Origin of the sequence: Lysobacter sp. Root916, from assembly GCF_001429785.1 — a bacterium.
GTDB lineage: Bacteria > Pseudomonadota > Gammaproteobacteria > Xanthomonadales > Xanthomonadaceae > Lysobacter.
In genome coordinates this window covers 218583-274615 of record NZ_LMJF01000014.1, presented here as the reverse complement: position 1 = coordinate 274615, position 56033 = coordinate 218583, and the positions used below count along the sequence as shown (strand labels likewise).

General features: G+C 68.9%; 53 protein-coding genes (1 of these 53 only partly in view). 28 read left to right on the top strand and 25 right to left on the bottom strand.

Features of this window, described 5'->3' with window-relative positions:
- The 4 genes from ASE35_RS16040 to ASE35_RS16025 all read left to right on the top strand — a co-directional run.
- Positions 1–322: the 3' portion of a hypothetical protein gene (locus ASE35_RS16040; RefSeq protein ID WP_057164475.1), read on the top strand. The gene continues 176 nt to the left of window position 1, outside the view; only the last 322 of its 498 coding nucleotides appear in the window; the start codon falls outside the window, past its left edge; its stop codon occupies positions 320–322.
- A 101-nt stretch (positions 323–423) separates the two neighbouring features.
- The gene (locus tag ASE35_RS16035; protein ID WP_057164474.1) at positions 424–861 is read left to right on the top strand and encodes a carboxymuconolactone decarboxylase family protein; all 438 of its coding nucleotides are present in this window, start codon (positions 424–426) and stop codon (positions 859–861) included.
- Positions 861–1766 carry an RNA polymerase sigma factor SigJ gene (sigJ, locus tag ASE35_RS16030; protein ID WP_057164473.1) on the top strand — a complete coding sequence of 302 codons (906 nt, stop codon included), beginning with the start codon at positions 861–863 and terminating at the stop codon, positions 1764–1766. The genes ASE35_RS16035 and sigJ overlap by 1 nt, the downstream gene beginning before the upstream one ends.
- A gap of 96 nt (positions 1767–1862) precedes the next feature.
- Positions 1863–2303: a hypothetical protein gene (locus ASE35_RS16025; protein WP_057161799.1), complete on the top strand. Its 441-nt coding sequence runs from the start codon at positions 1863–1865 to the stop codon at positions 2301–2303.
- A 256-nt stretch (positions 2304–2559) separates the two neighbouring features.
- On the opposite strand, the gene ASE35_RS16015 is transcribed toward ASE35_RS16025, so the two are convergent.
- Positions 2560–3354 (bottom strand): TatD family hydrolase, encoded by a 795-nt coding sequence (locus tag ASE35_RS16015; protein ID WP_056177479.1) that lies wholly within the window; start codon positions 3352–3354, stop codon positions 2560–2562.
- A gap of 264 nt (positions 3355–3618) precedes the next feature.
- Between ASE35_RS16015 and hrpB the strand changes: the two genes are divergently transcribed.
- Positions 3619–6132: an ATP-dependent helicase HrpB gene (gene hrpB / locus ASE35_RS16010; protein ID WP_057164471.1), complete on the top strand. Its 2514-nt coding sequence runs from the start codon at positions 3619–3621 to the stop codon at positions 6130–6132.
- A gap of 94 nt (positions 6133–6226) precedes the next feature.
- Positions 6227–7246 carry a hypothetical protein gene (locus tag ASE35_RS16005; RefSeq protein WP_057164470.1) on the top strand — a complete coding sequence of 340 codons (1020 nt, stop codon included), beginning with the start codon at positions 6227–6229 and terminating at the stop codon, positions 7244–7246.
- Between the two features lie 139 nt (positions 7247–7385).
- On the opposite strand, the gene ASE35_RS16000 is transcribed toward ASE35_RS16005, so the two are convergent.
- Together ASE35_RS16000 and ASE35_RS15995 are read right to left on the bottom strand one after the other, a co-directional pair.
- On the bottom strand, positions 7386–7682 hold the full coding sequence (locus tag ASE35_RS16000; protein ID WP_157499141.1) for a hypothetical protein: 297 nt from the start codon (positions 7680–7682) through the stop codon (positions 7386–7388).
- 68 nt (positions 7683–7750) lie between these two features.
- A complete protein-coding gene (locus ASE35_RS15995) occupies positions 7751–8422 on the bottom strand; it encodes a Fe2+-dependent dioxygenase (protein WP_056177488.1) in 672 nt (223 codons plus the stop codon).
- Between the two features lie 154 nt (positions 8423–8576).
- Here ASE35_RS15995 and ASE35_RS15990 point away from each other — a divergent pair, with 154 nt between their 5' ends.
- Positions 8577–8933 carry a hypothetical protein gene (locus ASE35_RS15990; protein WP_056177490.1) on the top strand — a complete coding sequence of 119 codons (357 nt, stop codon included), beginning with the start codon at positions 8577–8579 and terminating at the stop codon, positions 8931–8933.
- A 29-nt stretch (positions 8934–8962) separates the two neighbouring features.
- Here ASE35_RS15990 and ASE35_RS15985 read toward each other — a convergent pair whose 3' ends face one another.
- Positions 8963–10054 (bottom strand): hybrid sensor histidine kinase/response regulator, encoded by a 1092-nt coding sequence (locus tag ASE35_RS15985; protein ID WP_057161794.1) that lies wholly within the window; start codon positions 10052–10054, stop codon positions 8963–8965.
- Positions 10055–10423: 369 nt separating this feature from the next.
- Between ASE35_RS15985 and ASE35_RS15980 the strand changes: the two genes are divergently transcribed.
- On the top strand, positions 10424–11377 hold the full coding sequence (locus tag ASE35_RS15980; protein WP_057164469.1) for a DMT family transporter: 954 nt from the start codon (positions 10424–10426) through the stop codon (positions 11375–11377).
- A 283-nt stretch (positions 11378–11660) separates the two neighbouring features.
- On the opposite strand, the gene ASE35_RS15975 is transcribed toward ASE35_RS15980, so the two are convergent.
- The 4 genes from ASE35_RS15975 to ASE35_RS15960 form a co-directional block, all read right to left on the bottom strand.
- Positions 11661–12194: a pseudouridine synthase gene (locus tag ASE35_RS15975; RefSeq protein ID WP_057164468.1), complete on the bottom strand. Its 534-nt coding sequence runs from the start codon at positions 12192–12194 to the stop codon at positions 11661–11663.
- A 119-nt stretch (positions 12195–12313) separates the two neighbouring features.
- A complete protein-coding gene (locus ASE35_RS15970; protein WP_157489514.1) occupies positions 12314–13624 on the bottom strand; it encodes a hypothetical protein in 1311 nt (436 codons plus the stop codon).
- Positions 13625–13793: 169 nt separating this feature from the next.
- Positions 13794–14657 carry a class I SAM-dependent methyltransferase gene (locus tag ASE35_RS15965; RefSeq protein ID WP_057164466.1) on the bottom strand — a complete coding sequence of 288 codons (864 nt, stop codon included), beginning with the start codon at positions 14655–14657 and terminating at the stop codon, positions 13794–13796.
- Positions 14658–14736: 79 nt separating this feature from the next.
- Positions 14737–15684 (bottom strand): LysR substrate-binding domain-containing protein, encoded by a 948-nt coding sequence (locus ASE35_RS15960; RefSeq protein WP_057164465.1) that lies wholly within the window; start codon positions 15682–15684, stop codon positions 14737–14739.
- Between the two features lie 127 nt (positions 15685–15811).
- On the opposite strand from ASE35_RS15960, the gene ASE35_RS15955 reads away from it, so the two are divergent.
- From ASE35_RS15955 to ASE35_RS15945, 3 genes are all read left to right on the top strand, one after another.
- Positions 15812–16003, top strand: coding sequence for a hypothetical protein (locus tag ASE35_RS15955; RefSeq protein WP_056177501.1), 192 nt, complete (start codon positions 15812–15814; stop codon positions 16001–16003).
- A 133-nt stretch (positions 16004–16136) separates the two neighbouring features.
- On the top strand, positions 16137–16508 hold the full coding sequence (locus ASE35_RS15950) for a DUF2384 domain-containing protein (RefSeq protein ID WP_091637461.1): 372 nt from the start codon (positions 16137–16139) through the stop codon (positions 16506–16508).
- A gap of 38 nt (positions 16509–16546) precedes the next feature.
- The gene (locus ASE35_RS15945) at positions 16547–17029 is read left to right on the top strand and encodes an RES family NAD+ phosphorylase (RefSeq protein ID WP_200943978.1); all 483 of its coding nucleotides are present in this window, start codon (positions 16547–16549) and stop codon (positions 17027–17029) included.
- Positions 17030–17032: 3 nt separating this feature from the next.
- Here the strand turns inward: ASE35_RS15945 and aceK are convergent, their stop codons facing one another.
- Complete coding sequence (aceK, locus tag ASE35_RS15940) at positions 17033–18763, bottom strand: bifunctional isocitrate dehydrogenase kinase/phosphatase (protein ID WP_057164464.1); 1731 nt, start codon at positions 18761–18763, stop codon at positions 17033–17035.
- Positions 18764–18864: 101 nt separating this feature from the next.
- A complete protein-coding gene (locus tag ASE35_RS15935) occupies positions 18865–20088 on the bottom strand; it encodes an FAD-binding oxidoreductase (RefSeq protein WP_200957047.1) in 1224 nt (407 codons plus the stop codon).
- Between the two features lie 186 nt (positions 20089–20274).
- Between ASE35_RS15935 and ASE35_RS15930 the strand changes: the two genes are divergently transcribed.
- Positions 20275–21162: a sulfite exporter TauE/SafE family protein gene (locus ASE35_RS15930; RefSeq protein ID WP_082611318.1), complete on the top strand. Its 888-nt coding sequence runs from the start codon at positions 20275–20277 to the stop codon at positions 21160–21162.
- Here ASE35_RS15930 and ASE35_RS15925 read toward each other — a convergent pair.
- Complete coding sequence (locus tag ASE35_RS15925; RefSeq protein ID WP_056177510.1) at positions 21131–21865, bottom strand: AraC family transcriptional regulator; 735 nt, start codon at positions 21863–21865, stop codon at positions 21131–21133. The two genes, ASE35_RS15930 and ASE35_RS15925, sit on opposite strands and share 32 nt — an antisense overlap.
- A 103-nt stretch (positions 21866–21968) precedes the next feature.
- On the opposite strand from ASE35_RS15925, the gene ASE35_RS15920 reads away from it, so the two are divergent.
- From ASE35_RS15920 to ASE35_RS15885, 8 genes are all read left to right on the top strand, one after another.
- Positions 21969–22913 (top strand): proline racemase family protein, encoded by a 945-nt coding sequence (locus ASE35_RS15920; RefSeq protein WP_057164548.1) that lies wholly within the window; start codon positions 21969–21971, stop codon positions 22911–22913.
- 50 nt (positions 22914–22963) lie between these two features.
- Positions 22964–23869 (top strand): dihydrodipicolinate synthase family protein, encoded by a 906-nt coding sequence (locus tag ASE35_RS15915; RefSeq protein WP_057164461.1) that lies wholly within the window; start codon positions 22964–22966, stop codon positions 23867–23869.
- Positions 23870–23897: 28 nt separating this feature from the next.
- Entirely contained in the window at positions 23898–25484 is a 1587-nt protein-coding gene (locus ASE35_RS15910; protein ID WP_057164460.1) for an aldehyde dehydrogenase family protein, read from the top strand.
- A gap of 70 nt (positions 25485–25554) precedes the next feature.
- On the top strand, positions 25555–26472 hold the full coding sequence (locus tag ASE35_RS21790; RefSeq protein ID WP_200957046.1) for a DUF6708 domain-containing protein: 918 nt from the start codon (positions 25555–25557) through the stop codon (positions 26470–26472).
- Between the two features lie 274 nt (positions 26473–26746).
- Positions 26747–28543, top strand: coding sequence for a DUF885 family protein (locus ASE35_RS15900; protein WP_057164459.1), 1797 nt, complete (start codon positions 26747–26749; stop codon positions 28541–28543).
- Positions 28544–29440: 897 nt separating this feature from the next.
- Positions 29441–30877, top strand: coding sequence for a sialate O-acetylesterase (locus ASE35_RS15895; RefSeq protein ID WP_057164458.1), 1437 nt, complete (start codon positions 29441–29443; stop codon positions 30875–30877).
- 368 nt (positions 30878–31245) lie between these two features.
- Entirely contained in the window at positions 31246–32631 is a 1386-nt protein-coding gene (locus tag ASE35_RS15890) for an alpha/beta hydrolase (RefSeq protein ID WP_162259065.1), read from the top strand.
- Positions 32632–32814: 183 nt separating this feature from the next.
- Positions 32815–33348: a hypothetical protein gene (locus ASE35_RS15885; protein WP_056177522.1), complete on the top strand. Its 534-nt coding sequence runs from the start codon at positions 32815–32817 to the stop codon at positions 33346–33348.
- Positions 33349–33532: 184 nt separating this feature from the next.
- On the opposite strand, the gene ASE35_RS15880 is transcribed toward ASE35_RS15885, so the two are convergent.
- The 4 genes from ASE35_RS15880 to icd all read right to left on the bottom strand — a co-directional run bounded on the left by ASE35_RS15880 (position 33533) and on the right by icd (position 36688).
- Positions 33533–33763 (bottom strand): hypothetical protein, encoded by a 231-nt coding sequence (locus ASE35_RS15880; protein WP_057164456.1) that lies wholly within the window; start codon positions 33761–33763, stop codon positions 33533–33535.
- A 77-nt stretch (positions 33764–33840) separates the two neighbouring features.
- On the bottom strand, positions 33841–34152 hold the full coding sequence (locus ASE35_RS15875) for a hypothetical protein (protein ID WP_057164455.1): 312 nt from the start codon (positions 34150–34152) through the stop codon (positions 33841–33843).
- A gap of 46 nt (positions 34153–34198) precedes the next feature.
- Complete coding sequence (locus tag ASE35_RS15870) at positions 34199–35164, bottom strand: peptidoglycan recognition family protein (RefSeq protein WP_057164454.1); 966 nt, start codon at positions 35162–35164, stop codon at positions 34199–34201.
- Positions 35165–35359: 195 nt separating this feature from the next.
- Positions 35360–36688: an NADP-dependent isocitrate dehydrogenase gene (gene icd, locus ASE35_RS15865; RefSeq protein WP_056177530.1), complete on the bottom strand. Its 1329-nt coding sequence runs from the start codon at positions 36686–36688 to the stop codon at positions 35360–35362.
- Positions 36689–36916: 228 nt separating this feature from the next.
- Between icd and ASE35_RS15860 the strand changes: the two genes are divergently transcribed.
- On the top strand, positions 36917–37321 hold the full coding sequence (locus ASE35_RS15860) for a DUF4288 domain-containing protein (RefSeq protein WP_082611315.1): 405 nt from the start codon (positions 36917–36919) through the stop codon (positions 37319–37321).
- A 34-nt stretch (positions 37322–37355) separates the two neighbouring features.
- Positions 37356–37844 (top strand): hypothetical protein, encoded by a 489-nt coding sequence (locus tag ASE35_RS21785; RefSeq protein WP_200957045.1) that lies wholly within the window; start codon positions 37356–37358, stop codon positions 37842–37844.
- Positions 37845–37886: 42 nt separating this feature from the next.
- On the opposite strand, the gene ASE35_RS15850 is transcribed toward ASE35_RS21785, so the two are convergent.
- Positions 37887–38258: a YkgJ family cysteine cluster protein gene (locus tag ASE35_RS15850; protein WP_057164452.1), complete on the bottom strand. Its 372-nt coding sequence runs from the start codon at positions 38256–38258 to the stop codon at positions 37887–37889.
- Positions 38259–38406: 148 nt separating this feature from the next.
- Positions 38407–39114, bottom strand: coding sequence for a UPF0149 family protein (locus ASE35_RS15845; RefSeq protein ID WP_057164451.1), 708 nt, complete (start codon positions 39112–39114; stop codon positions 38407–38409).
- A gap of 113 nt (positions 39115–39227) precedes the next feature.
- Here ASE35_RS15845 and ASE35_RS15840 point away from each other — a divergent pair, with 113 nt between their 5' ends.
- Complete coding sequence (locus ASE35_RS15840) at positions 39228–39605, top strand: YchJ family metal-binding protein (RefSeq protein WP_057164450.1); 378 nt, start codon at positions 39228–39230, stop codon at positions 39603–39605.
- Between the two features lie 89 nt (positions 39606–39694).
- Here the strand turns inward: ASE35_RS15840 and ASE35_RS15835 are convergent, their stop codons facing one another.
- The 3 genes from ASE35_RS15835 to queF all read right to left on the bottom strand — a co-directional run bounded on the left by ASE35_RS15835 (position 39695) and on the right by queF (position 41489).
- The gene (locus ASE35_RS15835; RefSeq protein ID WP_056177540.1) at positions 39695–40192 is read right to left on the bottom strand and encodes a hypothetical protein; all 498 of its coding nucleotides are present in this window, start codon (positions 40190–40192) and stop codon (positions 39695–39697) included.
- Between the two features lie 80 nt (positions 40193–40272).
- Positions 40273–40590 carry a LysM peptidoglycan-binding domain-containing protein gene (locus tag ASE35_RS15830; protein WP_056177542.1) on the bottom strand — a complete coding sequence of 106 codons (318 nt, stop codon included), beginning with the start codon at positions 40588–40590 and terminating at the stop codon, positions 40273–40275.
- Positions 40591–40682: 92 nt separating this feature from the next.
- On the bottom strand, positions 40683–41489 hold the full coding sequence (queF, locus tag ASE35_RS15825; protein ID WP_056177544.1) for an NADPH-dependent 7-cyano-7-deazaguanine reductase QueF: 807 nt from the start codon (positions 41487–41489) through the stop codon (positions 40683–40685).
- A 111-nt stretch (positions 41490–41600) separates the two neighbouring features.
- On the opposite strand from queF, the gene ASE35_RS15820 reads away from it, so the two are divergent.
- Positions 41601–42239: a glutathione S-transferase family protein gene (locus ASE35_RS15820; protein WP_057164449.1), complete on the top strand. Its 639-nt coding sequence runs from the start codon at positions 41601–41603 to the stop codon at positions 42237–42239.
- Positions 42240–42614: 375 nt separating this feature from the next.
- Here the strand turns inward: ASE35_RS15820 and ASE35_RS15815 are convergent, their stop codons facing one another.
- The 5 genes from ASE35_RS15815 to ASE35_RS15795 all read right to left on the bottom strand — a co-directional run bounded on the left by ASE35_RS15815 (position 42615) and on the right by ASE35_RS15795 (position 48222).
- Positions 42615–43931, bottom strand: a complete 1317-nt coding sequence (locus ASE35_RS15815) for a M20 family metallopeptidase (protein ID WP_056177548.1) — start codon at positions 43929–43931, stop codon at positions 42615–42617.
- Between the two features lie 279 nt (positions 43932–44210).
- Positions 44211–45518, bottom strand: a complete 1308-nt coding sequence (locus ASE35_RS15810; protein WP_057164448.1) for an amidohydrolase — start codon at positions 45516–45518, stop codon at positions 44211–44213.
- A 559-nt stretch (positions 45519–46077) separates the two neighbouring features.
- Positions 46078–47070, bottom strand: coding sequence for an aldo/keto reductase (locus tag ASE35_RS15805; protein ID WP_057164447.1), 993 nt, complete (start codon positions 47068–47070; stop codon positions 46078–46080).
- Between the two features lie 28 nt (positions 47071–47098).
- Positions 47099–47413 carry a putative quinol monooxygenase gene (locus ASE35_RS15800; RefSeq protein WP_057164546.1) on the bottom strand — a complete coding sequence of 105 codons (315 nt, stop codon included), beginning with the start codon at positions 47411–47413 and terminating at the stop codon, positions 47099–47101.
- 35 nt (positions 47414–47448) lie between these two features.
- On the bottom strand, positions 47449–48222 hold the full coding sequence (locus tag ASE35_RS15795) for a glucose 1-dehydrogenase (RefSeq protein WP_057161772.1): 774 nt from the start codon (positions 48220–48222) through the stop codon (positions 47449–47451).
- Positions 48223–48326: 104 nt separating this feature from the next.
- Between ASE35_RS15795 and ASE35_RS15790 the strand changes: the two genes are divergently transcribed.
- From ASE35_RS15790 to ASE35_RS20820, 4 genes are all read left to right on the top strand, one after another.
- On the top strand, positions 48327–49220 hold the full coding sequence (locus ASE35_RS15790) for a LysR family transcriptional regulator (RefSeq protein WP_082611314.1): 894 nt from the start codon (positions 48327–48329) through the stop codon (positions 49218–49220).
- Between the two features lie 254 nt (positions 49221–49474).
- Positions 49475–50821, top strand: a complete 1347-nt coding sequence (locus ASE35_RS15785; protein ID WP_057164446.1) for an APC family permease — start codon at positions 49475–49477, stop codon at positions 50819–50821.
- Between the two features lie 2239 nt (positions 50822–53060).
- Complete coding sequence (locus tag ASE35_RS22100) at positions 53061–55484, top strand: RHS repeat-associated core domain-containing protein (RefSeq protein WP_235570096.1); 2424 nt, start codon at positions 53061–53063, stop codon at positions 55482–55484.
- A gap of 18 nt (positions 55485–55502) precedes the next feature.
- The gene (locus ASE35_RS20820; RefSeq protein WP_082611312.1) at positions 55503–55880 is read left to right on the top strand and encodes an SEL1-like repeat protein; all 378 of its coding nucleotides are present in this window, start codon (positions 55503–55505) and stop codon (positions 55878–55880) included.
- The last annotated feature ends 153 nt before the right edge of the window (positions 55881–56033 follow it).

The following is a 56033-nucleotide window of genomic DNA, read 5'->3' as shown; positions in this document are numbered from 1 at the left end:
CAAGGGCTTCGGCGAGCACTGGTCGGTCGACATCCAGGCCAGCGGCGACATGGACCACCGCGTGGCCCTGACCTGGGGCTCGGGCAGCTACAGCGCAAAGGGCCATGCGCGCTACCAGGGCCAGCCCGCGGACGCGCCGAGTTCGCTGATCGTGCTCAACGGCGCGCTGGACACGGCGCAGGGCCCCAAGCCGATGATCATCGAGATCTCGCGCAAGGACTGCACCGACGATGGCGACGGCGCGCACCAGCACAGCGTGAGCGTGCGCGTGGAAGGCATGGACCCGCCGCTGCAGGGCTGCGGCGACCTCGCGGTGTACTGAGCGCGGCCTAGCCGACGGGTTCGCGGCCGCATGTCACAGCGGCGCGGACTGGATCGTCGTTCCAGTAAGACGGAATGGTCCGTCGCCCCTGGAGCGAAGCTATGAACGACACCGCCGCATGCGCGATCAACTACCAGCGCGAAATCCCCGATGTGCTGCAGGCCCTGGGCAGCGTGCACCGGGCCATGGACAGTCACGGCCTGGAGCGCGGCTTGCATCATCTGGTGCAGCTGCGCGCGTCGCAGATCAACCGCTGCGACTACTGCATCAAGCTGCACACGCGCGAGGCGATCGCCGACGGCGAAACCGAAGAGCGCCTGCAGGCCTTGGCGGACTGGGCCGAACGCGCAGACTTCAGCGCGCGCGAAGCCGCCGCGCTGGCCTGGACCGAGGCCCTGACCCGGCTGCAGCCCGACACCGAGCTGGGCCCGTTGCGCGCGCGCCTGCGCCAGCACTTCAGCGACAATGAGATCGGCGTGCTGACTTCGACCGTGGCGATGATCAATCTGTGGAACCGCATCCAGGTGTCGAGGCACTGATGGCGCAGGCCTCGCACCCGCAGGCCGCCGCGCTCGCGGCGACCTTCGAACGCCAGCGCGGTCTGCTGATCGGCCTGGCCTACCGCATCCTCGGCTCGCGCGCCGACGCCGAGGACGCGGTCCAGGACACCTATCTGAAATGGCAGGACGCCGATCACGCCGCGATCGACAACCCGGCCGCGTGGCTGACCACGATCTGCACCCGGCGCAGCATCGACCTGCTGCGCTCGGCGCACCGCAGCCGCGTCGACTACGTCGGCTCCTGGCTGCCCGAGCCCATCCACAGCGCCAGCGAGGATCATCCCGAGGCCGCGCTGTCGCTCGCCTCATCGTTGAGCACCGCCTTCCTGCTGCTGCTGGAACGGCTGACGCCGAAGGAGCGCGCGGCCTATCTGCTGTACGAGATCTTCGATATGCCCTATCCGCAGATCGCGCGCACCCTGGAGCTGCAGGAACCGGCCTGCCGCAAGCTGGTCTCGCGCGCCAAGGCGCACGTGGAGCAAGGCGGGGTGCGCCACGTCACCCCGCAGCAGCGCCAGGACCAGTTGCTGGCCGCGTTCGAGGGCGCGATCGCCAGCGGCCGCACCGACGACTTCGCGGCCCTGCTGGCCGACGACATCGAGCTGCGCGCCGACAGCGGCGGCAAGGTGCCCACGCGCCTGGACGTGCTGCACGGCCGCGAGCAGGTGCTGGACTTCGTGCTGGGGTCCCTGCGCCAGTACTGGGGCGAGTACCGCTGGATCGTGTCCGACCTCAACGGCGCGCGCGGCGTGATCCTGGAGCACGATGGCCACGTCGCCGCCTCGCTGTCGTTCGCCTACGACCAGGACGGCCGCGCCACCCGCATCTACATCATGCGCAATCCGGACAAGCTGGCCGCGCTGGACGCCCCCGCGATCGGCTGAGCGCGCGTGGCCGGCGCCGACGCATTCACGTAGTCCGCGCCCGCGCGTTCTAAGGGGAGACGGCAAGCTCGCCGTCGCCGTCCGCAGGAGCGCTCCATGCGTGTACTCGTCGTCGCGATCGCCGGCCTGGGTCTGGCCAGCGTGCTCGCGTCCTGGCCGGCGCCGGTGCGTTCGGCCGATCCGGTCGCCGCCTCGTATCCCGCGGCGGTGTTCCGCGGCGGCAATCAGGGCTGGGGCCTGATCGTCGACACCGGCGCCAAGGCCGTGCGCTACGACCTGGTGGTGCCGCAACTGGCCGGCGTGGCCTACGGCGGCCTGATCCCCGATCCGAAGATCAAACCGCAGCCCGACCGCTACGCCCTGATCGGGCGCATCAACGTCAACGGCCAGTTGCGCGAACTGGTGGTGCGCATCAACAAGGTCGCCAGCGGCAAGACCTGCCTGGACAGCGCCGGCAAGAAGCACGCCTATGCGGTGATCGCCGGCGCGGCGCAAACCGCCAACTGGTACGGCTGCGGTGATTTCGCCGCGCAATGAGCGCGATGACGGGCGCCGCATTCCCTGGCTGGGACTGTTGGCGTTCGTGCTCGCCGGCCTGGGCCTGCCGCCGGCACCCGCGACGGGCTTGGCGGACGCGCGCCCGGGCGCTTGCGACGCAGCCGTGGACTGCGCCGCGGCGGGACCGCCGATGGCGGCCCAGGCCGGATCGAGCGTGGATGGCGAGGCGGCGCGGCTCGCGCGTGCAGCGGCCGAGCCCTGCGATCGCGCGCGCTAGCTCCCGTCGGCGCGCGGCTTACGGCGCCGGCAGTCGGAAAAACGCGCGCGCGGTCGCGGTGCTGTTGGCGGCGGTCAGGGCCACGTCCTCGCCGCGATCGCGCGCGAGTTCCTCGACGATGTGGGCCAGGTACATCGGCTCGTTGCGGCGGTGCGAGGGCGCCGGCTTGACCGTGCGCGGCAGCAGATAGGGCGCGTCGGTCTCGATCATCAGGCGGTCGGCGGGAATGTTCTTGACCAGTTCGCGCAGGTGCTGGCCGCGGCGTTCGTCGCAAAGCCAGCCGGTGATGCCGATGTGCCAGTCCTGATCGAGGTAGTCGAACAGTTCCTCGCGGGTGCCGGTGAAGCAGTGCACCACCGCCGGGCCGAGCCGGCCGTCGAAGTTGCGCAGGGTCGCCATGAAGTCGGCATGCGCGTCGCGCTGGTGCAGGAACAAGGGCTTGCGCGTGTCGACCGCGATCTGCAGCTGCTGCTCGAACGCGCGTCGCTGGGCCGGGCGCGGCGAGAAATCGCGGAAGTAGTCCAGCCCGCATTCGCCCACCGCCACCACCTCGGCATGCGAGAGCAGAGCACGCATCTCGGCGTCGCATTCGGCGGTGTACTCGCTGGCGTGGTGCGGGTGCACGCCGGCGGTGGCGTACAGCTCGCCCGGGTGCTTGCGCGCCAGCGCCAGGGCCTTGGGCGAATGCTCGCGGCTGGCGCCGGTCACCACCATTTGCGCCACGCCGGCTGCGCGCGCGCGCTGCAGCACCGCGTCGCGGTCGGGATCGAAGCTGTCGTGGGTGAGGTTGGCGCCGATGTCGAGCAGTTGCATGAGGGTGCGTTCGATAGCGAGGCGCGCAGTTTAGCAATGCCGGCCACGCGGCTCTCTAGGCGTCCTGTCTGTACTTTCTGTCTGTTTGTGCCTTCTGTGGGAGCGGCGTAAGCCGCGATGAGCGCCGGCCACGACGCAATCGGCGATCCCGGCGTACTGGAGCCATCGCGGCTTACGCCGCTCCCACAGGAAGCGGAAAGCGGGGCGCGTCGTGGCGCGGGCGCCGCGATGGCAAGCGCGCCGCCCCCGCGTATCCTTGCGCGCGTGACCGCGCCCGTCTTCCCCATCGATTCCCTGCTGCCGCAGATACGCGACAGTCTGGCCGCGCATCCGCGCCTGGTGCTGGAGGCGCCACCGGGCGCCGGCAAGACCACCCAGGTGCCGCCGGCGTTGCTGGACGCGCCCTGGCTGCAGGGCCGCAAGATCGTGATGCTGGAACCGCGCCGGGTCGCGGCGCGCGCGGCCGCGCAGTTCATGGCGCGCCAGCGCGGCGAGGCCGCCGGCGAGACCGTGGGCTACCGCATCCGCTTCGAGAACCAGATTTCCGCGCGCACCCGCATCGAGGTCGTCACCGAGGGCATCCTCACCCGCATGATCCAGGACGATCCGACCCTGGACGGCGTGGGCGCGCTGCTGTTCGACGAATTCCACGAACGTCATCTGGCCGCCGACCTCGGCCTGGCCCTGGCCCTGGACGTGCAGGCCGCGCTGCGCGAGGACCTGCGCATCGTGGTGATGTCGGCGACCCTGGACGGCGAACGCCTGGCCCAGTTCCTGGACGCGCCGCGCCTGAGCAGCGCCGGCCGCAGCTATCCGGTGAACATCGCCCACCATCCCGCGCGCCGCGACGAGAAACTCGAACACCAGACCCGGCGCGCGGTCGAGCAGGCCCTGGGCCAGCACCCCGGCGACGTGCTGGTGTTCCTGCCCGGCCAGCGCGAGATCGCGCGCGTCGACGCCGCGCTGCAGACCAGCGAGACGCTGCGCGGCGTCGATGTGCTGGCCCTGCACGGCGAACTGCCGGTCGAACAACAGTCGCGCGTGTTGCAGCCCGATCCCGACGGCCGCCGCCGGGTGGTGCTGGCCACCAACGTCGCCGAATCCAGCGTGACCCTGCCCGGCGTGCGCGTGGTGATCGATGCCGGCCTGGCGCGCGAGCCGCGCTACGACCCCAACAGCGGTTTCGCGCGCCTGGACGTGGTCGCGATCGCGCAGGCCTCGGCCGACCAGCGCGCCGGTCGCGCCGGCCGCGTCGCCGAAGGCTGGGCCTATCGTCTGTGGCCGGAATCGCAGCGCCTGGAACCGCAGCGCCGGCCCGAGATCGCCCAGGTCGAACTGGCCGGACTGGCCTTGGAGCTGGCTGCGTGGGGCGATGCCTCGTTGCGTTTCCTCGACGCGCCGCCGGGCGGCGCCCTGGCCGCCGCGCGCGAACTGCTGCAGCGCCTGGGCGCGCTCGACGGCGGCGCGATCACCGCGTTCGGACGGCGTGTGCTGGCGCTGGGCACGCATCCGCGTCTGGCCGCGATGTTGCTGGCGCCCAGCGATGCGAACGAACGCGCCCTGGCTTGCGATCTGGCCGCGCTGATCGAAGCGCGCGATCCGCTGCGCAGCGGCGGCGATGCGCTGGCCGCGCGCTGGCAGGCGCTGGCCGCGTTCCGCGCCGGGCGCGCGCCGGCCGAGGCCTCGCGTTCGGCGCTGGCCGCGCTGGATCAGGCCAGCAAGCAATGGCGCCGGCGCCTGCGTCTGGACCGCGCGCCGCCGTCGCAGGTGCCGTCGCACGCGCTCGGCGACCTGCTGCTGCACGCCTTCCCCGACCGCATCGCGCGTCAACACCCCAGCGATCCCTACCGCTATCAGCTCGCCAACGGCCGCAGCGCGCGCTTGTTCGACGACAGCGCGGTGTACGGCGAACGTTGGCTGGTGATCAGCGAACTGCGCGACGACGCGCGCGACGCGCGCGTGCTGCGCGCCGCGCCGCTGGACGAGTCACGTCTGGAACGCGAATTCCCGCAGCGCTTCGTCAGCGAGGACCGGGTGGTCTGGGACGCCAACGCGCGCGCGATCGCGGCGGTGCGCGAGCGCCGCTACGACCGCATCGTGATCGACAGCCGCCCGCTCGCGCGGCCGGATCCGTCGCGCTACGCCGATGCGTTGGTCGATGCGGTGCGTCAGCTCGGCCTGGACGCCTTGCCCTGGACCGAATCGCTCAGCCAATGGCGCGCGCGCGTGCGCAGCTTGCGCGCCTGGCTGCCGGAACTGGCCGGCGAGCAGGGCCTGCCGGACCTGTCCGACGCCGCGCTCATGGCCGATCTGGACGACTGGCTGAAGCCGGCCCTGTCCGGCAAGACCCGCCTGGACGCGCTCAGCGAAAGCGAACTCGGCGACGCCCTGCGCTCGCGCCTGGACTGGTCGTTGCGCCAGCGCATCGACGCGCTCGCGCCGACCCGCATCGTCGTGCCCTCGGGCATGGAGCGCCGCATCGACTATGCCTACGAAGAGGAAGGCGGCGCCGCCGCGCCGGTGCTGGCGGTCAAGCTGCAGGAGCTGTTCGGCCTGGCCGACACGCCGCGCGTCGCCGACGGTCGGGTGCCGCTGACGCTGCATCTGCTGTCGCCCGCGGGCCGGCCTTTGCAGGTCACTCAGGACTTGAAGGGCTTCTGGGAGCGCACCTATCCGGAAGTGAAGAAGGAAATGAAGGGCCGCTATCCCAAGCACCCCTGGCCCGACGATCCCTGGACCGCGACGGCGACCCATCGCGCCAAGCCGCGCGGGACCTAGGGCGGTACGCGCACGCCGCCGCGCCGCGGCGGCTGCTAGGGCTCGGACGCATCGCCTACACTGCTCTGGTTCCCGCTACCGTCCTTCGCCGCGCATGAGCGCCAGCCCCGCCGACCTCCCCGAGTTCCTGCCGTTCAAGCTCGACCTGGTCGGTCGTCGCGTGCTGTGGCTGCGCTTGAACGCGCAACAACGCGCGCAGGCCGCCTTCCTCGACGATCGCGCCTTGCCGGCGAATGCCGAGGGCGGTTGGATGCCGCTGGACTCGTTGCCGCCCGCGCTCGCGCAGGGCGGTCCCCAGGCCGATGCGATCTTCCACATCGGCCATTGCGGCTCGACCCTGCTCAGTCGCGTACTCAGCGCCTGGCCGCAGGTGCAGGGCCTGCGCGAACCGCTGCCGTTGCGCACGCTGGCCGAAGCCTGGCCGCAACTCGGCCGGCCCGATTCGCGCCTGTCCGACACTGAAGCGCCGCAGTTGCTGCGCGCGCTGTGGGGCAACTGGAGCCGCGCGCTGCCGCCGCAGACACGCAGCGTGATCAAGGCCACCAGCGGCTGCAACGGCCTGATCGCGCCGCTGTTGAACGCTTGCGGCGACGCGCGCGCGGTGCTGCTGGACATGCCCTTGCGTCCGTACCTGGCGACCTTGCTGAAATCGCCGGCCTCGGTGCTCGACGCCGCCAGCGCCGCCGGCGAACGCCTGCGCGATCTGCAGGCGCGCGGGCACGCCGCCGATGCGGCGCTGCACGCCTTGTCGTTGCCGCAGCAATGCGCGATGGGCTGGCTGGCCGAGCGCGTGCGCTTCGCCGCGCATGCGGGCGGCGAACACGCCGCGCGCGTGCTGCGCCTGGATTTCGAAACCTTGCTCACCCAGCCCGAAGCCAGCTTGCAGCGTCTGGCGACGCATCTGAGTCTGGACCCGCAGGGCGTGGCGCAAGCGCTGGCCTCACCGGCCTGGGGCCGTTACTCCAAAGCGCAGACCCACGATTACAGCGCGGACGACCGCGCCCACGACCTGGCGTTGGCGATGCAACGCCACGCCGACGAAATCGCCGAAGGCGTGGCCTGGGTCGACACGCTCGTGCGCCGCGAACCGGCATTGGCGGCCGTCGTCGACTGATTCGCCGCGACGGCATCGTCGCGAGCAAAGCAAATCCCCCTCAATCCCCCTTTTCCAAAGGGGGAGGAAAAGCACGGGAGGGGCGGGAAGAGCACGGGTCGTAGGATGCGGTGAGCCTTAGGCGAACCGCATCGTCGCGCTACTTTCGGTCTGCGTCGGCGTCCGCCTTGTCGCGCTTGGCGAGGACCACCACCAAGCATGCGGTCGCCGCGGCGAACAAGCCGTAGAAGAGCACGCCCAGGTCGGTATAGCGCGGGAATAGCGTGAGCGAATCGCGCAGCAGGATCAGGGCGACGATCGCCGCGAGCGCGAACACCACCGCGGCCACGCCGCGCCCGGCGCGTCCCAGCGGCCGCCACAAGGCCATGACGCCCAGCACCAGCAGCGCCGCCGCCATCACCGGCAGGCCGATCATGATCGTCATCAGACCCGACATGTCCGACGCGCAGGCGCTGGTAGGCGACAGCGCGCATGCCGTCGCCCAGGCCGCGCGCCGCCGCGCGCTCACGTATCGGCCCACATCCGGAACAGATTGGTGCGCAGCGATTCCAGCAGCACTTGCAGACGCGGGTCCGGTCCGCCGGGGAGGGCGGCGGCGATCGCGCGCGCTTCGTCCAGTTGCACCAGCAACTCGCGCTTGGACACGTCGGCGACCCAGCTCTGCAGCCAGGTGATCGCGGCCAGGCGCACGCCGCGCGTGACCGGGGTGACGCGGTGGATGGTGGTGGACGGGTAGAGGATGGCGCTGCCGGCGTCGAGCTTGTAGGTCAGGTGCTGGGCGCCGAGTTCGATCATGAGCTCGCCGCCGTCGTACTCGCCCGGCGGGTTGAGAAAGATGGTGCACGACAGGTCGCTGCGCAGCGGCGGCGTGGACGGGAACAAGGCCTCGTCCACGTGCCAGCCGTAGTTCATGCCCGGCTCGTAGCGCACCACCGTGGTCCGCGCCATTTGCTTGGGGTGGGCGTAGGTGCGCACATCGGGGTGGCGCATGAAGGCGTCGCGCGCGATCTGGGCGATGCGCGCGTTGGCCGGGTCCTCCTGCGGCGCCTGCAGGTTCTGCTTAACCGTGGAGTCGGGATTGGTGACGCGGCCGTCGCCGAAGCGCACCTGCGGCAGCAGCTCGCGCACCGCCTGCAGTTCGGCGGCGTTGAGCACGTTGGGCAGCACTCGGATCATGGCGGCTCGCGTCGGGTCGGTCCCGGATCGGGCGATCGGGTGCGGCCATGATCGGCATTCAGCCCCGAGCGGGCAATACGCGACCCCGATCACGCGATTTCAACGATCCGCGATGGAGACTGGCGCTCGCATTCCAGCCCCAGGATCGGATCCGATGAGCAAGCTCAATACGCTGCCCGAACGCGCCATGGAACTCGTCGCCACGGTCGGCGAGAGTCTCAAACAGGTCCCCGGCAGTGCCGGCAAGCTGCTCGAAGCGGGCGTCGTGCTGGGCGCGGTCAAGACCGGCGCGCGCGTGGCCGGCGGTTTCGTGCGCCGCAACCCGGCGATCGCGGTGGCCGCGGTGGCCGGCGCCGGCCTGCTGTGGCTGGCCGCCCGCCATCGCGCCAAGCAGAACCGCGCCGACGCGCCGATCGAAGGCAGCGCCAAGCGCATCGACGCGCGCCGCGCCGACGGCAGCACCCGCCGCCGCCGCGCTCGGACGACCGACGAAGGCACCGCCAGCGAGTAAGGCCCGGTCCGGATCGCCCGAGGCCGCCGCTACGGCGCCTCGGGCAGCTCCACCACGAAACGCGCGCCGCCCTGGCGGCGGTCCTCGTACCAGAGCTGGCCGCCGAAGTTGGCCACGATCTGGCGCGCCAGCGACAAACCCAGCCCGCTGGACAGGCCGTCGTCGACGCTGTCCTCGTGCAGGCGCACGAACGGCTTGAACAGTTCGCGCTGACGCCCGGGCGCGATGCCGGGGCCGCGGTCGGCCACGATCAACTGCCAGAACCCCGGCGCGCCCGGACGCGCGGCCAGCAGCAACTCGCTGCCGGGCGCGTACTTCATGGCGTTGGTGACCAGGTTTTCGCTGACCTGACGCAGCACGCGCGGGTCGATCGCGACCTCGGCCGTGCCCGGCGGCGGCGCCACCTCGATGCGGATGCCGCGCGCGTCCAACTGCATCTCGTAGCGGTGCACCAGCCATTCCAGGGTCTGGCCCAGGTCGGCGCGCTCGTCGCCGCTGGCCGCGCGCTTGCCGGCGCTGCTGCTTTCCAGGTAGTGACGGATGTAGCCCAGGGCATCGTCCGCGCTCTCGTGGATCATCTGCAGGTAGCGCGGCACGCGCTCGGGCTTGCAGCCGCCGCTGCGCAGCAGGTCGCTGGCGAACAACACGCTGGTGAGCGGATTCTTGAGGTCGTGCGCGACCAGGTTGACCAGCTCCTCGCGCTCGCGCGCGACCCGTTCCAGGCGGTCGCGGGTCAGCTTGAGGCCGACGTGGGCGTTGACCCGCGCCAGCAGTTCCTCGGGCAGGAAGGGCTTGGTGACGTAGTCGACCACGCCGGCGTCGAAGGCGCGCAGCAGCAGGTCGCGGTCGTGGGCCGCGGTCACGAACACCACCGGCACCTTCAACGGCGCCTGCGCACGCAGCGCCTGCATGACCTCGAACCCGTCCATGCCCGGCATCATCACGTCGAGCAGGATCAGATCGGGTTCGGATTCGGCGTAACGCGCGAGCGCTTCGTCGCCGCTGGAGGCCGGAATCACTTCGTAGCCCTGGCGCTGCAGCAGGGTGCCGACCACGCGCAGATTGGCGGCCTGGTCGTCGACCACCAGAATCCGGCCCATGGACGTCGTGGCGATGGTCATACGTCCGGTGTCGCTCCCCAAGGCCTGTGTGGCTGGCGCCAGGTCCGGCAAGAGGTGGGCATCGCGGTCCGGAACCGGCGAGCTTTGCGGCGAGTCCTGCCGCGCCTCTGACACGTCGTCTATGCGCATTTATGGTGGCAACTTAACAGAATATTTCGCGGCGTAGCGGCGCGTTTCCGGGGACAGTCTGAACCATTCACCGGCGTTCGCAACGTCGCCGTGGGGGGCGCTGCGGGCGGGTCCGGCGGGCGCCGTCGGCGCATCGATTTCCAGCCGCCGCCGTCCGGGTTCGCCGGCTCCGCGGCGGCCGCCCCGGCCGGCCCCAGCGCGGCGGCTATCATGGCCGGGCTCCGTCTTCGCGAACCCGCCGTGACCCCCACCCACGACCCCGCCGCGCGGCGCCTCGGCCTGAGCCTGGCCGCGGCCGGCGCGATCCTGTTTTCGGCCAAGGCGATCCTGGCCAAGCTGCAGTACCGCTACGGCATCGACGCCTTGGACGTGATGGCGCTGCGGATGTCGCTGTCGCTGCCCTTGTTCGTCCTGCTGGGCCTGCGCGAGACCCGCCGCGCCCGCACCCGCGGCGACGGCTTGAGCCGACGCGATCTGGGGATGATCGTGGTGCTGGGCGTGCTCGGCTACTACCTGTCCAGCCTGCTCGACTTCTGGGGCCTGGAGTACGTGCCGGTCTCGCTGGAACGCCTGATCCTGTTCCTCAATCCGACCTTCGTGCTGCTGATGGGCGTGTTCGCATTCGGCCGCAAGGTCGCGCGCAAGGAATGGATCGCGATGGCGGTCAGCTATGCCGGCGTGGCCCTGGTGATGGTCGAGAACCTGCGCGTGGAAGGCGATCACGTGCTGCTGGGCAGCGCGCTCGTGCTGATGGCGGCGTTCTGCTACGCGCTGTACCTGGCGATGTCGGGGCAGCTGATCCAGCGTGTGGGCTCGCTGCGCCTGGTCGCCTACGCGATGGTGGTGTCGACCGCGGCCACCCTGATCCACTACCTGATCGCGCGCGATCCCGCGCATCTGCTGCAGCTGCCCTGGCAGGTCTACGGCCTGGCCGCGGCGAACGCGCTGTTTTGCACCTTCCTGCCGGTGACCTTCACCATGGCCGCGGTCGCGCGCCTGGGCGCGGGCACGGCGGCGCAGCTGTCGGTGCTGGGTCCGGTGTCGCTGGTGTTCCTGGGCGGCTGGGTGCTGGGCGAGGCGATCACGCCGGTGCAGATCGTCGGCACCGCGGTGGTCTTGGGCGGGGTGTTGATCCTGACCCGGCCGGGCGCGAACTCGGTGCCGGTGGCGCCGCCGATGGCGGAGCGGGAGTGAGGGGCACGCGGTAGCGACGCGCGCTTCGGTGGCGACATCGCCGCACCGTCAGCGCGAATCGCGGCTTACGCCGCTCCCACAGAAAGCGCGTCGCCGCTTTGGGGTAGGAGCGGCGTAAGCCGCGACCGCGCCACCACAGACATCGCGCAAGCCCCATACCCCCTGTAGGAGCGGCGCAAGCCGCGACCGCGCCACCACAGACACCGCGCAAGCGACACGCTTTCTGTGGGAGCGGCGTAAGCCGCGATCGCGACACCCCGAATGGCGGCGAGCTTCGATCGCGCTAGAGCTCCCGCCACGCCCCCGGCGCCAACCCGTCCAGGCGATGCTCGGCGATCGCCACCCGCACCAAGCGCAAGGTCGGCAGCCCCACCGCCGCGGTCATGCGCCGCACCTGGCGATTGCGGCCTTCGCCGATGGTCAACGCCAGCCACGCATCCGGCACGGTCTTGCGAAAGCGCACCGGCGGATCGCGCGGCCACAGCGTCGGCGTGTCGATGCGTGTCGCTTGAGCGGGGCGGGTGCGGCCGTCGTTGAGGTCCACGCCCTCGCGCAGCGCGCGCAGCTGCGCCTCGGAAGGATCGCCCTCGACCTGCACCCAATAAGTCTTGCTCTGCTTATGACGCGGATCGGTGAGCCGATGCGCGAGGCCGCCGTCGTCGGTGAGCAGCAGCAGGCCTTCGCTGTCGTGATCGAGCCGCCCGGCCGCGTATACCTCCGGCGGCAAACCGAAGCCGGCCAGGGTCGGCCGCGGCGGCTGGCTGCGGTCGGTGAACTGGCAGAGCACCCCGTAAGGCTTGTTGAACGCGATCAGCATGCGCGCATGATCGCCGAGGCCGCGCCTGCCGCCAAACACCGACGGTGCAGGCGGCGGCGTCCGACACTCGGTCCCCGCCTAGCGGCGCGGGATCGGGCCCGAGCTCATCGCAGCCGCGCTCATTGCGTCCATTCGCTCACGCGCACCTGGTAGCCGAAGCTCGCGTGCTCGCGTTCGATATCGCGCGGATCGGTGCCGAGCACGCGCAGGATGTGCGGGCCGTCCAGCGTGGGCTGGTAGACCAGCATCGCGTTGCCGTGCGCGCCGCCGTCGGTGACCTGGCGCGGCGAGGTGTCGCCGACCAGTGGGCCGCGCTGGAACAGCTGCAGCGCCGGATCGACGTCCGGGCTGGCGACCTCGATCAGATAGCGCTTGCCCTTGACCAGCGGCCCGATGCGCATGTCCTGGAACAGCGTCGAGTACAGGGTGGACGGCGAATAAGCGCCTTTGAGCGGCCGCGCGGGACGCAGGCGGCCCTGATAGGTGTCGCCGATCTCGACCAGGGGCAGGCTGCTTGCCGGCACTGCCTGCGTGCGCGTCGTCGCCGGCGTGGCCTCGGCCGCGCTCTGGGTGCGCGCGCCGCGGCGCCGCACTTGCAGCGCGTAGGCAATCGAGCTGGCCGTCGTGCAATCGTCGACCTTGACGATGAGCCGGTAGGCGCCGTCTTTCTCGGCCTTGAACACCAGCGCCAGCTGTTCCTTGTCGTCGGCCTGCGCGCCGCGCTCGTTGTTGAGGCTGGCGCGGAAGTACTCGAAGCTCGGGCCGTGCACCGCCATCGACACCTCCGGCTTGGCCCCCAAGGGCCTGCCGCCGGCGAGTTTCGCGCGCTGGAACGCGTTGCCCGGGAAGTCGCCCTGGATCATCACCAGGTCGCCGCTGCGCACCCACGGCAGCACGAACTCGCGCCGGCGCATCAGCGCGCGCTGTCCGGCCTGCAGGTCCGCGCTGGCGCAGACGTCGGCGCCGGCCTTGCCGCGTTGGCGGATCGCACGCTCCATTTCCACGGCCGCTACGGCCTGGCTTTCCTCGTCCGAGGCCGAGTCCACGCTGTGCTCCAGCGCTTCCTCCACCGAGGACGGCAGCACGTCGGGCGGCAGATCTTGCGTATCGAGACGGCCTTCGTAGCGGACGTCGGGCTGCAGCGCGTACGGCAACGCGGCGGCGGCCAGATTCCGATACGGGCCCGGCAACACGTCCAGCGAACTGGTGTCGGGCTCGGTCGCTGCGACCGCGTTGTTTTCCGCGCCCGGTACCGCTTCGACGGCCGCGACCGCGGCGGTGTCGGTCGCGGGGACTTCGGCGGTGAGCTCCGGCTCGGGCGCCGGAGGCGGTGCCGGCGCGCCCAGGGCCGCGTCGCGCAGCGAGCGCCAGTAGTCGGCGCTGCGCAGGTTGGGCATCAGTATCAGCAAGGCAACGGCGACTGCGAGCATCAATGCGACGCTCAGCCCCGCGAACAGGAGCCGCGTCGTAGTTCGTCCAGCCATCCCACCGTCCCCAACGTCCTTTCGCATGCACTGTACTGGAACGCGATTGCGTTGCGACCTGCGCACGCAGCGCGCGCCCGCGGCTTGGCCGCAAGCGCGCGCTGCGCGGTCGTCCTCAGCCCGGCTTCTTGAAGCGCAGGGTCATGCGGTCGCTTTCGCCGATCGCTTTGTACTTGGCGTCGTCGGCGGCGTCGTGCTGGTTGCTGGGCGGCAGGGTCCACACGCCCTTGGGATGGTCGGCGGTGTCCTTGGGATTGGCGTTGACCTCGCTCTTCTCGTCGAGCACGAAGCCGGCGCCCTGGGCCAGTTCGATCACCAGCGCTTCGGTGAGGTAGCCGGACTTCTTCATCGCTTCCAGATCGGTGCCGGGCTTGGCGCGGTGATCGACCACGCCGAGCACGCCGCCGGGCTTGAGCGCATCGTAGAAGGCCTTGAAGTAGGCCGGCGCGTTGCCGTCGGAGACCCAGTTATGGGCGTTGCGGAAGGTCAGCACCACGTCGGCGCCGCCGGCCGGGCCGAAATTCGGCGCCTTGGGATCGAACACGCGCACGTCGGGCTTGCCGTAGATTGCGGGGCTGTCGGCGAACTTGGCGCGCAGCGCGGTGTTGAGGCTGTAGCGGTACTTGGGCTGGTCCGGAATCGCGTCGTCCCACACCGCGGCCACGTACTGGCCGTCGTCCTTGAGGTAGGGCGCCAGCACTTCGCTGTACCAGCCGCCGCCGGGGGTGATTTCGATGACGGTCTGGCCCGGCTTCACGCCGAAGAAGCTCAGAGTCTGGGCCGGGTGGCGGTAGACGTCGCGGGCGCGGTTCTTTTCGTTGCGCCAGTCGCCGGCGAGCACGCGCTCGAAGCTGGCGGCTTTCGTGGCCGCGGCGGCTTTCGCGGCGGGTGGCTTGGCTTCGACCGACGCGGCGCCCAGGCCGAGCGCGGCGGCGATCACGGCGACCAGCAAGGGACGGTGCAGGGAGAGTGCGGTCATGCGTCGGCCTCGGAGCGGAAAGGGCGATCAGCCTAACCGCTGCCGCGTTAGCGGCCAGTGCCGGTGGTCCCGGACCCGCTCAGGTCTGCGAGTGCTTGCGCACCGGTCGCGTCAGCGCTTCGTCGCTGGGCAGGGTCTCGTGCATGCGCTGCACATAGGCCTGGGCCTGTTCGTGCACCCAGCCGCGGAACGCGAGCAGGCCGGCGTGATCGGCCGAGCGCTGCGGGTAGACCAGGTAATGGGCGTAGTCGGTGCGCAGGCGTTCTGGGCGCAGCGACACCAGCTGGCCGTTCTCGATCAGCAGGCGCGTGCGCGCCATGCGTGCCAGCGCCACGCCCATGCCTTCGACGGCGGCGCGGTGCATGGTCTCGGAATCGTCGAAATGGGCGACGTAGCGGTTGGGTTCGCGGCCGCCGTAGTGCTCGAACCAGTCGCGCCAGTGATCGGCCGGATCGCCCAGCAGCGGCCAGCGCTGCAGATCCTCCAGCGCCGGCAGCCCGCCCATGCGTTCGACCAGCTTGGGGCTGGCCACCGGGGTCAGGGTCTCGTCGAACAGGTGCTCGATCACCACGCCCGGCCAGCCGCCGTAGCCGCCGCGCAGGGCGGCGTCGACATTGGTCTCGCGCTCGAAATCGACCAGGCGCGTGCTGGACTGCAGGTTGAGCTCCAGCTGCGGATGCAGGGCCAGGAAATCGCCCAGCCGCGGCACCAGCCAGGCCGAGGCCATCGAGGCCATCAGGCTCAGGGTGAGCACGTCGTCGCGGCAGGGCGCGTAGGGGCGCAGGGCGTGGTCCAGCGCCTCCAGGTGCGGCGCGATCCGGTTCATCAGGCGCTCGCCGTCGGCGGTCAGCTTGACCCCGCGCGGACCGCGATCGAACAGGCGCCGGCCCAGGCGCTCCTCAAGTGCACGGATCTGGTGGCTCAAGGCACTCACGGTGAGGTGCATCGAGCCCGCGGCGCGGGTCAGGTTGCCGCTGCGGGCGGCCGCGGCGAAGCCCAGCAGGGCGTGCAGAGGAGGGCGGCCCATCTTGAATCCTGCTCAAGGCTGACTTGTAGAATGATCGCTTTTTCAAGGCCTAGCCTAAGCGTAACTTGCACCCTACTCAACTAGCCAGTCCATTCCGGACCGGCGCCCGTCCCGCCAGGAGCACGTCATGAGCGTCTTGAGCATCTACAAGGACCTGCTGTTCATGCAGGGGTACCTGACCGATCACCGCTTCTTCGACCCGCCCGAGGCCGTGCCGGCCGCCGACACCAAGGCGGTGGTTCCCAAGCCGATCCTGGCCGGCGTCCCCCAGGCCGCCGCCAGCTGCGGCGTCCCAGGCGCGATCGGCGCGTGCTGCTGATAGCGACGGGCCGCCTGCGCGCCCTCCCCTAGAAGGCCCGGCCCGTCCGGGCCTTCGCTTTGTGGGAGTCGCGCGGGCCTTGCTTGTGCAATATTTAGGCGTACTATGGGCTCAAACCGAGCAGGAGCCCGCCGTGTCCGCCGCCGCCTTCGACACCTTCCTCGAAACCCTACGCGAGCCCTCGCGCCCGACCCTGTCGCCGGTGCGCATGGCCCAGGCCCTGCACATGGGCGTGAGCGACCTGGCCGGGCTGGCGCGCGTGCACCGCAATACCGTCACCGGCAATCCGGAGTCGGCGCAGCTGCAAGGCGCCTTGCGCGACATCGTCAAAGTGCTGGCCGCGGCCTACCGCGTGAACGACGACCGCGAGCGCACCCTGTTCTGGTTCATCAACCACCCGATCGCCGAGTTCGGTTACCAGACCGCGGCCGATCTGGTGCGCGACGGCAAGTCCGAAGCCGTGATCCGCTACCTGGCGACGCTGGAAGGCGGCGCCACCGGATGATCCTCGCGGGGCTGGGGCCGGAGCTCCCGGCGTATCGCATGCACACCCCGCGCTGGTCGTTCCAGCCGCTCAGCGGCGCCGGCGCGGCCGTGGCCGGCGGCCGCCTCAACCGCCCCGGCATCGACGCGCTGTATCTGGCGCTGGAGCCGGACACCGCGATCGAGGAATTCCGCCAGGACGATCCGCTGGTGCGCCCCGGCACCCTGGTCGCCTACCGCGTCAGCATCGCGCGCGTGGCCGATTTCCGCGCCGGCTACGACCCCGCGCAGTGGGCGCCGCTGTGGCAGGAGCTGTCCTGCAACTGGAAGCGCCTGGCCTTCCTGGACGGGATCGAACCGCCGAGTTGGGTGATCGCCGACGACGTGCGCGCCGCCGGCCTGGCCGCGATCGTGTTCCCGTCCACCCGCCGCATCGGCGGCCTGAACCTGGTGGTGTATCCCGACCTGCTCGGCGCCGACGACCGCCTGCTGGTGCACGACCCGCGCATGGACCTGCCGATCGATCCGTCCAGCTGGCGCTGAGCGCTAGGGCAGGCGCCGGTCCAACGGATACGGCGCCACGTCGGTGTAGCGGCCGGCGACCAGCGCGGCCTGCACCTGTTGCCACCAGGCGACCTGGAAGATCTCGGGGTGCGCGTGCAGCAGCGCGCCCAGCAGGGGCGGCGCCAGGCCGAGGAAGCGCGGGAACTGCTCGGGGAACACGTCGTTGCCGGCCGCGTAGAACCAGGCCCCCGATTCCATCTCGTCTTCGTGATTGCGCGCCTCGGGCACCGCGCGGAAGCGGCAATCGGTGACCAGGCACAGCTCGTCGTAGTCGTAGAACACCGCGCGGCCGTGGCGTGAGACGCCGAAGTTCTTCAGCAGCAAGTCGCCGGGGAAGATGTTAGCCAGGGCCAGGTCCTTGATCGCCTGGCCGTAGTCGATCGCGGCGGCGCGCGCGGCCTCCAGCGGTTGCTCGCGCAGATACAGGTTCAAGGGCCGCAGCCGGCGTTCGACGTAGCACAGGTGCAACACCAGATCATCGCCGTCCTGGGTGATGCTGCCGGCGCAGGTGCTCAGCAGTTCCTCCAGCAGGTCCGGCGCGAAGCGCGCGCGCGGAAAGCGCAGGAAGCGGAACGGCTGCGCATCGACCAGGCGGCCGACGCGGTCGTGGTGGAACACCAGCGCGTACTTGGCCTCGACTTCGGTGCGCGCGATGTCCTTCGGATAGGCGAAGCGGTCGCGGATCAGTTTGAACACCAGCGCATAGCTGGGCAGGGTGAACACCGCCATCACCATGCCGCGCTCGCCGTCGGCGCGCACCAGGCGTTCGCCGGCCTGGGCCGCGAACTGGCGAAAGAAGGTGCGGTAGCGTTCGGTCTTGCCCTGCTTGGCGCGGCCGAGCACGGTGTAAAGCTCGTCGATCGGCTTGCCCGGCAGCAAGGTGCGCAGGAACACCACCGCGTCGCCGACCGTGGTGAGGTCGGCGTGGAAATAGCTGCGCGAGTAGCTGAACAACTGGACCACGTCGGCGCGCAAGGTCAGCACCGCGTCCACGCGCAGGGCGCCGCCATCGTTGACCAGGGCGATCACGCAGGGCGAGAACGCGCGTTCGCCGAACACGCGCCCGATCAGGTAGGCGCGGCGCTCGCGATAGAACACCGCGTCCAGCAGCTCGATCGCGCGCACGGGACTGGGGCCCCAATGGTGCAGATCGTCCTGCAGGCGCACCGCGATCCCGGCCGCGCAGCGTGTGCGGTGCGCGTAGGGCACCGCGAACGGATAGTCGTCCAGCACCCGCATCAGGGTTTCGGTGAGCCGGTCCTCCGACACCGCGTAGCTGTGGCGCGCGACCGGGTGGGTGATGGCGTCGGTGGGCTCGATGTCCAGGGCCACGAACTCGATCGCCGCGTCCACGCCGCGAGTCTTGAAGAAGCGCCGGGTCAGGGTGTTGAAGAAGGTCTTGTAGAGCTCGCGATCCAGCAGCGGCTCGATCTGTTCGGCATAGCGCGCGTGCACCGCCGACCACAGCGCGCGGTCGTGGGCCTGCGCGCCCAGGCGCGCGTCCAGCGCGTCGCTGGCCTCGGCCACGCAGCGGTCGTACAGGGCGATGCGCTCGACCGCGTCGTCGCGCGCGCCGTTCCAGTCGCAGGTTTCGAAACGGCCCTTGGCGCGCCGGGTGATCGCGGCGAAGCGCGCGTGGTAATCGGCGAAGGCCTCGCGGATCTGCGCGGCGACGGCGTCGGCTTCGACCAGGGCGACGGGATCGATGGGCATGCGGCCAGTGTACGGCTCACCCGGGCGGCGGCGCGCGCATCCGCGCGTGCGATTCGGAAATCCTGCGGGCGCAAACCTTACCGTCTTGAATCGCGCCGGCTTCAGCCGCCGAAGCGGGCCAGATCGAAGGCCGCCAGTTCGGGCGGTGCCTCGGCCTCGCTCATCGCCCGGGCTACGAGTTCGCCGCTGATCGCGGCCAGGGTCAGCCCCAGGTGCTGGTGGCCGAAGGCGTAGTGCAGGCGCGGGTGACGCGCGCTGCGCCCCATCGCCGGCAAGTAGTCGGGCAGGGTGGGGCGCGCGCCGAACCATTCGCTGGGCTCGCCGCGTACCGGCAGGCCGAGTTCGGCGACGTGCCGGCGCAGGCGCCGCCACTTGCCAGGGTCGGGCGGCGAGTCCACGCATGCGTATTCGACGAAACCGGCGGCGCGCAGGCCGCCGTCGAAACGGGTCACGATCATCGAGCGGTCCTCGAACACCACCGGCGGCCGATCCGGCCAGTCGTGGTCCGCCCACTGCAGGTGATAGCCGCGCTCGGCCACCAGCGGCGCATCGATGCCGACCGAGGCCATCAGGGCGCGCGAACGCGCGCCGGCGCAGACCAGCACGCGCTCGGCGCGCAGTTCCGCGCCGTCGCCGGTGCGCGCGAGCACGCCGTCGTCGTCGAAGCTCAAGGCCTCGATGCGGTCGTAGCGGCGCTCGCCGCCCATGGCGTGGTAACGGTCGTGCAACGCCGCGGCCAAGCGGCGCGGGTCGGCGATCTGGGCGGTGCCGGAAAACGCGATGCCGGCTTCGATCGGCGCGCGCAGCGACGTACGCAGAGCGTCGAGGTCGCGCGCGATCAAGGCATCGAAACGGGTGTCGCCGATATCGCTGTGCTCCCAGCTCGCGCGGCCCTGCTGCGCGCTGCGTGCGGACTCCCAGCAGACCCAATGCCCGGTTTCGCGCAGCAAGTCCGGCTGCTCCAGGGTCTGCGCGAGTCTTTGCCAGGCCGGCAGCGCTTGCGCGAGCAGGCCGCGCAAGGCCAGCCGGCCGCGTTCGTAGGAGACGGGCGTGCAGGCGCGCAGATAGCGCCAGACCCAGGGCGCGATGCTGAGCGGATCGCGCAGCGCCAGCGGCCCGCCGAAGGCGTACAGCCGCCGCGGCGCCGAGCGCAGGGTCGCGGGCGAGGCCAGCGGCTGCGCCTGTTCGGTGGCGATATGCCCGGCGTTGCCCCAGGACGCGGCCGCGCCCTCGCGATCGGGATCGGTCAGGAGCGTGCGCCAGCCGCGTTGCTGCAGGGCCAATGCGCAGGCATGGCCGATCACGCCGGCGCCGATCACGAGCACGGAAGACGAAGTTCGGCTCAAGCGCGCGGCCCGGGCGGACGAGGAGCCTCGATGCTAGGCGCGGCCGCGGCGGGCGACTACGCAAATATCCGCACGCCGGGCGCGGAAGCCAGACAAGCCGCGCGCGCCGGCGCGCACCGAACATGCCTCGGCACGTGTCCGCGTGCGCTGCGCAGGAGTCGGTCGATGGATCCCATCCGGGACGGCACCATCCTTTTGCTGTCGGCACTGACGCTGCTGGCCCTGGGCTATGTCGGGCGCTGGTGGATGATCGAACGCGCGCGCCGCGTGCCGACGGACGCGCCGCGTCGGCCGGATGCGCGCGATCTGGCGACCGGCTTCGTCGCCAACTTCTTCGACACCCTCGGCATCGGTTCCTTCGCCACCACCACCGCGATCTTCAAACTGCGCGGCCGCGTCGACGACGACCGCATTCCCGGCACCTTGAACGTCGGCAACGCGCTGCCGACCGTGGTCCAGGCGCTGATCTTCATCGCGGTGGTGGAAGTCGACCTGACCACCCTGCTGGGCATGATCGGCGCGGCCGTGGTCGGCGCCTGGCTGGGTGTGCGCGTGGTCGCGCGCCTGCCGCGGCGCGCGATCCAGATCGGCATGGGCGTGGCCCTGCTGATCGCGGCCGGGCTGTTCCTGGCCGCAAACCTGGATTGGCTGCCCGGCGGCGGCGTCGCGCTGGGATTGGAAGGCGGCAAGCTCGTGTTCGCGATCGCGGTGAGCCTGTTGCTGGGCGCGCTGATGATGCTGGGCATCGGCCTGTACGCGCCCTGCCTGATCCTGGTCGCGCTGCTGGGCATGAATCCGATCGCCGCGTTCCCGATCATGATGGGCGCCTGCGCTTTCCTGATGCCGGTCGGCGGCGGCGCCTTCGTGCGCTCGGGCCGCTACGACCTGCGCGCGGCGCTGGGCCTGGCGGTGGGCGGCATTCCGGGCGTGCTGATCGCCGCGTTCGCGGTCAAGTCGCTGCCGCTGGAATGGCTACGCTGGCTGGTGGTGGTGGTGGTGCTGTACGCGGCCGCGCAGATGCTCATGTCCGCGCGCAAGGCGGCGCGGGCTTGAGCCGGCGATAGTCGCGCGGGGTCAGGCCGACGCTGGCCTTGAACTGGCGGCTGAAGGCGCTTTGATCGGTGAAGCCGCACTGGTGGCCGATCGCCGCGATGGTGTCCTCGCCGTGCAGGCGCTGCATCGCCGCTTCGATGCGCAGGCGCGTGAGCCATTGCTGCGGCGCGAGCTGGAACACGCGCCGGAACTGGCGTTCCAGTTGCGACAACGACAGGCCCGCCAATTCCGCCAGGGCCTGCATGCGCACGGGTTCGCCGTAATGCGCTTCCATGTGGTCGAGCACGCGGCGCAGGCGCGCGTAGCCGGGATGACGGCCGTCGGGCTGGGCGAGGTCGCGCGAGATGCCGATCAGGCCCAACACCTGGCCTTCGTGCCATAGCGGCTGCTTGCTGGTCAGGCACCAGCCCGCGGCGCGGTTCTGGAACATGTGCATTTCCAGCTGGTCGTCGATGCGCCCGCCGGCCAGCACGCGCCGGTCCTGCGCGGAGTAGCTGTCGCCCAGGCGCGCCGGAAACAACTCGCTCGCGCCGCGGCCGATCACCGCCTCGCGCCCGCCCAGGCCCAGGCGCTGGACCAGGGTCTGATTGGCGTGGGTGTAGCGGCCCTGGCGGTCCTTGATGAAGAACACCACGTCGGGCAGACGATCGAACAACTCCTGCAGGAGGTCCGGGTCCACCAGCGGCAGCGGCGCGGAAGGCATCGTCCGATTATGCGGCGCGCGCGAAACTTTGTGCCGATTTCCGCATCCGCCGTGGCGCAAGCCCGCTAGACCCGCATGCGCCCTCGGCCGGACCATGGCGATCATGCGCAGCATCGACTACATCGACAGCCACACCGGCGGCGAGCCCACGCGGGTGGTGCTGTCCGGCATGCCCGATCTGGGCACCGGCGATCTGGCCGAGCAGCGCGCGGCCTTCGCCGCCCGCCACGACCGCTGGCGCAGCGCGATCGCCTGCGAGCCGCGCGGCTCCGACGCCATGGTCGGCGCCTTGCTGCTGCCGCCGCAGCACGTGTTCTCGGTGGCCTCGACGATCTTCTTCAACAACGTTGGCACCCTGGGCATGTGCGGCCACGGCACCATCGGCCTGGTGCGCACGCTCGCGCACTTGGGCCGGATCGGCCCGGGTCGGCATGCGATCGACACGCCGGTGGGCACGGTGGTGGCGCAGCTGCACACCGACGGTCTGGTCTCCATCGACAACGTCGAAAGCTATCGCCACGCCCAGGACGTGGTGCTGGACGTGCCCGGCTACGGCCGCGTGCGCGGCGACGTGGCCTGGGGCGGCAACTGGTTCTACATCACCCGCGACGGCACGATCCCACTGGCGGTCGCGCATTGGCGCGCGCTGACCGCCTACACCGAGGCGATCCGGCACGCGCTGGAAGCCGCCGGCGTGCGTGGCGCGGGCGGCGCCGAAATCGACCACATCGAACTCAACGGCGCGGCCACCACGCCCGGCGTGGATGCGCGCAACTTCGTGCTGTGCCCGGGCCTGGCCTACGACCGCTCGCCCTGCGGCACCGGCTTCTCGGCCAAGCTGGCCTGCCTGGCCGCCGACGGCGCGCTCGCGCCCGGTGCGGTCACGCGCATGGAGAGCGTGCTGGGCAGCGTGTTCGAAGGCAGCTACGAACATGCCGCCGATGGCCGCATCCGTCCGCGCATCAGCGGCCGCGCGCATCTGATGGCGCAGGGCCGGCTGCTGGTCGAGGACGACGATCCCTTCGCCTGGGGCGTGCGTCCCGAGTAGACGCCGCGCGCCGCGAACCCTTTCAACACCGTATCGAACAGGATCCCTACATGAGCAACGCAAGCTTCTGGCGCGGCGTCGTGCCCGCCATCACCACGCCGTTCGCCGCCGACGGCTCGGTCGACCATGCTTTCCTCGCCCGCCACGCCAACCAGCTCATCGACGCCGGCTGCACGGGCATCGTGCCGCTGGGTTCGCTGGGCGAGGGCGCGACGCTGTCGTTCGAGGAGAAGCTGGCGATCATCGAAACCCTGGTCGCGGCACTGGGCGATCGCGCGCCGGTGATCCCCGGCATCGCCGCCCTGTCCACCGCCGAGGCCGTGCGCCTGGCCCAGGCCGCCGAGCGTCTGGGCGCGCGCGGCCTGATGGCGCTGCCGCCCTACGTCTATTCCACCGACTGGCGCGAGATGGGCACGCACATGCGCGCCATCCTCGAGGCCACCGACCTGCCGGTGCTGCTGTACAACAACCCGGTCGCCTACAAGACCGACTTCGTGCCCGAGCGCATCGCCGAGCTCGCCGCCGCCTATCCGAACCTGCAAGCGGTCAAGGAATCCTCCTGCGACATCCGCCGCTTCGCCGCGATCAAGGCCCTGCTGGGCGACCGCCTGGAACTCATGGTCGGCATGGACGATGCGATCGTGGAAGGCGTGTCGATGGGCGCGGTGGGCTGGATCGCCGGCGTGGTCAACGCCTTCCCGGCCGAATCGGTGCGCGTGTTCGAACAGGCCCGCGCCGGCGGCGCGCCGGCGGCGATGGCGCTCTACGCCTGGTTGCTGCCGCTGCTGCGCATGGACACCGTGCCCAAGTTCGTGCAGCTGATCAAACTGCAGCAGCAGCGCGTGGGCATGGGCGACGAGCGCGTGCGCGCGCCGCGTATGGTGGTGGAGGGCGCCGAACGCGCCGAGGCGCTGGCGGTGATCGAGCACGCCCTGGCTACGCGCCCCAAGCTTTGATCCAGGCCACCCCGCGAGGAACCAGCGCATGCAACCGATTCTGATCGCAGGCCAATGGCAGCAGAGCCGCGACGACGCCGGCGGCTTTCGCGCGTTGGATCCGGCCAGCGGCGAGCCCATCGGCGAGCTCTTTCCGCGCTCGGGCCCGCGCGATATCGAGGCGGCCGTGGCCGCGGCCAGCGCGGTCGCCGACGAACTGGCGGCGACCGCGCCCGCGCGCATCGCCGATTTTCTCGAACGCTACGCGGCCGGCATCGAGGCGGCCGCGGACGAACTGGTCGCGATCGCGCATGCCGAAACCGCGCTGCCGCTGGCGCCGCGCCTGTCCGCGGTCGAACTGCCGCGCACCACCGGCCAACTGCGCCAGGCCGCGGCGGCGGTGCGCGCCTACGCCTGGACCCATCCGGTCATCGATACCCAGGCCGGCCTGCGCGCGCACTACGCGCCCCTGCACAAGCCGGTGCTGGTGTTCGGCCCCAACAATTTCCCGTTCGCCTTCAACGCGGTGGCCGGCAGCGACTTCGCCTCGGCCATCGCCGCGCGCAATCCGGTGATCGCCAAGGCCCATCCTTCGCATCCGGGCACCAGCCGCGTGCTCGCGCGCATCGCCCATGAGGCCGTGCACGCCAGTGGCCTGCCGGAAGCGACGGTGCAGCTGCTGTACGACCTCGACCCCGAACGCGGCCTGCAGCTGGCCGGCGACCGCCGCCTGGGCGCGATCGGTTTCACCGGCAGTCGCGGCGGCGGTCTGGCGCTGAAGGCCGCGGCGGACCGCGCGGGCATCCCGATCTACGCCGAGATGTCGAGCGTCAACCCGGTGTTCCTGCTGCCCGGCGCGCTGCGCGAACGCGGCGAGACGCTGGCGCAGGAGTTCTACGCCTCCTGCACCCTGGGCAGCGGCCAGTTCTGCACCAACCCCGGCGTGGTGGCGCTGCCGCAGGGCGAGGACGGCGACGCCTTCGTCGCCGCTGCCGCCGCGCGCTTCGCCGCCGCGGCGCCCGCAGTGCTGTTCTCTTCCGGCGTGCAGCGCCAGCTGGAGCTGGCGGTGACGCGGCTGCGCGCGGCCGGCGCGCAGGTGGTGGCCGGCGCGGCGCAGGCGTCGGGTCCCGGCGCGCGTTTTGCGCCGACCCTGCTGAGCGTGGACGGCGCGGACTTCCTAGCCGCCGCCGAAGCCCTGCAGCAGGAAGCCTTCGGACCGGTGTCGCTGCTGCTGCGTTATCGCGACGCCGACCAGGCCGTGGCGATCGCGCGCGCCTTCGACGGCAATCTCACCGGCAGCCTGCACAGCGCCGCCGACGGCAGCGACGAGGAAACGCGCACGCGCATCGCCGCGGCCTTGCGTCCGCGCGTGGGCCGTCTGATCGACGACAAGTGGCCGACCGGCGTGGCCGTGAGTGCGGCCATGCAGCACGGCGGGCCCTATCCCAGCACCAGCCACGCCGGTTTCACCTCGGTCGGCATGCCCGCGTCCATCCATCGCTATGCCGCATTGCACAGCTACGACAACGTGCGCCAGGACCGCCTGCCGCCCGAGCTGCGTGACGTCAACCCCGGCGGCGTGCAACGCTGTATCGACGGAGTCTGGACCACCGCCAACCTCGATTCGGGCGTTTGACGCGACCGGGTCGGATCGATGCGCGTCGGCGTGCTCGGCCCGCATCGAACCACTGGCCGAGTGACAGAACATGAGTCGTGAAAACAATCCGGACTACGATATTCGGCTGCCGCCATGGAATGCGCCCGATCCGCAGTTCGGATTGGCCGGGAAAAATCGCAAGAAGACCCTATTGGCGGGGAAAGCGCCTTGGCGCATCGCCCCGCGCGAAAAGCACGAGCCCGTGCATGGCAAGGCGAGCTCGTGCGATTCCCTGTTGAGCGTTCATCCCAACGCCATCGTGGTCGGCGCGCCGGCGGGCACGACCGAAATCGCATTCATGATGGGCTTGTATACGATACTCATCGGATTCGCCGCCGGCATGTTCGGATGGGGTGCCGTCGAATCCATCATGGATCTGGATCCGAGCAAGTCGGATCATGTCTTGAATGCATCGATTTCCATCGTCTCGACGCTCGCGGCGCTGTTCTTTCTGGTTGCGGCGATCTTTTTCTTCCGGGTTGGATTTCTTACCCCCCGCGATCTGCCGGTCCTGTTCAACCGCCAGACACGAGAGGTTTCATTCTTCGCCGTCATCCCGATGAAGTTCTGGAAATTCTGGCAACGTGCCGGCGTTGGCGAGGTAAAAACCTATCGCTGGGACGATGCCCATGCGCGCAGCTATCGACTCAACGAGATGACGGGCGAAGCGGCGCGCACTACGTATCTGCTGGCGTTGCTGTGGGACGACCCCAAGCAACCCGGGCAATGCCCGCAGATCGCGACCATCGGCTACAAGGGTTGGTGGGAGGATGAGTTGCTGTGGCGCCTGTACGAGCACATTCGACGCTACATGGAAGAGGGCGGCCCGCCGATTCAGCCGGGCGAGAGCCTGCGGCGTTCGGGAACGGGCGCGTTGCCGCAATTCCCAGCGCAGGTCATCGCCGCCGCCGGCGGGCCGGCCTTGAGCGAGGACGCCGTGCATCGGCTGGCGAGCGTTCGCGAATGACGCCCCCTTGTCGTCTACCAGCGCCCACGACGCCGGCCTCGCCGCGGCCGGCATGCCCGCATCCATCCCTCGCCATGCCGCGCCGCGCCGCCGCGACAACGCGCGCCAGGACCGCTTGCCGCCCGCATCGCGTGACCTCGGCTGCGACAGCATGCAAGGCTGTATCGACGCAATCTGGACCACACCCGCTCCGACTCGAGCGCCTGACGCCACCGGGTCGGATCGGTGCGCGTCTCCCGTTTCGCCCGCATCCATCTTCGCCGAGAGTCCGCGCATGATCGTTCGCCTGCTGTGTCCGCCCTTGTTGCTCGCCGTGCTGTCGTTGACGGGCCCGACGCCGGCCAGCGCCGCCGACGCCGGCGCCAGCGCCGCCGCCGCGCCCAACGAGACCACGCGCCAGTTGCGCGAGCTGTACGACGCCGAGTGGCGCTGGCGCCAGCAGGAATTCGTGCGCGTGCGCGAGCCCGACGGCCGCTGGGAAGACGGCGACCGCATGCCCAGCGTCACCCCGCAGGCCTGGCAGCGCCGCGTCGCCTACTGGGAAAAGGCCCTGGCCCAGCTCGACGCGCTGCCGCAGGCGCAGCTGTCGGACGAGGAACGCATCAACGCCGCGGTGTTCCGTACCTCGGTGACGATCGAGCTCAACAACGCGCGCTACCGCACCTATGAGGCGCCGTTCAACAGCGACACCTTCTTCTGGGGTGGGCTCAACCCGCGTCGCCCCTACCAGAAGGCCGAGGAATACCGCCGCCTGCTCGGCCGCCTACACGACCTGCCGCGCTACTTCGACGAGAACATCGCCAACATGCGCGCGGGCCTGGCGCGCGGCTACAGCGTGCCGCGCGTCGCCATCGAAGGCCGCGACCGCACCATCGAGGCCTATGCCAAGGGCGGCGCCGACAATCCGTTCACCGCCACCTTCGCCGCGATTCCCGCGCACCTGGGCGAACAGACGCGGCGCGCCCTGCAGGCCGAGGGCGAGCGCGCGATCCGCGACGAAGTGGCGCCGGCCTACGCCAAGCTGCTGCGCTTCATGCGCGAGGAATACCTGCCGCGCACGCGCACCAGTACCGCCGCGCGCGAGCTGCCCGACGGCGAGGCCTTCTATCGTAGCCAGATCCTCGAATACACCACCACCGACCTGACCCCGGCGCAGATCCACGAGATCGGCAAGCAGGAGGTCGCGCGCATCTCGGCCGAGATGCACGAGGTGATGCGCAAGGCCGGCTTCAAGGGCAGCTTCGCGGAGTTCCTGGCGTTCCTGCGCAGCGATCCGCAGTTCTACGCCAAGACCCCGCGCGAACTGCTGTCGTATTCGGCCTACGTGACCAAGAAGGTCGACGGCCGCCTCGAGGACCTGTTCACTCAGCTGCCGCGCAAGCGCTTCGCGATCCTGCCGGTGCCGGACGACATCGCGCCGATCTACACCTCCGGGCGCGGCGGCCTGGACTCGTGCCTGATGAACACCTACGACCTGCCGTCGCGGCCGCTGTACACCCTGGCCGCGCTGACCCTGCACGAATGCGTACCCGGCCACAGCCATCAGGCGGCGATGGCGCTGGAAGCGCCGGACCGTCCGGACTTCCGCCGCCAGACCTATTTCTCCGGCTACGGCGAAGGCTGGGGCCTGTACACCGAATGGCTGGGCATCGAGCTGGGCGTGTACGAAACGCCGTACGAGGATTTCGGCCGCCTGACCTTCGAAATGTGGCGCGCCGCGCGGCTGGTCATCGACACCGGCCTGCACGAATACGGCTGGAGCCGCCAGCAGGCGATCGACTATCTATCGCAGCACACCGCACTGGCGCCGCACGATATCCGCACCGAGGTCGATCGCTACATCAGCTGGCCCGGCCAGGCGCTGGCCTATTACCTGGGCTATCGCAGCATCCGGCAGCTGCGCAGCGAGGCGGAGACGACGCTGGGCACGCGTTTCAACGAGGCCAAGTTCCACGACACCCTGCTGAACCTGGGTTCGGTGCCGCTGCCGGTGCTGGAACGCGAGATGCGTCGCTTCGTCGCTACGAGCCAAGCCGAGGCGAGCACCGCGCCGGCCGCCGCCGCGCGCTGAGCGAGCGCCTAGGCCGCGCCGTCCCGCGAGCGGGGACGGCGCCTGTGGCAGGTTGCGCGCCATCGCAGCTTACGCCGCTCCCACAGAGAGCGCGAAGCTCGCATCGTCGGTGAAGCGACGCGGTGGCGACTTGCGCCGCTCCTGCATCGAAGAGGCGTGGCTTTCTGTGGGAGCGGCGTAAGCCGCGATCGCACCACCCACATCCGACGCAAGCCCGCCCGCCCCTGTAGGAGCGGCGCAAGCCGCGACCGCGCCACTCGCATGCGACGCCAGCTTCGCGCTCTCTGTGGGAGCGGCGTAAGCCGCGATCGCATCACCCACATCCGACGCAAGCCCGCCCGCCCCTGTAGGAGCGGCGCAAGCCGCGACCGCGTCATCCACTTACGACGTAAGCCTCGCCCCACCAGCACAAGCGGCGCCCCACAGAGACTTTCCTCGGTCATAAGACGCGATCGATCAGCAGCGAACGCACCGCCATTCCCATCCGCCGGAACGACCGCGGCAACAAAACAAACCGCGTCCAACAAACGCGCGTCGAGCACACAACGAATGTGCGCAACTCTGCTCTCAAGGCAGCCTGAAATCGCACGCGACCAAGGTCACATAGACGCGCGCGCGCTCACTCGCCAAGACTGATCGCGCATCCTGCAGCACCTCAAGCCTGGAGCGCCCAGCACCATACCGAACCGTCGCATACGATCCGCGCTCGCAATTCGATCCCATGCGCGGTCGGTCCGACGCCGGGTCCGGCTGCGCGCGTATCCCGCGCATCGGCTGTCCTGGACTGCGATGGTTCGGAGATGTTCCCGAGGTGAGCGCAGTTTGCCCTTGCCGCCGCCGACGTCGATCCGCTATCGACGTCGGCGGAACCGTCGCTTACGACCAGTGAGTCCTGCCATGTCCATCATCGCCCGTTTCCTCGCCATCGCGACGCTGTGCCTATCGTTTGCCGGCGCCGCGAGCGCGCAGACCGCCATCGCGATCAACAATCCCAGCTTCGAGACCGACCCCATCGCGGGCGCACAGGCCCCGGTCTTCCAGATCCGAGTGCCCACAGGCTGGACGGCGGTGGGACCTAGCCAGGGCTCCGGCCTGCTCGCACCCAACGCGACCTCCAACGATACGTTCTACCCCGGCGCCACCTACGGTTTCGACGGAAATCAGATCGCATTCCGCTACCAGGATGGCGGCGCGCTGGAGCAGGTGCTGAGCGAACGTCTGCAGGCGAACACCCGTTACACCCTCAGCGTCGCCAGCGGCACGCGCGCACCCGATGCCCAGGGCAGGGACCTGTTCGCCGGCTACGACATCCGCCTGGAAACCGAGAACGGCCATCTGGTCGGCGCCTGGAGCGGCATCGGCCGCAACCTCGCACCCTCGGCGCAGTTCACCGATACCACGCGCATGTTCGACAGCGGCCCGGCGCCGGCCGGCGTCGGCGAGCGCCTGCGCATCCGCCTGCGTCAGGTCGTGCCCAACTACGGCTACACCGATCTGGACAACGTGCGGTTGAGCAAGACGCCCTTGCCCGCACGCGCAACGCTGCCGATCGACGTGGTCATCGTGGCCGGGCAGTCCAACGCGCACGGCTGGACCGCGCGCTCCGATCAACTCGGCACCGCAAACGCGCCCTATGCCCTTTGGCCGGATTCGCGGGCCTTGCTGGGCTATCACCAGCGTTCGATATCCGACGCCGTCGCCAACATCGGTTCCATGGGGCAGCTCGACACCCAGGGCTCGGGCTTCTCAGGCAACTACGACGGCTTCGGCCCGGAGCTGTCGCTGGGCGGCGATCTGGCCGCGCTGAACAAGGCGCCGATCGCGGTGATCAAGTACGCCGTCGGCGGGGCGGGTCTGTACTACGGCTTCCAGAAGCGCAATCCGGCCGGCTACGAGGCGCTGTATCCGCCGATGATCCAGCACATCCAGACCATGCTCGCCCAGTTGCGCGCGCAAGGCTACACGCCCAGGCTGCGCGCGATGTTCTGGCTGCAGGGCGAGACCGACGCGATCTACGGCGGTGCCGCGCAGTACGAGGCCAACATCAAGCAGTTCATCGCTGACGTGCGCACCGATATCGAGGCGCCTGAGCTGCAGTTCTATCTGACCCAGATCAATCCCTACATGCCCGCCTTCGCGTCCTATCAGGCCACGGTGCATCAGGTGAACATGGGCATGGTCAACGCCGCCGCCGCCGATCCGTCCCGGGTGTTCTTCGTCGCCACCGACGATATCCGCTGCGGCTTCGCACCCGACGGCATCCACTACACCGCCAACCAGACCATCGCCATCGGCCAGCGTTGGGCCAACCTCTACCTGCGCTTCAACCCCTGAGCAACAGCAGTGGCCGGTCCGCGGGGTCGTAGCCTCGGGCCGGCCCTGCACCTTCCGCCGCCGCCGCACCGACGCGGTGCGCCCGCTTGTCCGAACCGGCCAAGCGCATCCGGAACCGGACCGATTTCGCGTTCCCGAGCCGCCATCTCCTCTACCGGCGCCGCTCTGCCGTAGCATGCTCGCCTGCGGCCGAGCATCGGCGCCGCGGCGACGGATCGCCCCGATCCCGATACGCCGCGTGCGGTCTATGATCGTCTTGCGCATGACTTGTGGCTGCGATGCGGAACCATTGCAACGCTAGCCCGGGTTTTTGCATCGATCCTGTGGATACCACCCCGGCGCCGCGCGCCGACCACCGAGACTGCCCCATGCCGTACAGCCGAATTCCGCGCTCCCTGCTGCCGCTGCTGTTGCTGACCAGCCCGGCCGCGTTCGCCTCCAACGCCACCGACACCACCAGCTGCCACGCCGGCGCCTATCGCCTCGACGACGGCAGCATCGTCGACGTCGCCAACGTCGACAAAGGCGCGCTGCGCTGGCGCCTGATCGACGGCCGCACCGGCCGCCTGAGCGAGCGCGACGGCCAGTGGACCAGCACCCTGGGCTGGACCGAGCGCCCCGACAGCGTGCGCGTGAGCTTCGGCGACTGCGGCCAGGGCAAGATCGCCTTCGAGGGCAAGAACGGGCGCAAGCTCAAGTTCGACATCACCGAGACCCGCTTCGAAGGCAACGACGTCAACCTGCGCGGCCGTCTGGTGCTCCCGCCCGGTGCCGGCCCGGTGCCGATCATCGTCACCGTGCACGGCTCGGAGGACTACTCCGGCGTCAACCGCTATCACATGCAGAACCTGTACCCGGCCAACGGCGTGGGCGTGTTCGTCTACGACAAGCGCGGCACCGGCGAATCCGGCGGCAAGTACACCCAGGATTTCTACCTGCTGTCCGACGACGCCAAGGCCGCGCTGCGCGAAGCCAAGCGCCTGGCCGGCAAGCGCGCCGGCCGGATCGGCTTTTCGGGCGGCAGCCAGGCCGGCTGGATCGCACCGCTGGCCGCCAGCAAGACCCCGGAAGCGGCCTTCGTCGCGGTCGGCTACGGCATGGCGATCAGCCCGCTGGGCGAGGACGCCGGCCAGGTCGCGCTGGATCTGCGCAACGCCGGCTACGGCGACGACGTGGTGGCCAAGGCGCGCGAAGTCACCGACGCCACCGGCAAAATCGTCGCCTCGCACGGCAAGGACGGCTGGGACGCGCTGACCGTGGCGCGCAACAAGTACGGCCAGGAAAAGTGGTGGGGCGCGATGAAGGGCGAATACACCGGCCTGGTCGTCTCGCACACCCCGCAGCAGCTCAAGGCGATGGAGCCCGAGCTGGACAAGGGCACCAGCTGGGACTACGACCCGATGCCGGTGCTGCGCGAACTCAAGGTGCCGCAGCTGTGGATGCTGGCCGGCGCCGACCGCGAAGCGCCGCCGGAGGAAACCCGCCAGCGCCTGCAGTCGGTCGCCGCCGAAGGCCGTCCGCTGACCCTGGTGGTGTTCCCCGACACCGACCACGGCATCCTCAAGTTCGAAACCGCCGCCAACGGCGAGCGCACCGAGACCCGCATCGCCGACGGATACTTCCGCATGCAGCTGGACTGGATCAAGACCGGCAAGCTCGGCCGCGGCCCCTACGGCGACGCGCAGGTGCTGACCGGCGCCGCGCCCGCCGCACCGGCGACGCCGGCCGCCGCGCCCAAGGCCGCCAAGCCTTAAGCCGACGCGCATCGCCGGCAGCAACGAAGGGCGCCGCAGGGCGCCCCTCGCTTTTGCGGCCAACCGGTTCGGCGCAGCGGGGCGCAACCGCGTTGACACGATCCGACCGCGTTGCCGACCATGGCGCCCGCGCCAGGGGGCGCGTCGGCGCGTCGCGCCTACCGATACGCGAACAGGGGCTCCATGAAACTGATGCAAGCATTGCGGTGCCTGACGATCCTGGCACTGGTCCTGGTGTTGTCCGCTTGCGCGACCTCGCGCAACCTCACCGACGGCAAGCGCATCGCGCCCGGCCAGGGCGTGCTGGTGTTCAAGGTCGAGAGCAACCTGACCTGGCTGCAATTGCAGTTCAAGAAATTCCGGGCCCAGGAGACCTTTGGTTCGGCCATGGCCGAGGCCTTCATCGGCCCCGACGAGGCCGTGTTCGTGAATCAACCGGAAAAATACTGGGTGATGCCGGTGACCGCGGGCGACTACATGTGGAGCAAGATCGTCGTCACCGGCCGCGAGGCGAGCTTCCACTCCTCGAACAAGTTCACTGTCGAAGCCGGCGCCATCACTTACGCCGGCCATATCCGCATCGACTCGCGCGGCAACATGGCGCGCATCCTGGCCACGGACGAGGAAGCCGACATGCGGGCCTTCCTCGAGCGCGACTATCCGCAGTACATGCGGACGATGGCGTTCAAGAAGCACATCACGGACATGAGTCTGTAAGCGGATCAGCGACCGCGGCGGGCGGCCCGGCGAATCCACCGATCAGGCGGATGCCGTTAGGGTGCGGACCACGCCGCGATCTGGTCGATGCAACGATAGGCTGCGGTGAGAACCGCGCCGACGCGAACACCCGGCGCTTGCGCGACGATGCGGTTCGCCTGCGGCTCACCGCATCCTACGGCTGTTAGGGTGTGGCATGAACGATAGAGTCCTCGACCAACTCCATCTCATCCGAATCCAAGGCCAGATCGTGGCTGTGGATGCGTCCGGGCGAATGCGGGAACTCGGCTTCGATCCAGGCCGCGCCCCATTCGTCGATCTCGCTGATCGGCAGCACCTGGCCGACCAGCGACGACAGGCGCGCGAACTCGTCGGCGGGAATCTGGCGTTCCAGCCAGGCTGAAATCTTCAGCACACGTACGCGCGAGCCGACGTGGACGCGGGGGCCCCGGCAGTCCACGGGCGGCGGCGGGGCCTCGCTCACGCGTTCGCTCAGGGGTTGTTGCCGTCCGGCATCATCAGCACCAGCGGCTCGCAGGCCTTCGCATCGCAGCCCCACTTGCGCACGTTGTCGCCGCGCGTCCAGGTCGCGGTGGCGGCGGCGTTGATCTCGAACTCCCAATCCTGGCCGCCCGCGCGCAGGCTGCCCTTGATCGAGCAGGGCAGCCAGTAATAGGCGTCGTGGGTGCCGTCGGGGTACTCGCGCGCGGCGGCGAAGTAACTCGCCACCTGTTTGTCGCTTAGCGTCCACGCCTCGCAGCGGGGCTTGAGCGTGGAGTCTTTGCTCGAGGCGGCATCGAACATCGCGCGATCGACGCGCGTGACCGTGATCGCGGAGGCGGCGCCGGACTTAGCGGGTGGGCCCGGATGGCTGCACGACGGTAGGAGGGGGAGTGCGATTGCCAGGCACATACAGATCCGCGCCCTCGCCCAGGGTCTTGTACGAGATGGCATCGTGTTTGTAGACGTCTTTGTCATTGAGCCCGTATTCCTTTTGCAGCGTGCCCACCAGCTTGTTGATCGACGCGGTCTGCTCGGGCGTCGGCGCGTCCCAGGTCTTGGTCTTGCTGTTGTAGCTACCGACCACCTCGATGCCGACGCTGTCGGAGTTCATCGGGAAACGGTCCGGATAGGGCTTGGCCTTCTCGTGATCGTGGATCGCCTTCGGGTTCCAGCCGGTCTTGTCGAAGAACGCCTTCTCTTCCTTCGAGCAGTTGCCTTCTTCGACGCAGCGGCCGCGTATCTTGCCCACGTGCTGGGTCTGCTGATTGAGGCTGGCGGTCTGGTAGATCGTGCCGTCCTTGTCGATCAGGAAGTGGGTGCCGGTGCCGGTCTTGAACGAGTTCAACGCGCCTTGCGCGGTCGAGCCCTCGGTGCGGTGCATGACCACCGCGTGGACGTCCTTGAGCGTTCCCTTCTCCAGCGCCGCGATCGGCTGCTTGGTGATGCCCGGATCGGTGAGGTAACCGTCCTTGCCGACCTGCGGCGTGTGCGCGTAGGCGCTCAGGGTCTGGTCGGCGCTGGTCTTGGCCATCGCGGTCGGCACGCTGACCCAAGGCTGCGCGTCGGGCGGCGTGCCGGCGCCCTTCATCGCGAACACCGAGGGCACGGCGGCATCGGGCTTGCCGACCACGATGCGATCGAAGTCGCCCATTTGCGGGTTGCGCTTGAGCTGGTCGTACAGCCCGGCGGCGACGTTGCGGGATTCGGCGTCGTTCCACTGCCCGGTGGCTTTCACGCCGTCGAAGACTTTCTGATAGCGGGCGTGATCGGGGTGGGACGCGTCGTAGGGCAGTACGGGGGTCGGGTCGGCCATCGGAAATCCTTTCCTGTGCGGGCGCGAGGCGGTGCTCGTCGCGAGGAAACTGCCAGCTTTCCGCGGGCCTATCAAGTGAGGGGGCGCCGCGGCGCGCGATTTCACTTGCCTGAACGCGCCAATCCATTCGGGACTCGGCCAAAACAAAGGGCGCCGTAGCGCCCTTTGTCATAAACCGATGCCAGCGTCGCCGCCTCAGAGATGCTTGATGATCTCGTCGGCGAACTCCGAGCACTTCACCTCGGTCGCGCCGTCCATCAGACGGGCGAAATCGTAGGTCACGCGCTTGCTGGCGATGGCCTGGTCCATCGCCGCGATGATCGCGTCGGCGGCTTCGGTCCAACCCAGGTAACGCAGCATCATTTCGCCCGACAGGATCACCGAGCCCGGATTGACCTTGTCCAGATCGGCGTACTTCGGCGCGGTGCCGTGGGTCGCCTCGAACACGGCGTGGCCGGTCACGTAGTTGATGTTGGCGCCCGGCGCGATGCCGATGCCGCCGACCTGCGCGGCGAGCGCGTCGGAGAGGTAGTCGCCGTTGAGGTTCAACGTGGCCGAGACGTCGTACTCCTTCGGACGCAGCAGGATCTGCTGCAGGAAGGCGTCGGCGATCGCGTCCTTGATGACCAGGCCCGCGCCCGGCTTGCCTTCCGGAATCACGTGCCAGGGGCCGCCGTCGAGCTCGACCGCGCCGAAGAAGTCGCGCGCCACCTGGTAGCCCCAATCACGGAAGCCACCTTCGGTGTACTTCATGATGTTGCCCTTGTGGACCAGGGTCACCGACTTGCGCTTGTTCTCGATGGCGTAGGCGATCGCGCTGTGGACCAGGCGCTCGGTGCCCAGGCGGCTGACCGGCTTGATGCCCAGGCCGACTTCGACCGGCAGCTCGCGCGCCGGCGCGCCGATGGCCTCGAGCTCCTTCAGCCAGGCGCCGTTCTTGTCGGCGGTGCCGAAACGGATCTTGTCGAAGGCTTGCGGGAATTCCTTCTGCAGGAAGTCCAGCACCTTCTGCGCGTCGGCGCTGCCGCCGGCCCACTCGATGCCGGCGTAGATGTCCTCGGTGTTCTCGCGGAAGATCACCATGTCGACGTCGCCCGGCTTCTTGACCGGCGAGGGCACGCCCTCGAACCAGCGCACCGGGCGCAGGCAGACGTACAGGTCCAGCATCTGGCGCAGGGCGACGTTGAGCGAGCGGATGCCGCCGCCGACCGGCGTGGTCAGCGGGCCCTTGATGCTCACCAGGTAATCGCGGCAGGCCTGCACGGTGCCGTCGGGCAGCCAGGTGCCGTAGGTGTTGTTGGCTTTCTCGCCGGCATAGACCTCAAGCCACTCGATCTTCTTGGCGCCGCCGTAGGCCTTGGCCACGGCCGCGTCGAGCACGCGCACGGACGCGCGCCAGATGTCCGGGCCGGTGCCGTCGCCTTCGATGAACGGGATGATCGGACGATCCGGCACATTCAGGCCGGTCGGGGTCTTGGTGATCTTGGCGCCGCCTGCGGGCGGCGTCGCTACGAACTCGGTCATTACGATCTCCAGTGGGGCCGTCCCGTGCGCAAGCGCATGGGCGAAGCAGGGTTCTGGCGGGTCGCGATGGCGCTGCGATCCGGCCCGCCATTGTCGCGGTTCGGGCGGGGCGTGGCAAAGGCCGAGGCGGCATCGGGACCGTTCGATGTGGAATGATGCATTCCGTGCCTGGGGGCTGGTTCCCGGGCTCAGGTGTTGACGGCCCGGTGAGCGGCGTCAGGAGGTCCGATGAGCAGCGCGAAAGAGGCAGTCGAATCTGGCACGACCGGGATCGAGGCTGGCGAACGTTTTGCCGCGAAGTTGCTGTTTCAGTTTCGTGTGATGGTCGACGGCGCCCCGGGTGTGATGCGCACCTGCGAAGAGCGGATCATCGTGTTTCGTGCCGCGACCGCGCGTAAGGCGCTGGCGTATGCCAAGCAGCGAGGCCGGTCGGCCAAGCGGCAGTCTCGCAATAGCGACGGAAACCCGATCCATTTCGAGTTCGTGGGCGTGCTCGACCTGATGCATTTGGGCGACGAATGCGATGCCGATGAGGTCTGGTACGACATCACCACGCGCAAGCTTCCCATGGAGCGCGCGGCGGACCTGATTCCGCCGGACCACAAGCTTTCCGCGATCCGCCTTGGAATCTGACATCGACGCGAATGCAAGTCGGAGCCAGCGAAGCATGAGTGTGATTCGGGTAGACAACGCGCGATGGCATGAAACGGTAGCCGCGATTCCTGTCTGCGTTCTGCCCTGGAGGGGGGATGAGTTCGCCGCGAAGTGGCAACTCACGCTGGAGGAATTCGAGGAGCCGGGCCTGGGACGGGTCCGTGGCGCCGTGCTCGCGCTAGGCAATTGCGTTTGTCTTGCGCAGGCCCATCCGCATGGGCCTGACGCCGCGCAGCGGGTCAGTATTTCCGTAGCGGGTACATCGCCCGACACGCGTTTGGACCTGATCGAGATCCTGACGGCGATGGCGCTGTCGGAAGCCGACTTGCCTTGGGTCAGTCCGGTGCTGGGGCTGGCGCGGTGGTTGCTGTACCGTTTGGACGACAACGGAAACGAGTTCCTGATCGAGCGTTATCAACAGCCCGAAGCGGCCGAGAGGATACGCGCGCAGTACGAGGCCAAAGGGCACAAGCAGCTGTACTTCGTTCGGTCGGCTCGCTAGTTGCGATCGGCTCGAGTCGTAGGGTTGGCGCCACTGCAAGCGCTAGCGGGCTTGCTGTTGCGACCATTGTTCCGGCGTCAGAGGAGCCAAGCCATAGGCGATGCGCGCTTTGTCGCATTGCGGGCTAGGTTCGCCGTACTCCCATGCTGCTTGCAGTTCGCGACAGGGCGACGGTCGCTGCGCGTAGACGCCGCAGTGTGCGGACACGCCGATATCGCCTTGCAGCGCGATACAGCGCAGGCTGCGACCGCCGTAGGTGCCGCGCATCGCGACGCGGTGGGCGTCCAGCGTTTCGGTCAACTCGGCCGGTGTGCCCTTGGCATCGAAGGCGTCGGTTTCGCTCCAGTGCAGGGCGACGCGGAAGTGGGCGCAGCAGGCGCCGCAGCTGAGGCAGGGGTGGGAGGGGCTCTGCATGGTGGAAGCGCGGAGAGGGGTTACGAGGAGTGCGGTGGATCAAGCAAGCGACGGAGTCGCTCGCGCGCTTGTTTGGCGCGTCATTCCCGCCTGAGCGGGAACGACGCCCGACGCTTGCCTGCCGCAGCGCGCAAACGGCGCTACCGGCTCAAGCCCCGCAGCACTTCTTGTACTTCTTCCCACTCCCGCAAGAACACGCGTCGTTGCGGTCCGGGGTGTCGGCGCGGCGCAGCGGCTCGCGCGGGGTCAGGGCTTCGATGCGGTGGTGGTGCAGGTCGGCCAGCATGCCGGGCAGGCTGGAGACGATCTCCAGGCGCTCGCGGTAGCTGATCGGCGTGCCCGGCGCTTCCGGGTCCTCGCCCAGCACTTCGCCACTGGCCAGGCGGTCGAACAGGACGAAGATCTCGTCCATCCAGTCGTTCTCGTCCAGCCAGCCTTCCCACGCGGTTTCGCGCAGTTCGACGCCGCGGAAGAAGCCGAAGGCCCAGTCGCGGCCGACGTCGAGGTCGTCGCCCTGGTCGACTTCCACGTCCTCGGGCAGCCACAGCAGCGGCGCCAGGTGGTCGGGCAGGTCGTCGTCGCCGTGGCGCACGCGCGCGGAGGCCATGTTCCAGTGGCCCTGCAACAGCGCCTCGACCTGAGCCGCCTCGGCCTCGTCGCTCCAGCGCGGCGGGTTGCCGCCCCAGACCACGGGCTGCCATTCGGTCGCCGGCACGGCCTCCGGCGCGACCACCAGCGCCGACAGGAAGCCGTCCAGCGCCTCCAGATTGAAGCCCTTGAACGGGACGGCGCGTTGGTCGAGCAGGTCGGCGAGGCGTTCGATCTGGGCGTCGTCGAGGTAGGCGGGCGGTTTCATGGCAGGTCGCGCAGCGGGGTTCGGGACGCGCATGGTAGTCGCAGCGGCGTGCGCTCGCCGAGAATTCGCCTCCCGGCCGCGGTTTTCGCGGCCGACCGACCCGGAAAGCCCGCATGTCCGCCTGCCCCTGCGACCCCGCCCGCCCTTACGCCGCCTGCTGCGGGCCGCTGCACGCGGGCGTTGCGGCCGCCGACGCCCAGGCCCTGATGCGTTCGCGCTACAGCGCCTACGTGCTGGGCCTGCGCGACTACGTCCTGGCGACCTGGCACCCGAGCACGCGCCCGGCCGAACTGGCCTTGGATCCCGCCGCCACGCGCTGGCTGGGGCTGACGGTGAAGCGGCACGGCGCCGACGGCGACCGCGCCACGGTCGAGTTCGTCGCCCGCTACCGGGTCGGCGGCGGCTCGGCGGTGCGCCTGCACGAAGTCAGCCGTTTCGTGCGCGAGGACGGCCGCTGGTACTACCTGGACGGCGAGTTCCCGGGCGGCTGAGCGCCGGCTGCCGGAATCGCGGACAAAAAAAGGGCGCGGTCCTCGAGGAACCGCGCCCGGGCTTGCCCGCCCATCAGGCGGGGAGAGAGTTACTTGACCTCGAATTCCTTCGACTGGACCACGGCGCCGTCCAGCGACACGTCGACCTTGTACTTGCCGGTCGGGAAACCCTTCGGGCTGTTGATGCTGAAGTTGGTCACGCCGGGGCCCATCAGCTGAGCGTCGGCGCTGTCGTCCTTCACGGTCTGGCCGTCCTGGAAGGTCCACTTCGCGCCCAGCTTCGCCGGCACGGTCGCGGCCGGGTCGGAGGTGGACGTGGAGATGGCGACGTAGATCGTGTCCTTCGGCTTGAAGGTGGTCGCCGGCGCGGTGACCTTCTTGTCGGCGCCCACGGCGCTGCCCAGGTCGACGCTGGCGACGGCCGCGGTGGCGGCCATCGGCGCCGGCGCCGGGGTCGGCGCGACCGGCTCGGCGGCCGGCGGCGGGGTCACGGCTACGGGTTCTTCCTTCTTCTTGCAGCCGGCCAGGGCCAGCGAGGCCACCAGAGCGGCGGCCAGGGCGTAGTGCATGCGGTTACGGATCATCATGGTGTTTCTCCTGGAATAGGTGCGAACAGGCATTCGACCGCGCCCGGAGTTCGTGGCTCCCGGCGGATCTGTCGTAGGAATCAATCTTCGATCGCGGGGATCTTCAGCACCTGACCGGGCTTGATCTTGTCGGGATCGTCGAGCTGGTCGCGATTGGCCTCGAAGATCGCGTTCCACTTGTTCGCCTTGCCGTAGAACTGCTTGGCGATGTGCGACAGCGTGTCGCCCTTTTCCACCGTGTAGGTCTGATCCGTGGGCGCCGTCGACGACGTGATGTCTTCGGTGGAGCTAACCGAGGATTGGACGTCGCTGAAGTCGGCCCGCTGGGTTACCTGCTCGGTGCTGTCGACGCTGCTCTGCACGTCGGAGAAATCGGCTTTCTTGTCCGGGGTAGTCATGGGTTTACGTGCTCCTGCCGAATTGGCGAAAGCACGATGACATGCCGATTGTTAAAAAGGCATTGCGTCCGTGTGAACGTCAGGGGCCGGTCTTATTGACGTTCATCGCGGTGTGCCTGTGGGCGCAAAAAACCCGCCGTGGCCCGCCAGGGGTTGATGTCCAGGCCGCCGCGGCGGGTGTAGCGCGCCTCCACCGACAGGGCCTGCGGGGCGGCCAGGCGCAGCAGGTCGGCGAAGATCCGCTCCACGCATTGTTCGTGGAACTCGGCGTGGTCGCGGAACGAGACCAGATAGCGCAGCAGCCCGGCCCGGTCCAGGCGCGGTCCGCGATAGGCGATGTCCACGCGCGCCCAGTCGGGCTGGCCGGTGACCGGGCAGTTGGACTTCAGCAGGCCGCTGCTCAGGGTCTCCTCGACGACCATGGCCGGGTCGGCGGCCAGATGGGCGGCGTTGGGCGGGCCGTAGTCGTCGATCGCCACGTCCAGATCGTCCAGCGATACGGCCTGGGCCTCGCGTACCGGCGGCAGGCCGAAGACGACCTCGACCGGGGCGCCAGCCGATGCGCTCAGGTCGGCGACGATGCGCGCGCGCACCGCCTCGGCGCTGTCGAAGCGGGAGGCGTTGTAGGAGTTTAGGTAGAGCTTGAGCGACTTGGACTCCACCAGGTTGGGCGAATCGGCCGGCACGGTCAGGGTGGCGGTGGCCATGCAGGGCTTGCCGCGCGGGTCCAGCCAGCTCAGCTCGTAGGCATGCCAGCGGTCCAGGCCGACGAAGGGCAGGGCCTGATCGGACAGGCCGATGTGCGAGCGGCCGAGCGCGCGCGCGATCGGGAACAGCAGCGAGGGGTCGTACTCGCGCGGGTAGTCGACGTGGCGGCCGAGGGGGAGTTCTTGGGTCATGCGCGCATTTTACCCGCATGCCGCGCGCGGCCCCCTCGCCGCCGCAAGAATCGGATATCGCGCCCGTACGCGGCGGCCGAGACTGGCGCCATCGCCCCTGGAGCCCGCGCCATGCTCACCCTCTACGACTACCTGCCCTCGCAGAACGCCTGGAAGATCCGCCAGCTGTTGCAGCACCTGCAGCGCCCCTACCGCACGCGCATCGTCAGCATCTTCGAGGGCGAGGGCCGCCGCGACGACTACCGCCGCATCAACCCGACCGGCGCGGTGCCGGCGATCGAGCTCGAGGACGGGCGCGTGCTGGCCGAGTCCAACGCCATCCTCGACTACCTGGCGCAGGGTTCGGCCTATCTGCCCGGCGACGCGTTCGCGCAGGCCAAGGTGCGGCAGTGGCTGTCGTTCGAGCAGCAGTACGTGGAGATGAGCATCGGCTCGCTGCGCTACTGGACCCTGACCGGCAAGCTGCCGCAGCGCGCGCCGGCCTTGATCGAAGCCAAGCGCGGCGCGGCCTTGCGCGCGCTGGGGATCCTGGAATCGGAGTTCGCGCAGCGCCCGTTCGCGGCCGGCGAGGATTACAGCATCGCGGATATCGCCCTGTATGCGTATGCGAGCCGGGCTGAGGACGCGGGTTTGGATCTGGCGCCTTACCCGCAGTTCCGTGCCTGGATCGCTCGCGTGCAGGCGCAGCCTGGCCACTTGGCGGAACGGTATGCGTACGACATCGACCCGTATTCGGGTGGTGAGCTGTGAGGCGGGGCGCGTCGACGGCGAAGCTTCGCGGTTCCCACTATTGCGGCTCCCTCTTTCGCCGCTCCCTTCTCCCGCCGCCGCTCCCTTCTCCCGCCGCCGCTCCCTTCTCCCGCCACTGCTCCCTTCTCCCGCCGCTGCTCCCTTCTCCCGCGTGCGGGAGAAGGTGCCCGCAGGGCGGATGAGGGCAGCGCCTGTGGTTGAAGCCCACGCCTCACCCCAACCCACACCCCAACCCCCACCCCGGCCCGACCGCACAGCGGTCGGGCGTTCGGTGCTGCGCGAGCCAATGGCTCGCAAACGCTGCCCCTCACCCCACAAGCGGGAGAGGGGCTACAGGCGGGAGAGGGCCTAAACAGCGCGCGAACTCGGCGGCATTCAACCCTTGGGCTGATGCAAATAATCCAGCGTCACCTGCAACAACGCGCGCAAACCCAAATCCAGGGACGACTCGTCCAGCTTGAACTGCGGCGAATGATTGCTGGGCGCCGTCACCGGGTCCACGCCCTTCTCGGTCGCGCCGACGAAGAAGAACATCGCCGGCACTTCCTTGGCGTAGTAGGAGAAATCCTCCGCACCCATCTGCAGCGACGGCTCCACCACGTTGGCGTCGCCGGCCACGGCCTTGAGGCTGGGCAGCATGCGCGCGGTCAGGGCCGGATCGTTGTAAGTGACCGGATTGCCCTCGCTGTCGGGCACCGCCGACACCGCGGTCGCGCCGTGCGCGGCGCTGACGTGGTCGGCGACGTTCTTCAGGTCGGCGAAGATCTTCGCGCGCATGCCTTCGTCGAAGGTGCGGATGGTGCCGACCATTTCGACTTCGTCGGGAATGATGTTGTAGCGGATGCCGCCCTTGATCGCGCCGAAGGTCACCACCGCCGGCAGCTTGGCGATGTCGGTGCGGCGGCTGACGATGGTCTGCGCGCTGCCGATCACGTCGGCCGCGGCGACGATGGGATCGATGCCGCCCCAGGGCCGCGAGCCGTGGGTCTGGCGGCCCTTGATCTTGATGCTGAAACGGTCCGAGGCCGCCATCAGCGGGCCCTGGCGCACGCCGATCTGGCCGACCTGCAGGGTCGAGAACACGTGCAGGCCGAACATGGCATCGGGCTTGAAGTCCTTGAACAGGCCTTCCTTGAGCATCAGCGATGCGCCGCCTTCCTCGTTGCCGGGCGCGCCTTCCTCGGAGGGCTGGAACACCAGCATCACCTGGCCGGGCAGCTCGTCCTTCATCGCCACCAGCGCGTCGGCCACGCCGAGCAGGATGCCGGTGTGGGCGTCGTGGCCGCAGGCGTGCATCACGCCGGTGGTCTGGCCGTTGAACTGGGTGGTGACCTTGGACGCGAACGGCAGGTCGACCTGTTCGGTCACCGGCAGCGCGTCCATGTCGGCGCGCAGCGCGAGCTTGGGCCCGGGCTTGCCGCCCTGGATGATCGCGACCACGCCGTGGCGGGCGATGCCGGTGCGCGGCTTCAGGCCCAGCGCGCGCAGGTGCTCGGCGACCTTGGCCGCGGTGCGTTCCTCGCGGTTGGACAGCTCGGGGTGCTGGTGGAAGTCGCGCCGCCAGGCGATCACCTGGTCCTTCACCTTGGCCGCCGCGGCCTGCACCTCCGGACGTTGCGCCGATTGCGCGCTGGCGGCCAGCGGCAGGGCGAGCAGGGCGCAGCTCAACGCGACGGACAGCGGACGCTTCATCGACGGACTCCGGAGGGAAAGTCCCGATCCTAGCCGATGCCCTGCCTGCGGAACTGCCCGACCTTGGTCGATTGGCGTTGGGGCCCTGTGGAGTCGATGGCGGTCCCGCTCGCGCACGCCCCTTCCCCTGTGGGAGCGGCGTAAGCCGCGATCACGCAAGCCCCGACCCCAGCGCAGGCCGGCGAGGTTCGCGATCGCGGCTCACGCCGCTCCCACAGAAAGCCCTCGGTAGGAGCGGCGCGAGCCGCGACCGCGTCACTACCCCCAAAGCCGAGCGAATCAACCCTGCGGCGCGCCGCCCAGGTAATCCAGCGCCAACTGCAGCATCGCCCGCGTGCCCACGTCCAAGGCGCCCTCGTCGAGCACGAACTGCGGCGAATGATTGATCGGCGCCTTGGCCGGATCGATGCCCGCCGCGGTCGAGCCGACGAAGAAATACACACCGGGCACGGTATTGGCGAACTGCGAGAAATCCTCGGCCACCGTCACCATCGGCATCTCGACCACCTTGTCCGCGCCGACCGCGCGTTGCAGCGAGGGCCGCACGCGCTGCGTCAACGCCGGGTTATTGATGGTGGCCGGCGCATTGTTGACCACCGTGAGTTCGGCGCTGGCGCCGCTGGCATGCGCCAGATCCTGCGCGGTGCGGCGGAAGCGCGCGATCACGTCCTCGCGCACGTCCGCGTCGAAGGTGCGCAGGGTGCCGACCAGCTTGGCTTCGTCGGGGATGATGTTGAAGCGCACGCCGCTGTTGAACTGGCCGGCGGTCAGCACCACCGGGGTCGCGGCGATATTGACCTGACGCGCGATCATGCTCTGCGAGGCCAGCAGGATCTGCGCGCCGACGGTGATTGGGTCGACGCCGTCCCAGGGCCGCGAGCCGTGGGTCTGTTTGCCGCGCACGGTCAGGCTCCACTCGTCGGCGCTGGCCAGCGAGGGGCCGGCGCGCACGCCGATGCTGCCCACCGGCAGGCCCGCCCACACGTGCAGGCCGAACACCGCCTCGGGCTTGAAGTCGCGGAACACGCCCTGCTCCAGCATCAGCGCGGCGCCGAAGGGCTCGCCCGGATTGGGCGGACCTTCCTCGGACGGCTGGAACACGAACATCACTTCGCCCGGCAGCGTCGCCTTCTGCGCCGCCAGCGCGGTCGCCACGCCCAGCAGGATCGCCACGTGCGCGTCGTGCCCGCAGGCGTGCATCACGCCCACCGGTTGGCCGCGATAGGTGGTGGTGACCTTGGACGCGAACGCCAGCCCGGCCGGCTCGGTCACCGGCAGCGCGTCCATGTCGGCGCGGATCGCGATGCGCGGGCCGGGACGGCCGCCCTTCAGCACCGCGACCACGCCGGTGTGGGCGATGCCGGTCTTGGGTTCCAGCCCGATCCGGCGTAGTTGATCGGCGATCAGCTTGGCGGTGCGCACTTCGTTGTTGCCCAGCTCCGGGTGCTGGTGCAGGTCGCGGCGCCAGGCGACCACGTCGGCCTGGACGGCGCGCGCGGCGCGGTCGAGCTCGGGCGTGGGCGCGGTCTGCGCGGCGGCGGTCGTCGCGAACAGGGTGCTGGCGATCAAAAGGGCGGGCAGGCGCATGCGGGGCAGGGGGTCCGTGGGCGAGGGCTCGATGCTAGACCAGACGCGAACGGCGCCGCAGCACGATCGGTGATGGCGACCCTACCATCGAACATGGGCCTGGGCGCCAGCGGGATGCCCGCGCCGGGCGCTGGAGTTCGCGATCGCGGCTTGCGCCGCTCCCACAGAGAGCGACGTCGTCGCCCGATGCTCGCTGTGGCGCGGGAGAGGCCCACCGCGGGCGGATTTTCTTCGGCCATAGACCGCGACCGCGTACTCGCGATACGGGTTCCAGCAATGCGCGCGCTCGCCGCCCGCTGTGGGAGCGGCGTAAGCCGCGATCGCGCCGTTCCGGCTACGACGCAGGTCGCGGTTTGCGCCGCTCCTACCCCAAAGCCCCGCGCGTGCTTGGATGCAGGCGAACGCGAGCGCTCTCCGCCTTCTGTGGGAGCGGCGTAAGCCGCGATCGCGCCGTTCCCACTACGACGCCGGCCGCGGCTTGCGCCGCTCCTACCCCCATGCCGAGCTTGCCTACGAAGCCACCGCCACTACGGGCGGCGGCGTCGCAACCGGCGAGGCCTCAATGGCCGACCATCGTCATGCCCACCGCCGAATAACGATCGCCCGCGATCGCATCCGGCGCGAACGCCGCATCCAGCGCGGCCAGATCGCCTGCGTCCAAGCGCACGTCCAGCGCGCCGACGTTGTCGTCCAGATACTTGCGCCGCTTGGTGCCGGGAATCGGCACGAGATGCTCGCCCTGCGCCAGCACCCAGGCCAGCGCCAGCTGCGCGGGCGTGCAGCCCTTGCCGGCGGCCAGCGTCTTCACCGTGTCGGCCAGCGCGAGATTGCGCTGGAAGTTCTCGCCCTGGAAGCGCGGCGTCTGCAGGCGGAAATCGTCGCTCTGCAGATCTCCGGCCGACGCGATCTGACCGGTCAGAAAGCCGCGGCCCAGCGGGCTATAGGGCACGAAGCCGATGCCCAGCCGCGCGCAGGTTTCCAGCACGCCGTTGCGCTCGACATCGCGCGTCCACAGCGAGTACTCGCTCTGCAGCGCGGTGATGGGATGCACCGCATGCGCACGTTCCAAGGTGGCCGCCGATGCCTCGGACAAGCCGAGGTAACGCACCTTGCCTTGCGCGACCAGCTCGGCCATCGCGCCGACGGTGTCCTCGATCGGTACGTTCGGATCGACGCGATGCAGGTAGTACAAATCCAGATGATCGGTGCCCAGACGTTGCAGACTGCCTTCGATGCTGGCGCGTACGTACTCCGGACGGCCGTTCACGCCGCGCAGCTGCGGCTGCGCGGGATCCATCAGGATGCCGAACTTGCTGGCCAGGAACACCTGGTCGCGGCGTCCCTGCAGCGCGCGGTTGAGCAGTCGCTCGTTGGTGTGCGGGCCGTAGACGTCGGCGGTGTCGAGAAACGTAACGCCCAGGTCGAGCGCGCGATGCAGGGTGGCGACGGCCTCGTCCTGGTCGGCGGGGCCGTAGGCGAAGCTCATGCCCATGCAGCCCAGGCCTAGCGCCGAAACGCGCGGGCCCTGCGGGCCGAGAGTGCGGGTGTTCATGTCGTTGCTCCGGTGGGGGAAGGAGGAATCAGGCGGCCGGCAGCGCCGATGCGAAGTAGCGCAGGCGCACCGGTTCGGACAACAGCCGCGGCGTGCGCGCGAAGAAGTCGCGCAGATAAGGCATGGCCAAGTGCGCCTCGAGCGCGGCGCGCGAACGCCAGTGTTCGTAGATCAGCAGCAAGTCGGTGTCGTCGCTGGAGCGGTGCAGGGTATAGCCCTGGCAGCCGGGCTCGCTCAGGGTAGGCGCGATCAGCGCCTGCAGTTCGCGTTGCAGGGTATCGCCCAGGCCCGGCTGGGCCTGGAGTTCGGCGATGAGGGTGAAGGCGGATGTGTCCGGGTTCATGGCGGGGTCCTTGAACGATAGCGAGGCGGCGGCGATCACTGGGTGACGTAGCCGCCGTCCATGACCAGGCCCTGGCCGCTGAAGAAGCTGGCGTGCTCGGAGGCCAGGAACAGCGCCGCGCTCGCGACTTCTTCGGGCGTGCCGCTGCGGCCGGCGACGGTGGCGTCGGCGAAGGCACGCTTGCTGGCTTCGTCGCCCCAGACGCGGTCCTGGAACGGGGTGTCGATGATGCCGGGCAGTACCGCGTTGATGCGGATGCCCTGCGGGAAGTACTCCAGCGCCGCGGTCTTGGTCAGGCCCATCACCGCGTGCTTGCTGGCCACGTACACGGCCGCGTTCTGAAAGCCGATCAGCGCGCCCATCGAAGCGTTGTTGACGATCGCGCCGCCGCCGCTTTTCAGCATCGCCGCGATCTGGTGCTTCATGCTCCAGAACACGCTGCGCACGTTGGTGTTCATCACCTGCTCGTAGTTGGCGTTGTCCTGCTCGATGTAGGGCGAGAAGCGGCCGTCGGTGCCGGCATTGTTGAAAGCCACGTCGAGCCGGCCGTAGTCGGCCACCGCGGTCTCGACGAGGCGGCGGATGTCGTCCTCGCGGGTCACATCGGCCTGCAGGAAGCGGGCCTGGCCGCCGTCGGCGCGGATCGCCGCGACCACCGCTTCGCCTTCGGCGGCGCGGCGGGCGGCGGCCAGCACGATCGCGCCCTCGCGGGCGAAGGCGGCCGCGCTGGCCGCGCCGATGCCGGAGGACGCGCCGGTGACCAGGACGACCTTATCGCGCAGTCCGAAACCAAGGGTGGGGGTGTGCATGAGTGCTCTCCTAGGTGGGGTGGAACCGTGGAAGCGACTCTAGGACTGGCCGACTGCGCGAAAAATGGGGATTATCCGAACGTGTTCTGAAGGGGTACTTCATAATGGCCGCGCACCCGCTCCCCGCCGTGATCGCCTTCGCGCGCGTCGCCCGGCTCGGCAGCTTCACCCGCGCCGCGGCCGAATTGGACGTATCGCCCTCCGCCCTGTCCCAGACCGTGCGCACCCTGGAAGAGCACCTGGGCGTGCGCCTGCTCAACCGCACCACCCGCCGGGTCGGCCTGACCGAACACGGCGCGCGCTTCCTGGCCCAGGTCGCGCCGGGCCTGGACCAGATCGACGCCGCCTTCGACGACCTCGACACGGTGCGCGACCGCCCGACCGGGCGCCTGCGCATCAACGCCGGCCGCATCGCGGCGCGCACGCTCATCGAGCCGCGCCTGCCCGAATTCCTGGCGCGCTACCCGGACGTGCAGGTGGAAGTGTTCGCCGACGACACCCTGGCCGACCTGATCGCGGGCGGCTTCGACGCCGGCATCCGCCTGGGCGAGTGCCTGGCGCGCGACATGGTGGCCAGGCCGCTGGGCGGGGCGCAGCGCACCATCGTGGTCGGCTCGCCCGACTACTACGCCCGCCACGGCCGTCCCGACGTGCCCGAGGACCTGGTCCGGCACGACTGCATCCGCCAGCGCCTGCCCGGCAGCGGCCGCATGCAAGCCTGGGAGTTCAGCCGCGACGGCCAGGATTTCGAGGTGGACGTGGGCGGCCGCCTGATCTTCAACGACAGCTCGCTGTCGCGCGGCCCGGCCCTGGCCGGATTGGGCCTGGCCCAGCTGTTCGAGACCCTGGTGGCCGACGACGTCGCCGCCGGCCGCTTGGTGCAGGTGCTGGACGCCTACACGCCGCCGTTCCCCGGTTTCTACATCTACTACACCGCGCGCCGGCAGCTGGCCCCCAAGCTACGCGCCTTCGTCGAGTTCATGTGCCAGGACGTTTGATCGAAAACGCGAAAGCGATGCCGTTCGTCTGAGTGAAACCCCGGATTTATGTGCCGCGCGTACGGAGCTAGGGTGAGTGCGTCCCCCGCCCGCGCAGCCGCGGAGTAAGTCGCGATCCACGCCGTCACGCATCGCGCCGTGGCGATACCTGTCGAACGCGGATCGCGGCTTACTCCGCCGCTGCGGGGCCCGCGCGGCCTCGCCTTTGCGCCCGGGCCGTGCGAGGCTGCGACGCAGTCTCCCGGGGACCCGCCATGAGCACAGCCGCCACGCCCGCCGACGGGTCCGCACCTGCACCGTCGGCCGCGCTGCAGGGCGACGCCGCGCTGGTGCGCGCGCTGGGTCCATTCCAGCTCGGCGCCTCCATCATCAACATCATCGTCGGCGCCGGCATCTTCATGCTGCCCGCGCTGCTGTCCTCGCGCCTGGCCGGCGCCGCGCCGCTGGCCTTCATCGCCGGCGCGATCGCGATCGTGCCGATCGCGATGTGCTTCTCCGCCGTCGGCAGCCGCGCCGCCGCCACCGGCGGGCCCTACACCTATGTCGGCGCCGCCTACGGCGCGTTCGCCGGTTTCATCGCCGGCGCCCTGATGTGGATCTGCAACACCGCTTCCAGCGCCGGCGTCGCCGCCGCGCTCGCCGGCCAGGTCGCGCAGGCCTGGCCCGAATTCGCGCAACCGCTGCCGCGCGCGCTGCTGATCCTGGGCGTGTACGCGAGCTTGTTCGCGCTCAATGCGTTCGGCGTGAAGCTGGGCGCACGCATGATCGTGCTGCTGGCCACGCTAAAGCTCACCCCGCTGTTCCTGCTCGCCTCGCTCGGCCTGCTGTTCGTCGACTGGCAGTACGTGGCCTGGAGCGGCATCGGTTCCTGGAGCGCGATGGGCAGCGCGATGGTGCTGGTGGTGTTCGCCTACTCGGGCATGGAAACCGCACTGGTGCCGACCGGCGAAGTCCGCGACCCCTCGCGCCACGTCCCGCGCGCGACGATGTCCGCGATCGCGATCGTGGTGCTGCTGTACATCGGCCTGCAGGTGGTCTGCCAAGGCACGTTGGGCGCCGCGCTGCCCGCCAGCGGCGCCCCCATCGCCGACGCCGCCGGCGCGATCTGGGCGCCGGGTCGCGCCCTGCTGCTGATCACCGCCTGCGTTTCGATGACCGGCTTCCTGATGGGCAATTTGTTCGCGTCCTCGCGCCTGCTGTTCGCGCTGGGGCGCGACGGCTACCTGCCGCACGCCTACGGCCGCGTCGACGCCAAGCACCGCGTGCCGCGCCTGGCGCTATTCACTCACGCCGCCGTCGGTGCCGCGCTCGCACTGGGCGGCAGCTTCGAATCCCTGGCCCTGATCTCCGGCGGCGCGATCTGCCTGGTCTTCGCCGCTGTCTCCATCGCCGCCTGGCGCGCCCAGCGCATCGACCTGCGCGAACGCGGCGCGCCGTTCGTGCTGCCGGGCGGCCCGATCGTGCCGCTGATCGCGGTGCTCACGATGGTGGCGATCCTGGCGACGATGACGTTGCGGGAGTGGACGGCGATCGGGGCGTCGCTGGCGGTGTTGGTGTTGGTGTATGCGGGGTTGCGGGCCTGGCGAGGGCGGGCCGATTGACGGCCATGGCCACTACCGGGAATTCGCAGCCGTCTGTTTGCAGCCGAAAGTTTGAACAGACCTCACGATTCGCGGTCTTCATCGATTGACTGCAATTGGCGGTTCGATGCCAGTCAAAAAAAGTGCCGAACGCCGTCTTGAACCGTGAGACGCGGATTCCCGATGATGGGAACGCACAGTGAGGTGCGTAGTCGGGGAAGGGTGTATGCGCTCGCTTAAAGCGTGGTTCGTCTTGGGGCTGGCGCTGCTGGCGTGTCCGTTTACGGTAGCGCATGCCGCTTGCGCAGTGGGCGCCGATTGCGTTCCACCGCAGTACACCGCCTGGTGTCACGTCCGCGGTGACGACGGAGCAGGCAACTTGCCCCCATATAGCTGTTCGGCGGCACAGAACAATGCATTGGGGTTCAGCAACTACCCAGACGACACCGATTGGTCGATTCGGGTGTTCAAGAATGTGTACGGCTACGTCAGCGGTACCGCGGCGCCGGCAGGGCCGGAGACGCTGAGCTACAACGTCTGGCCGGACCCGGTACAGCGACACCAGAACTGGGACTACACCATGAAGGCGGCGAACGGCTCCACGGCTGTGCTGCATTCGGCCAACGGCGGCCAGCGCTGGGGCTACTGCCCGATAGGGTTCGAACTGAACGTCAGCGGTCAATGCGAGCGGGCTCGACCTGCCGTCAACCCCAAGAATCTGGGCTGCTGCGTCAATAGTTCTCCTTTACGCAGCATGGTCGGCAACCCGATCAATGCGGGTGTCGCGAATAAGGTCCAAACCGAGGTCGACTATTCGGGCTCGGGTGCCTTTCCGCTTGAGTTCGTTCGCACCTACAACAGCCTGTTCGGTCCGTACACCACCAGCTTCCACGCCTATTGGGTCGGCAACTACGATCGTGCGGTCTTGCCTGGCACTGGTCCGGACGATGCGATCGTTACCCGTCGCGACGGCAAGGCGTACTTCTTCAGTCTCGTGGCCGATGTCGGGACCACCGACGCCGATGTAACCGACCGGCTGTACCGTTTGCGCGACGGGCTGGGCAATGTCACCGGTTGGAGATACGTCGCATCCAACGACGAGGTCGAACTGTACGACGCGAGCGGAAAGCTCAACCTCATCACCAACCGGGACGGCTTCACCCAAACCCTGACCTACAGCGACATCAACACCTCGGCGGCGATTGCCAAGTATCCGGGGGAGCTCATCGCGGTTACCGACTCGAACGGCCGCAGCTTGCGGATGGCCTACGATGCCGACAACCGCCTCACCACCGTGACGGATCCCACCGGTGGCGTCATCCGCTACACCTACGACGCGCGCGGCAATCTCTCCACACGCGTCGATGCCGACGGCAAGACGCGTACCTATCTCTACAACGAGAGCGGGCTCAACGGAGGGAACCTCTATTTGTTCTATTGGCTCACCGGCATCGTGGGCGAGGACGGAATCCGTTACGCCAGTTATTCCTACGACTACTACGGCAAGGCCATCTCCACCGAACATGCGGGCGGGGTGGACAAGGTCTCTGTGACCTACAACGGTGCGGGCAGCGCCACGGTCGTCGACGCCAATGGGGCCAGCAGGACTTACTCGTTCACCCAGATGTTTCAGGCCCCCAAGCTGACGTCTATCCAGGAGCCGTGCCCGGCCTGCGCCGGTGGAATTGGCACACGTTCGGTTACGCTGGATAGCAACGGGTTCGCCAACATCGCCACGGACACCGCAGGCGTTACCACGGACTACGATTACAACGCTCGAGGTCTGGAGGCTCGCCGTATCGAATCGGCTAACAATGCCACGACCAAGCGCAGCGTCGAAACCGATTGGCATGCCACATTGCGTGTTCCGACAGAGCGCCGCACCTACGATTCGGCCAATACCCTGGTAAGCAAGAGCACCTGGGCCTATAACGCTCGTGGTCAGGCGCTGACTTCGACAGCGGCCGATCCGGCGACACCGGCCAACACCCGCACCGGCGCCGCTACCTACTGCGAACAGGCCGATATCACCGCCGGTACCTGCCCGCTATTGGGCTTGACGACCTCGGTCAACGGCCCACGCACCGACGTGGCCGACACCACCCAGTTCACCTACTACCCAAGTGACGACGCGACCTGCGCCAGCGCTCCGACCACCTGCCCGCACCGCAAGGGCGACCTGTGGAAGGTCACCAACGCGCTGGGCCAAGTCACGGAAACCCTGGCCTACGACGGCGCCGGTCGTCCGCTGNGCGGTTGGATGACCGCGCAAAAGGTCCGCGGCCCCAACGCCGGCAGCGAAACCGACGACGCCATCACCCGCTACGAGTACACGCCCACCGGCCTGGTCAGCAAGATCACCCAGCCCGACGGCAGCTACACCACCTTCGGCTACGACGCCGCGCACCGCCTGACTACGATCACCGATAACGCCGGCAACCAGATCGTCTACACCCTGGACAACGCCGGGCAGCGCACCAAGGAAGACACCAAGGACAGCGGCGGCGTGCTGCTGCGCACTCTCTCGCATGTCTATAACCAGCTTGGTCAACTCAAGACCGACAAGGACGCCTACAACCAAGCCACCGGCTATGTGTATGACGTCGGCGGCAACCTAGACACCGTCACCGACGCCCTGGGCACGGTCACCGACAACAACTACGACCCGCTGGGCCGTCTGGTGAAGACCCTGCAGGACACCGCCGGGATCAACGCCCAGACCCAGTTTCAGTACGACGCGCTGGACCGCCTGACCCAGGTCACCGACCCCAAGGGCCTGAACACCCAGTACCAGTACAACGGCCTGGGCGACCTGACCCAGCTGACCAGCCCGGACACCGGCATCACCGGCTACAGCTACGACAGCGCCGGCAACCGAGCCACCCAGACCGACGCCCGCAACGAGACGGCCACCTACAGCTACGACGCCCTGAACCGCGTCACGGGTATCGCCTACAGCGACACCGCGCTCAATGTCGGCTACACCTACGACACTACCCAGACCGTCTGCCAGACCGGCGAGACCTTCAGCACCGGTCGCATGACCCGCATGGACGACGGCAGCGGAAACACCCGCTACTGCTACGACCGCCGCGGCAACGTGGTGCGCAAGGTCCAGACCACCAACGGGCAGGTGTTCACCCTGGTCTACGGCTACACCCTGGCCAACCAGCTGTCCTCGGTGACCTATCCCAGCGGAATGCGGGTGGACTACACCCACAATGCCCTGGGCCAGCCCAGCGGCGTGACGGTGACCCAGCCGGGCCAAACCCCGCAGGTGCTGCTGACCAGCGTCACCTACTACCCCTTCGGCCCGGCGGCCGAGCTGGAATACGGCGACGGCCGCCGCCTCAAGCGCACCCACAACCAGAACTACCAGCCGGGCGTAATCGAAGACGTGGGCCCGGACGGCCTGTCCCTGGGCTACGAGTTCGACGCGGTTGGCAACCTGATCAAGCTGCGCAAGGGCGACCAGTCCGAACCGCCGCTGCGCGCTTACGCCTACGACAAGCTCGGCCGCCTGACCGAGACCCGCGACGGCACGACCAATGCGCTCCTGCAGGGCTACGCCTACGACGCCACCGGCAACCGCACCAGCAAGACCGATGCCGGCGCGACGCAGACCTACACCTACCCGAGTACCAGCCACCGCCTGTCGCAGGTAGGCGCCACCGCACGCAGCTACGATGCGGTCGGCAACACCGCGGCCATTGGCGGTACAGCGAAGGAGTTCATCTACACCGCCGCTGATCGCATGGGCCAGGTGAAGCAGGGCGGCAATGCGGTAATGAACTACGCCTACAACGGCAAGGGCGAGCAGACGCGGCGTTATCCGACCACGACGTCAACCGCGCAGACCTATGCGAGCTACGACGAGGCGGGCCATACGATTGGCGTGTACGACTACGCCGGAAATCGCATCCAGGAAGTCATCTGGCTGGGCAATCTGCTGATCGGTGTGATCGACACGAACAAGCTGCATTACGTCCAGGCCGACCATCTGGGCACGCCGCGCAATGTGATCGATCCGGTCGCAGAGAAGTCGGTATGGAGCTGGCAGTTGGGTAATGAGGCGTTCGGCGACAGCGCACCGAATCAGGACCCGGATAACAACGGCACTGCGTTCGTGTTCGATCTGCGGTTCCCCGGGCAGCGTTACGACAACGCAAGCGGACTAAGTTACAACTACTTCCGCGACTACGAGTCGTCTGCCGGTCGGTATGTGCAGAGTGATCCGATCGGCCTGGATGGTGGCATTAGCACGTTCGGCTATGTTTGGGGCGACCCAATATCTTGGTTTGATCCCTATGGGTTGGCTGGTGGAGGCAAAGGCGGTGGTGGTAAAGGTGAAAGAGGTAGAACACGTTCTCCTGATGGAACCGCGAGGCCAGACAAGCACTGGCGAGAGAATCCAGATCGCCCAGGTTGGGGATGGCAGCGAGACAGCAATGGCAAGTGGATTCCGAAGAAGCGGCCCCCTTACATTCCCCCGCCTGGAGGACAAAGTGGCAGCTTTAGGCCATCGTGTCTCGCGATGGTGAATCTAACAGTGTTCACCGTGTATGTAATGACGTACATACCGAGCACCGGGGGTGAGTGTGTAAATGGATGTTGTTCTGACGAGCGGAACTGCACTCCTTCGTCAGCAGACGTATCGGTCTTTACGAATCAACAGGCTCCATAAAATTCTGGTGAGCATGCGATGAAGCTAGAGCTAGACAAAACCGCCTGGTCAATGTTCGAGGATGGTTATGATCTTCAGGAGAAAAAAAAGTTTTCTTCTGCATTCAAGCTCTACTTGAAGGCCGCGATGTTGGGGGTTCCTGAGGCTCAAATTAGCGTCGCAAACTACTATGAGGATGGTGTTGGAGTAAGGAGCGACGCGGTACTTTCGGTGTACTGGTACAAGAAGGCAGTTGCCAGTGGATTGCACGAAGCTGCCTACAACTTGGCTCTGCACCATAAAAATCGTGGCGCCCGACGATGGTATCGATACTGGTTGGAGCGAGCTGCAAATATGGGGGACAAGGATGCTGCTAAGGAGTTAAAACGCGAGTTGTCAGAAAAGGTCGTTCGATGAGACAGGCGACGCTTTAAGGGGCTCCCATCGTCCCGCGCTAGCTTCGGAATAGGTGAAGAACAGGGGTCAGAGTGCACTTTCCAAGCCCTTATCCGCGGCGTGACATTCCGCAGAAGTGACGCCGGCTTCCATGGCGTGAGATGAAGAACCCTG

Excerpts from the sequence above, each read along its gene's own strand:
- ASE35_RS16035 (WP_057164474.1), top strand. The coding sequence starts at position 424 with ATGAACGACACCGCCGCATGCGCGATCAACTACCAGCGCGAAATCCCC.
- sigJ (WP_057164473.1), top strand. The coding sequence starts at position 861 with ATGGCGCAGGCCTCGCACCCGCAGGCCGCCGCGCTCGCGGCGACCTTC.
- ASE35_RS16025 (WP_057161799.1), top strand. The coding sequence starts at position 1,863 with ATGCGTGTACTCGTCGTCGCGATCGCCGGCCTGGGTCTGGCCAGCGTG.
- ASE35_RS16015 (WP_056177479.1), bottom strand. The coding sequence starts at position 3,354 with ATGCAACTGCTCGACATCGGCGCCAACCTCACCCACGACAGCTTCGAT.
- ASE35_RS16005 (WP_057164470.1), top strand. The coding sequence starts at position 6,227 with ATGAGCGCCAGCCCCGCCGACCTCCCCGAGTTCCTGCCGTTCAAGCTC.
- ASE35_RS16000 (WP_157499141.1), bottom strand. The coding sequence starts at position 7,682 with ATGTCGGGTCTGATGACGATCATGATCGGCCTGCCGGTGATGGCGGCG.
- ASE35_RS15995 (WP_056177488.1), bottom strand. The coding sequence starts at position 8,422 with ATGATCCGAGTGCTGCCCAACGTGCTCAACGCCGCCGAACTGCAGGCG.
- ASE35_RS15990 (WP_056177490.1), top strand. The coding sequence starts at position 8,577 with ATGAGCAAGCTCAATACGCTGCCCGAACGCGCCATGGAACTCGTCGCC.
- ASE35_RS15985 (WP_057161794.1), bottom strand. The coding sequence starts at position 10,054 with ATGACCATCGCCACGACGTCCATGGGCCGGATTCTGGTGGTCGACGAC.
- ASE35_RS15975 (WP_057164468.1), bottom strand. The coding sequence starts at position 12,194 with ATGCTGATCGCGTTCAACAAGCCTTACGGGGTGCTCTGCCAGTTCACC.
- ASE35_RS15970 (WP_157489514.1), bottom strand. The coding sequence starts at position 13,624 with ATGCTCGCAGTCGCCGTTGCCTTGCTGATACTGATGCCCAACCTGCGC.
- ASE35_RS15965 (WP_057164466.1), bottom strand. The coding sequence starts at position 14,657 with ATGACCGCACTCTCCCTGCACCGTCCCTTGCTGGTCGCCGTGATCGCC.
- ASE35_RS15960 (WP_057164465.1), bottom strand. The coding sequence starts at position 15,684 with ATGGGCCGCCCTCCTCTGCACGCCCTGCTGGGCTTCGCCGCGGCCGCC.
- ASE35_RS15955 (WP_056177501.1), top strand. The coding sequence starts at position 15,812 with ATGAGCGTCTTGAGCATCTACAAGGACCTGCTGTTCATGCAGGGGTAC.
- ASE35_RS15945 (WP_200943978.1), top strand. The coding sequence starts at position 16,547 with ATGCACACCCCGCGCTGGTCGTTCCAGCCGCTCAGCGGCGCCGGCGCG.
- aceK (WP_057164464.1), bottom strand. The coding sequence starts at position 18,763 with ATGCCCATCGATCCCGTCGCCCTGGTCGAAGCCGACGCCGTCGCCGCG.
- ASE35_RS15930 (WP_082611318.1), top strand. The coding sequence starts at position 20,275 with ATGGATCCCATCCGGGACGGCACCATCCTTTTGCTGTCGGCACTGACG.
- ASE35_RS15925 (WP_056177510.1), bottom strand. The coding sequence starts at position 21,865 with ATGCCTTCCGCGCCGCTGCCGCTGGTGGACCCGGACCTCCTGCAGGAG.
- ASE35_RS15920 (WP_057164548.1), top strand. The coding sequence starts at position 21,969 with ATGCGCAGCATCGACTACATCGACAGCCACACCGGCGGCGAGCCCACG.
- ASE35_RS15915 (WP_057164461.1), top strand. The coding sequence starts at position 22,964 with ATGAGCAACGCAAGCTTCTGGCGCGGCGTCGTGCCCGCCATCACCACG.
- ASE35_RS15910 (WP_057164460.1), top strand. The coding sequence starts at position 23,898 with ATGCAACCGATTCTGATCGCAGGCCAATGGCAGCAGAGCCGCGACGAC.
- ASE35_RS21790 (WP_200957046.1), top strand. The coding sequence starts at position 25,555 with ATGAGTCGTGAAAACAATCCGGACTACGATATTCGGCTGCCGCCATGG.
- ASE35_RS15900 (WP_057164459.1), top strand. The coding sequence starts at position 26,747 with ATGATCGTTCGCCTGCTGTGTCCGCCCTTGTTGCTCGCCGTGCTGTCG.
- ASE35_RS15895 (WP_057164458.1), top strand. The coding sequence starts at position 29,441 with ATGTCCATCATCGCCCGTTTCCTCGCCATCGCGACGCTGTGCCTATCG.
- ASE35_RS15890 (WP_162259065.1), top strand. The coding sequence starts at position 31,246 with ATGCCGTACAGCCGAATTCCGCGCTCCCTGCTGCCGCTGCTGTTGCTG.
- ASE35_RS15885 (WP_056177522.1), top strand. The coding sequence starts at position 32,815 with ATGAAACTGATGCAAGCATTGCGGTGCCTGACGATCCTGGCACTGGTC.
- ASE35_RS15875 (WP_057164455.1), bottom strand. The coding sequence starts at position 34,152 with ATGTTCGATGCCGCCTCGAGCAAAGACTCCACGCTCAAGCCCCGCTGC.
- ASE35_RS15870 (WP_057164454.1), bottom strand. The coding sequence starts at position 35,164 with ATGGCCGACCCGACCCCCGTACTGCCCTACGACGCGTCCCACCCCGAT.
- icd (WP_056177530.1), bottom strand. The coding sequence starts at position 36,688 with ATGACCGAGTTCGTAGCGACGCCGCCCGCAGGCGGCGCCAAGATCACC.
- ASE35_RS15860 (WP_082611315.1), top strand. The coding sequence starts at position 36,917 with ATGAGCAGCGCGAAAGAGGCAGTCGAATCTGGCACGACCGGGATCGAG.
- ASE35_RS21785 (WP_200957045.1), top strand. The coding sequence starts at position 37,356 with ATGAGTGTGATTCGGGTAGACAACGCGCGATGGCATGAAACGGTAGCC.
- ASE35_RS15850 (WP_057164452.1), bottom strand. The coding sequence starts at position 38,258 with ATGCAGAGCCCCTCCCACCCCTGCCTCAGCTGCGGCGCCTGCTGCGCC.
- ASE35_RS15845 (WP_057164451.1), bottom strand. The coding sequence starts at position 39,114 with ATGAAACCGCCCGCCTACCTCGACGACGCCCAGATCGAACGCCTCGCC.
- ASE35_RS15840 (WP_057164450.1), top strand. The coding sequence starts at position 39,228 with ATGTCCGCCTGCCCCTGCGACCCCGCCCGCCCTTACGCCGCCTGCTGC.
- ASE35_RS15835 (WP_056177540.1), bottom strand. The coding sequence starts at position 40,192 with ATGATGATCCGTAACCGCATGCACTACGCCCTGGCCGCCGCTCTGGTG.
- ASE35_RS15830 (WP_056177542.1), bottom strand. The coding sequence starts at position 40,590 with ATGACTACCCCGGACAAGAAAGCCGATTTCTCCGACGTGCAGAGCAGC.
- queF (WP_056177544.1), bottom strand. The coding sequence starts at position 41,489 with ATGACCCAAGAACTCCCCCTCGGCCGCCACGTCGACTACCCGCGCGAG.
- ASE35_RS15820 (WP_057164449.1), top strand. The coding sequence starts at position 41,601 with ATGCTCACCCTCTACGACTACCTGCCCTCGCAGAACGCCTGGAAGATC.
- ASE35_RS15815 (WP_056177548.1), bottom strand. The coding sequence starts at position 43,931 with ATGAAGCGTCCGCTGTCCGTCGCGTTGAGCTGCGCCCTGCTCGCCCTG.
- ASE35_RS15810 (WP_057164448.1), bottom strand. The coding sequence starts at position 45,518 with ATGCGCCTGCCCGCCCTTTTGATCGCCAGCACCCTGTTCGCGACGACC.
- ASE35_RS15805 (WP_057164447.1), bottom strand. The coding sequence starts at position 47,070 with ATGAACACCCGCACTCTCGGCCCGCAGGGCCCGCGCGTTTCGGCGCTA.
- ASE35_RS15800 (WP_057164546.1), bottom strand. The coding sequence starts at position 47,413 with ATGAACCCGGACACATCCGCCTTCACCCTCATCGCCGAACTCCAGGCC.
- ASE35_RS15795 (WP_057161772.1), bottom strand. The coding sequence starts at position 48,222 with ATGCACACCCCCACCCTTGGTTTCGGACTGCGCGATAAGGTCGTCCTG.
- ASE35_RS15790 (WP_082611314.1), top strand. The coding sequence starts at position 48,327 with ATGGCCGCGCACCCGCTCCCCGCCGTGATCGCCTTCGCGCGCGTCGCC.
- ASE35_RS15785 (WP_057164446.1), top strand. The coding sequence starts at position 49,475 with ATGAGCACAGCCGCCACGCCCGCCGACGGGTCCGCACCTGCACCGTCG.
- ASE35_RS22100 (WP_235570096.1), top strand. The coding sequence starts at position 53,061 with ATGACCGCGCAAAAGGTCCGCGGCCCCAACGCCGGCAGCGAAACCGAC.
- ASE35_RS20820 (WP_082611312.1), top strand. The coding sequence starts at position 55,503 with ATGAAGCTAGAGCTAGACAAAACCGCCTGGTCAATGTTCGAGGATGGT.